General features: G+C 35.4%; 56 protein-coding genes, 1 tRNA gene, 1 other RNA gene and 1 riboswitch (2 of these 59 cut by a window edge). Of the genes, 36 read left to right on the top strand and 22 right to left on the bottom strand.

Annotated features, from left to right (window positions below):
• From cydB to hslU, 8 genes are all read left to right on the top strand, one after another.
• Positions 1–771: the 3' portion of a cytochrome d ubiquinol oxidase subunit II gene (gene cydB / locus H3T56_RS01590; RefSeq protein WP_198191849.1), read on the top strand. Its footprint begins 366 nt before the window's first position; 771 of the gene's 1,137 nt are visible here — the last part of the coding sequence; its start codon lies beyond the left edge, outside the window; the stop codon is at positions 769–771.
• A 9-nt stretch (positions 772–780) separates the two neighbouring features.
• Entirely contained in the window at positions 781–891 is a 111-nt protein-coding gene (locus tag H3T56_RS01585) for a cytochrome bd oxidase small subunit, CydX/CbdX family (protein ID WP_086320090.1), read from the top strand.
• Between the two features lie 204 nt (positions 892–1,095).
• Positions 1,096–1,491, top strand: coding sequence for a tol-pal system-associated acyl-CoA thioesterase (gene ybgC, locus H3T56_RS01580; RefSeq protein ID WP_034902095.1), 396 nt, complete (start codon positions 1,096–1,098; stop codon positions 1,489–1,491).
• 51 nt (positions 1,492–1,542) lie between these two features.
• Positions 1,543–2,163 (top strand): protein TolQ, encoded by a 621-nt coding sequence (gene tolQ, locus H3T56_RS01575; protein WP_065578639.1) that lies wholly within the window; start codon positions 1,543–1,545, stop codon positions 2,161–2,163.
• Positions 2,160–2,585, top strand: coding sequence for a colicin uptake protein TolR (gene tolR, locus H3T56_RS01570; protein ID WP_370527996.1), 426 nt, complete (start codon positions 2,160–2,162; stop codon positions 2,583–2,585). Before tolQ ends, tolR begins: the two co-directional genes overlap by 4 nt.
• Positions 2,586–2,617: 32 nt before the next feature.
• A complete protein-coding gene (gene tolA / locus H3T56_RS01565) occupies positions 2,618–3,715 on the top strand; it encodes a cell envelope integrity protein TolA (RefSeq protein WP_198191848.1) in 1,098 nt (365 codons plus the stop codon).
• Between the two features lie 165 nt (positions 3,716–3,880).
• Positions 3,881–4,408 (top strand): ATP-dependent protease subunit HslV, encoded by a 528-nt coding sequence (gene hslV / locus H3T56_RS01560; protein ID WP_025316169.1) that lies wholly within the window; start codon positions 3,881–3,883, stop codon positions 4,406–4,408.
• Positions 4,409–4,435: 27 nt separating this feature from the next.
• Positions 4,436–5,764 (top strand): HslU--HslV peptidase ATPase subunit, encoded by a 1,329-nt coding sequence (gene hslU, locus H3T56_RS01555; RefSeq protein WP_034902086.1) that lies wholly within the window; start codon positions 4,436–4,438, stop codon positions 5,762–5,764.
• A 76-nt stretch (positions 5,765–5,840) separates the two neighbouring features.
• Here hslU and asmA read toward each other — a convergent pair whose 3' ends face one another.
• From asmA to mltA, 3 genes are all read right to left on the bottom strand, one after another.
• Positions 5,841–7,721 carry an outer membrane assembly protein AsmA gene (gene asmA / locus H3T56_RS01550; RefSeq protein WP_198191847.1) on the bottom strand — a complete coding sequence of 627 codons (1,881 nt, stop codon included), beginning with the start codon at positions 7,719–7,721 and terminating at the stop codon, positions 5,841–5,843.
• A 33-nt stretch (positions 7,722–7,754) separates the two neighbouring features.
• Complete coding sequence (gene dcd / locus H3T56_RS01545) at positions 7,755–8,336, bottom strand: dCTP deaminase (protein WP_065650757.1); 582 nt, start codon at positions 8,334–8,336, stop codon at positions 7,755–7,757.
• A 68-nt stretch (positions 8,337–8,404) separates the two neighbouring features.
• A complete protein-coding gene (mltA, locus tag H3T56_RS01540) occupies positions 8,405–9,484 on the bottom strand; it encodes a murein transglycosylase A (protein WP_086362449.1) in 1,080 nt (359 codons plus the stop codon).
• 201 nt (positions 9,485–9,685) lie between these two features.
• Here mltA and cycA point away from each other — a divergent pair, with 201 nt between their 5' ends.
• Positions 9,686–11,059, top strand: coding sequence for a D-serine/D-alanine/glycine transporter (gene cycA / locus H3T56_RS01535; RefSeq protein WP_065578545.1), 1,374 nt, complete (start codon positions 9,686–9,688; stop codon positions 11,057–11,059).
• A 48-nt stretch (positions 11,060–11,107) separates the two neighbouring features.
• On the opposite strand, the gene H3T56_RS01530 is transcribed toward cycA, so the two are convergent.
• Positions 11,108–12,130, bottom strand: a complete 1,023-nt coding sequence (locus H3T56_RS01530; protein WP_198191846.1) for a TerC/Alx family metal homeostasis membrane protein — start codon at positions 12,128–12,130, stop codon at positions 11,108–11,110.
• Between the two features lie 179 nt (positions 12,131–12,309).
• Here H3T56_RS01530 and dacB point away from each other — a divergent pair, with 179 nt between their 5' ends.
• Positions 12,310–13,743, top strand: a complete 1,434-nt coding sequence (gene dacB / locus H3T56_RS01525; protein ID WP_086361239.1) for a serine-type D-Ala-D-Ala carboxypeptidase — start codon at positions 12,310–12,312, stop codon at positions 13,741–13,743.
• A gap of 50 nt (positions 13,744–13,793) precedes the next feature.
• On the opposite strand, the gene H3T56_RS01520 is transcribed toward dacB, so the two are convergent.
• Both H3T56_RS01520 and H3T56_RS01515 read right to left on the bottom strand, forming a co-directional pair.
• Positions 13,794–15,629, bottom strand: coding sequence for an ABC transporter ATP-binding protein (locus H3T56_RS01520; RefSeq protein WP_198191845.1), 1,836 nt, complete (start codon positions 15,627–15,629; stop codon positions 13,794–13,796).
• A gap of 252 nt (positions 15,630–15,881) precedes the next feature.
• On the bottom strand, positions 15,882–16,565 hold the full coding sequence (locus H3T56_RS01515; protein WP_034902075.1) for a LexA family transcriptional regulator: 684 nt from the start codon (positions 16,563–16,565) through the stop codon (positions 15,882–15,884).
• A gap of 651 nt (positions 16,566–17,216) precedes the next feature.
• Between H3T56_RS01515 and tatA the strand changes: the two genes are divergently transcribed.
• Both tatA and H3T56_RS01505 read left to right on the top strand, forming a co-directional pair.
• Complete coding sequence (gene tatA / locus H3T56_RS01510; protein WP_086320111.1) at positions 17,217–17,393, top strand: Sec-independent protein translocase subunit TatA; 177 nt, start codon at positions 17,217–17,219, stop codon at positions 17,391–17,393.
• Positions 17,394–17,408: 15 nt separating this feature from the next.
• Entirely contained in the window at positions 17,409–18,593 is a 1,185-nt protein-coding gene (locus H3T56_RS01505) for an FAD-dependent monooxygenase (RefSeq protein ID WP_198191844.1), read from the top strand.
• Positions 18,594–18,643: 50 nt separating this feature from the next.
• On the opposite strand, the gene H3T56_RS01500 is transcribed toward H3T56_RS01505, so the two are convergent.
• The 5 genes from H3T56_RS01500 to raiA all read right to left on the bottom strand — a co-directional run bounded on the left by H3T56_RS01500 (position 18,644) and on the right by raiA (position 23,716).
• On the bottom strand, positions 18,644–19,684 hold the full coding sequence (locus H3T56_RS01500; RefSeq protein WP_198191843.1) for an NADH:flavin oxidoreductase/NADH oxidase: 1,041 nt from the start codon (positions 19,682–19,684) through the stop codon (positions 18,644–18,646).
• A gap of 126 nt (positions 19,685–19,810) precedes the next feature.
• Positions 19,811–21,016 carry an MFS transporter gene (locus H3T56_RS01495; protein ID WP_198191842.1) on the bottom strand — a complete coding sequence of 402 codons (1,206 nt, stop codon included), beginning with the start codon at positions 21,014–21,016 and terminating at the stop codon, positions 19,811–19,813.
• 73 nt (positions 21,017–21,089) lie between these two features.
• Positions 21,090–22,127, bottom strand: coding sequence for an A/G-specific adenine glycosylase (gene mutY, locus H3T56_RS01490; protein ID WP_198191841.1), 1,038 nt, complete (start codon positions 22,125–22,127; stop codon positions 21,090–21,092).
• A gap of 8 nt (positions 22,128–22,135) precedes the next feature.
• Positions 22,136–23,287 carry a bifunctional chorismate mutase/prephenate dehydratase gene (pheA, locus tag H3T56_RS01485; RefSeq protein WP_198191840.1) on the bottom strand — a complete coding sequence of 384 codons (1,152 nt, stop codon included), beginning with the start codon at positions 23,285–23,287 and terminating at the stop codon, positions 22,136–22,138.
• A gap of 102 nt (positions 23,288–23,389) precedes the next feature.
• Positions 23,390–23,716 (bottom strand): ribosome-associated translation inhibitor RaiA, encoded by a 327-nt coding sequence (gene raiA / locus H3T56_RS01480; RefSeq protein WP_065578552.1) that lies wholly within the window; start codon positions 23,714–23,716, stop codon positions 23,390–23,392.
• Positions 23,717–23,967: 251 nt separating this feature from the next.
• Here raiA and trmJ point away from each other — a divergent pair, with 251 nt between their 5' ends.
• On the top strand, positions 23,968–24,705 hold the full coding sequence (gene trmJ / locus H3T56_RS01475; RefSeq protein ID WP_198191839.1) for a tRNA (cytosine(32)/uridine(32)-2'-O)-methyltransferase TrmJ: 738 nt from the start codon (positions 23,968–23,970) through the stop codon (positions 24,703–24,705).
• Positions 24,706–24,761: 56 nt separating this feature from the next.
• Here the strand turns inward: trmJ and cysS are convergent, their stop codons facing one another.
• From cysS to mog, 5 genes are all read right to left on the bottom strand, one after another.
• On the bottom strand, positions 24,762–26,153 hold the full coding sequence (gene cysS / locus H3T56_RS01470) for a cysteine--tRNA ligase (RefSeq protein ID WP_065614499.1): 1,392 nt from the start codon (positions 26,151–26,153) through the stop codon (positions 24,762–24,764).
• Positions 26,154–26,379: 226 nt separating this feature from the next.
• Entirely contained in the window at positions 26,380–26,622 is a 243-nt protein-coding gene (locus H3T56_RS01465; RefSeq protein ID WP_065578554.1) for a GlsB/YeaQ/YmgE family stress response membrane protein, read from the bottom strand.
• Positions 26,623–26,964: 342 nt separating this feature from the next.
• Entirely contained in the window at positions 26,965–28,326 is a 1,362-nt protein-coding gene (lysC, locus tag H3T56_RS01460) for a lysine-sensitive aspartokinase 3 (RefSeq protein WP_198191838.1), read from the bottom strand.
• Between the two features lie 72 nt (positions 28,327–28,398).
• A riboswitch (Lysine riboswitch) is annotated at positions 28,399–28,573 on the bottom strand.
• Between the two features lie 111 nt (positions 28,574–28,684).
• Positions 28,685–29,143 carry a transcriptional regulator ArgR gene (gene argR, locus H3T56_RS01455; RefSeq protein ID WP_034905059.1) on the bottom strand — a complete coding sequence of 153 codons (459 nt, stop codon included), beginning with the start codon at positions 29,141–29,143 and terminating at the stop codon, positions 28,685–28,687.
• A gap of 197 nt (positions 29,144–29,340) precedes the next feature.
• On the bottom strand, positions 29,341–29,919 hold the full coding sequence (gene mog, locus H3T56_RS01450; protein ID WP_198191837.1) for a molybdopterin adenylyltransferase: 579 nt from the start codon (positions 29,917–29,919) through the stop codon (positions 29,341–29,343).
• A gap of 150 nt (positions 29,920–30,069) precedes the next feature.
• On the opposite strand from mog, the gene H3T56_RS01445 reads away from it, so the two are divergent.
• On the top strand, positions 30,070–31,008 hold the full coding sequence (locus tag H3T56_RS01445) for an ABC transporter ATP-binding protein (protein ID WP_198191836.1): 939 nt from the start codon (positions 30,070–30,072) through the stop codon (positions 31,006–31,008).
• Positions 31,001–31,771: an ABC transporter permease gene (locus H3T56_RS01440; RefSeq protein WP_065578558.1), complete on the top strand. Its 771-nt coding sequence runs from the start codon at positions 31,001–31,003 to the stop codon at positions 31,769–31,771. The genes H3T56_RS01445 and H3T56_RS01440 overlap by 8 nt, the downstream gene beginning before the upstream one ends.
• Positions 31,772–31,823: 52 nt before the next feature.
• Here the strand turns inward: H3T56_RS01440 and H3T56_RS01435 are convergent, their stop codons facing one another.
• From H3T56_RS01435 to accB, 3 genes are all read right to left on the bottom strand, one after another.
• Positions 31,824–32,462, bottom strand: a complete 639-nt coding sequence (locus tag H3T56_RS01435) for a bifunctional 4-hydroxy-2-oxoglutarate aldolase/2-dehydro-3-deoxy-phosphogluconate aldolase (protein ID WP_065578559.1) — start codon at positions 32,460–32,462, stop codon at positions 31,824–31,826.
• Positions 32,463–32,528: 66 nt separating this feature from the next.
• Entirely contained in the window at positions 32,529–33,875 is a 1,347-nt protein-coding gene (accC, locus tag H3T56_RS01430; protein ID WP_065578560.1) for an acetyl-CoA carboxylase biotin carboxylase subunit, read from the bottom strand.
• Between the two features lie 41 nt (positions 33,876–33,916).
• The gene (accB, locus tag H3T56_RS01425) at positions 33,917–34,372 is read right to left on the bottom strand and encodes an acetyl-CoA carboxylase biotin carboxyl carrier protein (RefSeq protein WP_065578561.1); all 456 of its coding nucleotides are present in this window, start codon (positions 34,370–34,372) and stop codon (positions 33,917–33,919) included.
• A 373-nt stretch (positions 34,373–34,745) separates the two neighbouring features.
• On the opposite strand from accB, the gene H3T56_RS01420 reads away from it, so the two are divergent.
• From H3T56_RS01420 to H3T56_RS01395, 6 genes are all read left to right on the top strand, one after another.
• On the top strand, positions 34,746–35,789 hold the full coding sequence (locus H3T56_RS01420; protein ID WP_065562215.1) for a rod shape-determining protein: 1,044 nt from the start codon (positions 34,746–34,748) through the stop codon (positions 35,787–35,789).
• Between the two features lie 115 nt (positions 35,790–35,904).
• Positions 35,905–36,747 (top strand): rod shape-determining protein MreC, encoded by an 843-nt coding sequence (gene mreC / locus H3T56_RS01415; protein ID WP_065650768.1) that lies wholly within the window; start codon positions 35,905–35,907, stop codon positions 36,745–36,747.
• Positions 36,734–37,225, top strand: a complete 492-nt coding sequence (gene mreD / locus H3T56_RS01410; RefSeq protein ID WP_065578563.1) for a rod shape-determining protein MreD — start codon at positions 36,734–36,736, stop codon at positions 37,223–37,225. Before mreC ends, mreD begins: the two co-directional genes overlap by 14 nt.
• A 12-nt stretch (positions 37,226–37,237) precedes the next feature.
• Positions 37,238–38,713, top strand: coding sequence for a ribonuclease G (gene rng, locus H3T56_RS01405; protein WP_065578564.1), 1,476 nt, complete (start codon positions 37,238–37,240; stop codon positions 38,711–38,713).
• A 102-nt stretch (positions 38,714–38,815) separates the two neighbouring features.
• Positions 38,816–40,273, top strand: a complete 1,458-nt coding sequence (gene tldD, locus H3T56_RS01400) for a metalloprotease TldD (protein WP_198191835.1) — start codon at positions 38,816–38,818, stop codon at positions 40,271–40,273.
• A gap of 30 nt (positions 40,274–40,303) precedes the next feature.
• Positions 40,304–40,993, top strand: a complete 690-nt coding sequence (locus tag H3T56_RS01395) for a DedA family protein (protein WP_086320101.1) — start codon at positions 40,304–40,306, stop codon at positions 40,991–40,993.
• A gap of 2 nt (positions 40,994–40,995) precedes the next feature.
• Here H3T56_RS01395 and rnpB read toward each other — a convergent pair.
• From rnpB to H3T56_RS01380, 3 genes are all read right to left on the bottom strand, one after another.
• Positions 40,996–41,384, bottom strand: an RNA gene (gene rnpB / locus H3T56_RS01390) — RNase P RNA component class A.
• 199 nt (positions 41,385–41,583) lie between these two features.
• Positions 41,584–41,946 (bottom strand): hypothetical protein, encoded by a 363-nt coding sequence (locus H3T56_RS01385; RefSeq protein WP_065578567.1) that lies wholly within the window; start codon positions 41,944–41,946, stop codon positions 41,584–41,586.
• Between the two features lie 215 nt (positions 41,947–42,161).
• Positions 42,162–42,434: a helix-turn-helix transcriptional regulator gene (locus H3T56_RS01380; protein ID WP_065578568.1), complete on the bottom strand. Its 273-nt coding sequence runs from the start codon at positions 42,432–42,434 to the stop codon at positions 42,162–42,164.
• A gap of 178 nt (positions 42,435–42,612) precedes the next feature.
• Here H3T56_RS01380 and H3T56_RS01375 point away from each other — a divergent pair, with 178 nt between their 5' ends.
• From H3T56_RS01375 to nlpI, 15 genes are all read left to right on the top strand, one after another.
• Positions 42,613–42,969, top strand: coding sequence for a DNA-binding protein (locus tag H3T56_RS01375; RefSeq protein WP_065578569.1), 357 nt, complete (start codon positions 42,613–42,615; stop codon positions 42,967–42,969).
• Positions 42,970–43,035: 66 nt separating this feature from the next.
• Entirely contained in the window at positions 43,036–43,572 is a 537-nt protein-coding gene (gene proQ, locus H3T56_RS01370) for an RNA chaperone ProQ (protein WP_065578570.1), read from the top strand.
• A 9-nt stretch (positions 43,573–43,581) separates the two neighbouring features.
• Positions 43,582–45,654, top strand: a complete 2,073-nt coding sequence (prc, locus tag H3T56_RS01365) for a carboxy terminal-processing peptidase (protein ID WP_110453124.1) — start codon at positions 43,582–43,584, stop codon at positions 45,652–45,654.
• A 29-nt stretch (positions 45,655–45,683) separates the two neighbouring features.
• Complete coding sequence (locus H3T56_RS11715; RefSeq protein WP_108720847.1) at positions 45,684–45,773, top strand: YnhF family membrane protein; 90 nt, start codon at positions 45,684–45,686, stop codon at positions 45,771–45,773.
• Positions 45,774–45,840: 67 nt separating this feature from the next.
• Positions 45,841–45,928: transfer RNA gene (locus H3T56_RS01355), tRNA-Ser, on the top strand.
• Positions 45,929–46,078: 150 nt separating this feature from the next.
• The gene (prmB, locus tag H3T56_RS01350; RefSeq protein WP_198191834.1) at positions 46,079–46,972 is read left to right on the top strand and encodes a 50S ribosomal protein L3 N(5)-glutamine methyltransferase; all 894 of its coding nucleotides are present in this window, start codon (positions 46,079–46,081) and stop codon (positions 46,970–46,972) included.
• Positions 46,973–47,007: 35 nt separating this feature from the next.
• Positions 47,008–48,075, top strand: a complete 1,068-nt coding sequence (gene aroC, locus H3T56_RS01345; RefSeq protein WP_198191833.1) for a chorismate synthase — start codon at positions 47,008–47,010, stop codon at positions 48,073–48,075.
• A gap of 2 nt (positions 48,076–48,077) precedes the next feature.
• Positions 48,078–48,830 (top strand): TSUP family transporter, encoded by a 753-nt coding sequence (locus tag H3T56_RS01340; protein ID WP_065650772.1) that lies wholly within the window; start codon positions 48,078–48,080, stop codon positions 48,828–48,830.
• Positions 48,831–49,935: 1,105 nt separating this feature from the next.
• Positions 49,936–51,234 (top strand): hypothetical protein, encoded by a 1,299-nt coding sequence (locus tag H3T56_RS01335; protein ID WP_198191832.1) that lies wholly within the window; start codon positions 49,936–49,938, stop codon positions 51,232–51,234.
• 396 nt (positions 51,235–51,630) lie between these two features.
• Positions 51,631–52,338 (top strand): hypothetical protein, encoded by a 708-nt coding sequence (locus H3T56_RS01330; RefSeq protein WP_198191831.1) that lies wholly within the window; start codon positions 51,631–51,633, stop codon positions 52,336–52,338.
• Positions 52,301–53,200, top strand: a complete 900-nt coding sequence (locus H3T56_RS01325; RefSeq protein WP_198191830.1) for a hypothetical protein — start codon at positions 52,301–52,303, stop codon at positions 53,198–53,200. The genes H3T56_RS01330 and H3T56_RS01325 overlap by 38 nt, the downstream gene beginning before the upstream one ends.
• A 314-nt stretch (positions 53,201–53,514) precedes the next feature.
• Positions 53,515–54,438 carry a LysR family transcriptional regulator gene (locus H3T56_RS01320; protein ID WP_065578586.1) on the top strand — a complete coding sequence of 308 codons (924 nt, stop codon included), beginning with the start codon at positions 53,515–53,517 and terminating at the stop codon, positions 54,436–54,438.
• Between the two features lie 147 nt (positions 54,439–54,585).
• Positions 54,586–54,855: a 30S ribosomal protein S15 gene (rpsO, locus tag H3T56_RS01315; protein WP_198191829.1), complete on the top strand. Its 270-nt coding sequence runs from the start codon at positions 54,586–54,588 to the stop codon at positions 54,853–54,855.
• A gap of 317 nt (positions 54,856–55,172) precedes the next feature.
• Entirely contained in the window at positions 55,173–57,287 is a 2,115-nt protein-coding gene (gene pnp, locus H3T56_RS01310; RefSeq protein ID WP_198191956.1) for a polyribonucleotide nucleotidyltransferase, read from the top strand.
• Positions 57,288–57,311: 24 nt separating this feature from the next.
• On the top strand, positions 57,312–57,671 hold the 5' end (the start) of the coding sequence (gene nlpI, locus H3T56_RS01305) for a lipoprotein NlpI (protein ID WP_086357091.1). Its footprint extends 492 nt past the window's final position; only the first 360 of its 852 coding nucleotides appear in the window; its start codon is at positions 57,312–57,314; its stop codon lies off the right edge, out of view.

The following is a 57,671-nucleotide window of genomic DNA, read 5'->3' as shown; positions in this document are numbered from 1 at the left end:
ATCTTTTTTGGTAGTTTTGTGCCTGCTCTTGTTTTCGGTGTTGCTTTTGGCAATTTATTAGAAGGTGTGCCATTTAGATTTGATATTAGTAAACGTGCTTTTTATGATGGCTCATTCTTTGAATTACTAAACCCATTTGCAATATTAGCCGGTATTGTGAGTTTGATGTTAATCGTTGCTCATGGTGGCGCTTGGTTGCAAATGAAAACTTCTGGTGAACTTTATTTAAGAGCAAGAAAAGCAACACAAATAACAAGCTTGGTAATGCTAATTGCTTTTGTTTTAGCTGGAGTTTGGATTGCATTTGGCATTCATGGTTATGAAATCACAAGTGCTATAGATCATAATGGAGTATCGAATCCATTAGCTAAAACTGTATCAACAGATTCTACATGGTTAAATAATTACATGAATTATCCTATTTTATGGGCGGTTCCAGCATTAGGCGTATTATTACCATTATTAACTATTTTCTTTTCTAGTGTGAATAAAAATGGATTGGTGTTTTTATCTTCTTCACTAACTATTGCTTGTGTATTACTTACCTATGGAATTGCAACATTCCCATTCATTATGCCATCAAGCATTATGCCAAACGCTAGTTTGACTATTTGGGATGCAACTTCTAGTCAGTTAACACTTAATATTATGTTTGGTGTTGTGGTAATCTTTTTACCAATTGTTCTTTTCTACACTATCTGGTCTTACATTAAAATGTTTGGACGTTTAGACAAAAACCATATAGAAAATAATAAACATTCACTTTATTAAGGATTAATTATGTATTACGTTTTATGGTTCATTGGATTAATTGCTGCATGTATGTTAGCTGTTGTTACTGGACTTTGGGTTGAAAACTCTAGTAATGAAAAAGAAACTAATAATAAATAAAATATTAAAAAACTAATATAAAGGTGGCAAATAGTCACCTTTTTACTTATTTATAAGTCTGAACAAATTTATAAGTCTGAATAAAATATAAATAATTCACAAATGATAATTGTTTTCATTTAACTATTTTTATATCATAGTGCAGCGAATTTCATATTCAGATATAATATGGTCAATTTTTTAGTCTAAATTAGATCTAACAATATGAAACAATTCAATTGGAATGCAAGAGTCTATTATGAAGACACAGATGCTGGTGGGGTAGTTTATCACGCTCGGTATCTTGCTTTTTTTGAACGAGCTAGAACAGAAATGCTAAGGCAACTTGATATTAGTCAACAAAAGTTACTGCAAGAAGGTATTGCTTTTGTTGTTAAAAAGATGGATATTAGCTACGACTTCCCAGCACGTTTAGATGATATGTTAACTATCAGCACTAAGATTGAGCAAATTCGTAAGGCGTCTATTATTTTTAAACAGACAATTTTAAACCAGAATAAGCAAATTATCAGCAGCGCTGATGTGGTGATTGCTTGTGTCAATATGACTAAAATGAAGCCTTGTGCGCTTCCAAAGTCATTATTTTTGGAGTTAATTTAAGTGAATATTATTGATCTATTTTTACAAGCAGGACTTTTGGTACAAGGCGTTATGCTATTGTTACTTATATTTTCTGTTATGTCTTGGGCTTTTATTTTTCAACGTAGTAGCATTTTAGGCAAAGCTAAAAAACAAGTTGAACAATTTGACAATAGTTTTTGGGCCGCTGATGACTTAAATGTGCTCTTTGATAAAGCAAAATTCAATAAAGAAGAGATCTGTGGTACAGAACATATTTTCTATTCGGGATTTAAAGAGTTTTCTCGTTTATATCAAATTAATCCAAATATGCCAGAAGCAGCGTTAGATGGTGCGTCTCGTTCAATGCGTTTAGCGATGAATCGTGAATTAGATAATTTAGAATTGCATATTCCTTTTTTAGGTACTGTAGGGTCAATTAGCCCATATATTGGTTTATTTGGTACGGTTTGGGGAATTATGCATGCCTTTATTTCACTTGGAGAGGTTAAGCAAGCAACATTGCAAATGGTTGCTCCGGGTATTGCTGAAGCGTTAATTGCGACTGCTATTGGTTTATTTGCCGCGATTCCTGCTGTTTTAGCTTATAACCGATTATCCTTACGTGTGAGTCGAATGGAACAAAGCTATTTGAATTTTATTGATGAGTTTTCATCAATTTTACAACGTCAAGCAGTAGCTGTTAGGAAATAATTATGAGCAGACGTTCACGTTATTCAACCAAATCAGAGATCAATATTGTACCTTTGTTAGATGTATTATTGGTATTAGTATTGATTTTTATGGCTACAGCCCCAATAATAAGCCAAAGTGTTGAAGTTGATCTTCCAGAAGCGACAGAATCAAAAACTGTATCTCCTTCTGATAATAAACCTATAATTATCGAAGTATCTGGAATAGGGGAGTATGCAATTATTATAGATCAGAATCGACAATCGAATATTCCTCAAGAGCAAATTGTTGCAGAAGTTAAGCAGCAAATGTCACTTAATGATAAAGCTGTTTTTTTAGTTGGTGGTGCGAAACAGGTTCCTTATGAAGAGATTATAAAGGCTTTAAATTTACTTCAATCAGCAGGTGTCAAATCTGTTGGTCTGATGACTCAACCAATTTAACTTAACAATTATTAAAAATAAAAATGTCAGCAATGTCTAATAAGTTAAACTCAAAATTAAGTTTACCGGTTATCATTTCCATTCTTTTACATGGCATATTAATTATTGCCTTGGGATATAAGTTTGTCAGTGATACTGGTGAAAACTACGGTAGTATCAATGGTAATTCGATTGATGCTATTATGATTGATCCATCGGTTATGACCGAACAATATCAAAGACAATTGCAGACACAAGTTAATCAACAAAAAGCAGATCAAAAGACCCAAGAACTGCTAGATAAGCAAATAAAAGAACTCGCTGAAAAAGCAGAAGCAGAAAAAGCCGCGGCTGAGAAAGCTGCAGCAGAAAAAGCCGCTGCTGAAAAAGCAGAAGCAGAAAAAGCTGCTGCCGAGAAAGCTGCAGCAGAAAAAGCCGCTGCCGAGAAAGCTGCAGCAGAAAAAGCCGCTGCTGAAAAGGCTGCAGCAGAAAAAGCTGCTGCTGAGAAAGCTGCAGCAGAAAAAGCCGCTGCTGAAAAGGCTGCCGCAGAAAAAGCCGCTGCAGAAAAAGCCGCCGCTGAGAAAGCTGCAGCAGAAAAAGCCGCCGCTGAGAAAGCTGCAGCAGAAAAAGCTGCTGCTGAAAAGGCTGCCGCAGAAAAAGCCGCTGCTGAAAAGGCAGCAGCAGAAAAAGCCGCTGCTGAGAAAGCTGCAGCAGAAAAAGCCGCTGCTGAGAAAGCTGCAGCAGAAAAAGCCGCAGCAGAAAAAAAAGCTAAACAGAAGGCAGAGCAAGCTAAAAAAGATAAAGCACTCAACGATCTTTTGGGTGGGCTTACCTCAGGAACACCAAGTTCTGGAGGAGCAGCCAGCCGTAAAGGTGTATCCGATGGCGAGCTAGATAAATATAAATCGTTAGTACAAAATGCAATAAGTAATAAATTTATTAACCCACCAAATGTTTATCGTGGCAAAACTTGTGAACTACAAATTCAGATAGCACCAGATGGACTATTACTTAATGTTACCTCAAAAGGTGGTGATGCTGATCTATGCAGAGAAGCGCTTGCTGCAACTAAATTAGCGGTTATACCAAAACCAGCAAGTAGTTTGTATAATGAAGTAAAAACCATGAATATTGAATTCCAACCAAAGTAAATAATTTGATAGTTCTTTGATTTTTAAAATTTATTTATGTTATGTCATTTATTAATGAATAAATATTCCGCATCTTGATAATCTGATATTGAAAATTTACTAATCACCCCAATATATTTCCTATTCATTCCGAATTAAGTTTTTATGTAAAAGAAGGAGCAGAATATGACAACAATTGTCAGTGTCCGTCGTGAAGGTCAAGTTGTTATTGGTGGCGATGGGCAAGTCACATTAGGTGAACGCATTATCATGAAAGGTAATGCGCGAAAAGTTCGCCGATTATATAACAATAAGGTGATAGCTGGATTTGCTGGCGGTACAGCAGATGCTTTCACACTATTTGAATTATTTGAACGAAAATTAGAAATGCACCAAGGGCATTTAACTAAAGCAGCGGTTGAATTAGCCAAAGATTGGCGAACCGATAGAATGTTGCGTAAATTAGAAGCATTACTTGCCGTTGCTGATGAAAGCGCATCATTGATTATCACCGGTACTGGTGACGTAATTCAACCAGAAGATGATTTGATAGCGATTGGATCCGGTGGACCTTATGCTCAAGCAGCTGCAAGAGCTTTATTAGATAATACCTCATTATCTGCACATGATATTGTGCAAAAATCGCTATCAATAGCGGGTGATATTTGTGTTTACACGAATAACTTCCAAACTATTGAAGAGCTTAATTACTAATTAATCTGATTTAAGAGAAAAACTACTATGTCTGAAATGACTCCTCGCGAAATTGTAAGCGAATTAAACCAACATATCATTGGACAAGATAAAGCAAAACGTTCTGTTGCTATTGCTTTACGTAATCGCTGGCGTCGTATGCAACTTGATGAAGCATTACGTCATGAAGTTACGCCAAAAAATATTCTTATGATTGGCCCTACAGGGGTGGGTAAAACTGAAATTGCTAGACGATTAGCTAAATTAGCTCATGCACCTTTTATTAAAGTAGAAGCGACCAAATTTACTGAAGTTGGTTACGTTGGTAAAGAAGTTGACTCGATTATTCGAGACCTTACTGACTCTGCGGTGAAAATGATTCGCCAAGAAGCTATCGAAAAAAATCGTAATCGAGCTGAAGAATTGGCAGAAGATCGTATTTTAGATGTGCTTGTTCCACCAGCTAAAGATGGTTGGGGACAAGTTGAAAATAATAATGATTCAACAGCTAGACAAGCATTTAGAAAAAAATTACGTGAAGGTGCGCTTGATGATAAAGAAATTGAAATTGAAGTAGCTGGCGTCAATATTGGTGTTGAAATTATGGCTCCTCCAGGTATGGAAGAGATGACTAACCAACTACAGTCGATGTTCCAAAATTTAGGTGGTCAAAAAACTAAAGCGCGTAAAATGAAGATCAAAGATGCCTTCAAACAGCTAATAGAAGAAGAGGCTGCGAAGTTGGTTAATCCTGATGATCTTAAACACGAAGCCATTGAAGCTGTTGAGCAAAATGGGATTGTATTTATCGATGAGATCGATAAAGTGTGTAAACGAGGTAATTCATCTGGACCTGATGTTTCTCGCGAAGGTGTGCAACGTGATTTACTACCACTTGTTGAAGGTTGTACCGTTTCAACTAAACATGGTTCAGTAAAAACCGATCATATTTTATTTATTGCATCGGGTGCGTTCCAAACTGCTAATCCGTCAGATTTAATTCCTGAGTTGCAAGGACGTTTACCAATTCGAGTTGAATTACAAGCGTTAACAAGCGAAGATTTTGAACGGATTTTAACTGAACCGAATGCATCATTGACAGTCCAATATAAAGCATTAATGGCAACCGAAGGCGTTGATATTGACTTTACACCGGATGGTATTCGTAAAATTGCTGAATCTGCTTGGCAAGTTAATGAACAAAATGAAAATATTGGTGCTCGCCGTTTGCATACAGTGCTTGAACGTTTAATGGAAGATGTCTCTTTCGAAGCCAGCGAATTGGGCGGACAAACTATCACAATTGATGCTAAGTATGTTAGCGATCATCTAGATAAGCTTGTTGCCGATGAAGATCTAAGCAAGTTCATTTTATAATAAAAGATATTGTTAAATTAAAAGGTGAGTTAAACAACTCACCTTTTTTATAGCTATTATTTAGTTAATGATAAGTTTATTTTTTTAGCAATCCGCCTAATATATCGGTTGCTTTAGACTTTAATTTATCTTTGTCTTTGTCTTTGTGATTTTCCAATTTATCACGGAGTTTATCTAAACGATGTTGTAATTTATCACTTAACACATCAGACAGTATTTGTGCGATATCTAATTGATAGCGTAAATTAGAAAACTGACCATATATACGTAGTGGTATAGTAACTTTCTGTAATTTGGCAATGGTTTCACTTTTACTATTCCAGCCACCAAGTAATTTGATGTTTAAATTAACATCCAAATCATGATTAATCATTCCTACTTTACCAGAACCATCTAGTACATCTAAGGTTTCAGAATTGGCGTTGAGCGAATTAAGTTGTATATTACCTTGGCTTAAATTAGCATTGGTTTTGATGATATGAAACTCTGTATATTTCTTTTGATTTCCAGATTTATCATTACCGTTGCCATATTTTGCAGCTGCATTTTCAATAATATTTTGGATATTAATATTATTTAATTTAGCATTAGTAATGACGATATTCGCATTACCTTTTAGATTTTCTAATAATTTAGCTGTTGATAATGAATTAGTTTCTAATAACCCAGAAGCATTAAATAAACCATCTAGATCATACGCCATATCCATTTGTGTAAAAAATGAATTTAAATTGATATTGCTAATTTTGGTATTAAGTTTAATCTGCGGTGTTTTCAGTTTGCCGTTAGCTGTACCAGTTGCGGTTATATGACCATTAGCAAAACCAAAATTTAAATCTTTGAATGTCGCTATTCCATCCTGATTATCAACGTCTAGTTTAAAATTGTTAATTACAATTTTATTTGCTTTAACTTCTTTGATGTTTATTGTTGTTTTGCCATCAAATGTATTAAGAGCACTTAATTGATTATTATCTTTGACAACACTAGAAACAACAGGTGAAGTTTGTTGCATCGGAGTGTCTTTGGTTGATTTTGTATCTTGTTGTAAAAAAGGCGTTAAATCTAATTTTTCTGAATTCAATTGCAAATCGACATATGGTTTTTTATCAAAACGCGCATTGATTTTACTGGTAAAATTATTGTCGTTAATAGAAAAAGCTAAGTTTTGACTATTTAATTGCATAGGACTTTGCTGATAATTAAATATACCGGTTGCACTTCCTTTGAGTGGTTTTTCGGAACTCTCTATGCCGTTATAAGTGTAATCTAACTTTTTAAGATCGATAATGGTTTTTTCAGGAAATTGCGTTAAATCGACATTGGCATTCATTGAATAAAATAGGTCTTGCTGATTTTTATCAATATTTCCTTTTAATTCGATTAAAAGATTCTTATCGTTATTTTGTTCTAATAACAAATTGATATTTCGGAAATTGATCAGATCATCATGATATTGCAATGCTACTGTACTATCAGCTATTTCAAATTTATTTAAGCTAAATTTCCAATTTGATGTATTCTTTTTATTTTCAGATATATTTGTGTTTTGCTCTGCTGAAGGTGCTAGAGTTTGGGTATATTTTTTAGCATTATCACCTTTACTTTCGTCAGTAATATTGATTAATGCTGATTTGATAAACACATTTTTAATCGCTAAATTTTTGGAAAAAAGCGGTAGAAGTTCAACATCAAGTCGCATATTGTCAGCAGTTAATAGCGGTTTTGTCGCACCGGTATCAGATAATTTAACTGCATCAGTTAAGATGCTGACCTGAGGCCAGACATGCCAGCGTAAATCACCTTCGATAGTTAATTCATAACCGGTTTTATCTTTTACTGTTTGAGATATATATCCGCGAAAATGATTAGGATCAACAAATACAATAAGAGAAACAATGCCGATAACAATAACCAAAATTAAGATAAATAGAATAACCAGTATTTTTTTTATCATATGAATGTTCCTTTATTAAGGTTATAAACGTTATTAGTCTTTATCTATACGACTGGCAACAGCGCCATGTTGGTCTTTATACTTAGCATCTTGTCTTCGATTATATGGTCTTGCAGCTGGGCCACTAAGCGTTTCAAAACTTAGTGCACCAATGGTCATACCAGGTCTTAGTGCTACTGGAATTTTTCCCGAATTGTAAAATTCTAAGACAATTTGACCATGCCAGCCAGGATCAATGCGATGAGCGGTAACGTGTACCATAAGTCCTAGACGCGCTAACGAGGAACGCCCATCTAACCAGCCAACTAAATCATCAGGAATGGTTACTGATTCAAGCGTGACAGCTAAAGCAAGCTCTCCTGGATGTAAATAGAAAGCATCACCTTCAGATAATATCATTTCTTCGCTCATGACTCGTTCTAAAACAGCAGAAACTTCTTCTTTGGGACCACTTAAATCAATATAGGGGGTAGTATGTTCTTTAAAAGTACGAAATTGATTACCAAGTCGAACGTCAACAGTTGCACCATTAATACAACTTAATTCAGGTTGTGGCGTGATTTTTAATTTACCACTATCTAAATATGCTTCAATATCACGATCACATAATCTCATAAGTTATCCTTAATTCTGCTTTTTAACTTATTCTAGCAGGTTCTTTGGTTGGCGTCGATGTCGGCAAGTTAAGGTTTTATAACCCAAGCTCGACCAAAATGATTATAGTAACCAGCTTGTTTACCAGCTTTATCGCCAATGCCTAAATAAAGATCAAAATGATGGCCTTTAATTGCACCACCAACATCAAGTGCCACCATCAACCGTACTTCTCGTCTACCTCGATACTGACCATCATCATCAAGGAGTGGTACATCGACTAATACAACAGAACCTGTTGGTATTAATGATTTATCTGATGCCACTGAAGCATTTGCAATTAAAGGTACTGCGGCAGAACCTTTTACTTCAGCATTATATTGTGGTTTAAAAAAGACAAATGATCGGTTTTGAATCAATAGCGTTTTAAGTTGTTTTTCACTTTTATTTTTAGCCCAATTTTTAATTGCTTGAATGGACATATCTTCCTTGGCAATTTCACCTTGTTCAACTAATAAACGCCCGATACTTGAGTAACCATGACCATTTTTACCACCATAACAGAAGAAAACTAATGGTGTACCATCTTCAAAATCAATATAGGCACTTCCTTGCACTTCCATTATAAAGTTATCCATTAATGAATTACTGTAAGCAATTTCGAGACCTTTACCGGCTAATGCTCCATTATATATTTGTTCACGACTTGGTAAGCGACCTTTGGATTTAGCCGGCATTCTATAAATTGGATATTTAAATTCACCAGTTGGTTGGTGTCTAGCTTTGATTACCGGAGTATAATAACCAGTTAAATGAACATTGCCATATCCGTCCTTACCTGCCATTTCATAGCTTTTTAACCCTACTTTATGGAATTCTGCCGAACCTAATGAACGATTAATCCAAGCGTCAACCGCTTTATAAATATGTTCATTTTTCTGATAGAGTGAAGGTGATGTTGTTCTTAATTTTTCAATTTGGATAGTATAGTCAGAAATATTGACTGGTACGGCTAATTGAGGATGGCTAACATTAAGAGCATTTGGTAGTTTCCCATCTCTAAATTGTTTACTTTTTGCATTTGAATCACTTTGACACCCAGTCAATAATGATAGGATCAATAAAATAGATAATAGGAAGATAGTAGATTTGTGTTTGTTTTCTTTCATTTTAAATAATTTTTTGTAGTTAGTTATATGGTATAGGTAGCTATGCTACACAATTATATTATAAGAAACTATCAATAATTATTATAATGCCATAAAAAGTTTTGATAACGATTCAGCTTGCGATTTAAAGCCATTAACTTTATAGTCTTTCATTCCTCATAAAAAAACAGAAAATTGTAAAAACGACAGGTAATCAACAAGATGAACAGTACGTCTTCAAATCATGATCTTAAGCGAAATCTCTCCAGCCGACACATTCAATTAATAGCAATTAGTGGTGCAATTGGTACGGGTTTATTTATGGGCTCAGGAAAGACGATTAGTCTTGCGGGACCATCTATTATTTTTGTCTATATGATTATTGGGTTTATTTTATTTTTTGTTATGCGAGCGATGGGCGAAATTTTATTGTCCAACTTGAATTATAAATCCTTCAGTGATTTTGCTAACGATTTATTAGGTCCGTGGGCCGGCTTTTTTACTGGTTGGACCTATTGGTTTTGTTGGGTTATTACAGGAATTGCTGATGTTGTGGCTATCGCCGGATATGCACAGCACTGGTTTCCTGACTTACAAGCGTGGATCCCGATGTTGCTTACGGTTATCGTTCTATTAACCTTGAATTTGTTGACGGTAAAAATGTTTGGTGAAACCGAATTTTGGTTCTCAATGATTAAAATTGTCGCTATTTTAGCTTTAATTGCTATTGGCCTTGTTTTAGTCTTTACTGCCTATCATTCAGAACAAACCAATACTACCGCTGCATTTTCTAATCTTTGGCAATATGGTGGCTTCTTTCCGCATGGTACTATGGGCTTTTTTGCCGGTTTCCAAATTGCAATTTTTGCTTTTGTCGGGATTGAATTAGTTGGAACAACGGCTGCTGAAACCCTCGATCCGAATAAAAATTTACCTCGAGCGATCAATTCAGTGCCAGCGCGTATTATTTTCTTCTACGTTTTTGCGTTGATTATCATTATGAGCGTAACGCCTTGGCAGTTTATTTCACCAAATAAAAGCCCATTTGTTGAGTTGTTTACGTTAATTGGTTTACCTGCTGCAGCCAGTATTATTAACTTTGTGGTACTTACATCAGCAGCATCTTCTGCCAATAGTGGTATTTATTCAACCAGTCGAATGTTATTTGGCCTTGCTAAAAAACAAGATGCTCCTGAACCATTTGGTAAATTATCAAGACGTTCTGTTCCTGCTAATGGTTTGCTATTTTCATGTACTTGCTTGTTTGGTGGGGTAGTACTGATTTATTTAGTGCCTAATGTTATGGAAGCATTTACCATTGTAACCACTATTTCTGCAATATTATTTATGTTTATTTGGTCGATGATTTTAATTTCTTACATTGCCTATCGCCGTAAAAAAGCTAAATTACATCAAGAGTCACAATTTAAGATGCCGGGTGGCGTTTTTATGTGTTTTGTTTGTCTTGCTTTTTTTGCTTTTGTAATTGTGTTATTAACTTTTGAAACAGACACTTGCCAAGCACTTATTGCAACACCTATTTGGTTCATTATTTTAGGTATTAGTTACTATATTCGATCATTAAAACGGGTATAACTTTTTATTCTTAATCGGCAGGTTGCCTGCCGATTATCTTCTCATATCTTATTTTTTCGTTTGGTTAGGCCAAATAACACTCGCAATAATACCTAACAATAAAATACCTAATACCACATAAAGACTGATGGTTGGGCTAATAATAATTCCATAACCAAATAGATGGTCAGTTGCATTTAAAGCAAGTTTTGCGGCAATAAAAAATAATAGGCAAATTACTGCTTTACCTAAATGAACAAGATATTGTTGCATTGCCTCTAACACAAAATACATAGTTCGTAAGCCTAAAATAGCGAATATCATTGCACTATATACAATTAATGGCTCTTGGCTAACAGCAATTACAGCAGGGACCGAATCAAAAGCAAACATAACATCACTTAACTCAATCACAACAATACATAAGAAGAGTGGTGTTGCATATAATGCACTTTTGGGCATTTTGTTGATTAGTTCACTATTCTCTGGTTTGGCTAGTTCGCTATTGAGTTGCTTTTGCGTTAATAAGAAATGGTGCCCGACTATTTTAGGATAGGAAGGAAAAATACGTTTAGCAATACGATAAGCAAAATGCTCTGAATAATCTTTTATATCATCATTATGGCCTTGGTTTTTTAGCATCATCAATCCAGTTAAGGCAACCACGACAGAGAATACCAGCTCCATCCAAGGCCCTAAGGATAATAGACCAGTACCAATAATGACAAAAACGGCTCGGAAGATGATTGCACCAATCACTCCCCAATAAAGTAACCTATGGCGATAATTATTAGGGATAGCAAACCAAGAAAACAGTGCCATAATAACAAATAAATTATCAACAGAGAGTGCTTTTTCAAGTACATAACCAGTGATAAACAAGCTAGCTATTTCACTACCGTGATGTATATACAGATAAAGCGCAAATCCTAAGGCCACGAAAATCCAAAAGAAAGACCACATAACTGCACTTGTTAAGCTAATGGGCTTATCATTATGATGAGCGTATAAATCAATTATAATCGCAGCTAAAGCCAAAACGATAAACATCAGCACGGTTTCAATGGGAAAGCCTAATGAATGTTGAATCATAGCTATGTTACCTATATTAAGTTATTTTTTTGAAATAAATAGAAAAATATTATGAGTATTGATATTTGGAACATATTTTTAAAAGTGATTGAGTATATATTGATAGGCTCAGCAAAAAAAGATATATTTGTTATCTTTATTTAACTAGTTTTATTCAAAACTCATGTGAGCATACGTTCATGACTAATATAAAGGTATCTTTTTTCTTCATTGTTACTTTTTTTTCATGTTTATTATCAGCACAACCAGTGGAACCATATATCTCATCCTTACCTAAAGGAAGTGATTTATCTATTTTAGTGCAAACTGTTGATGGTAATCCCAAAACCTTAGCAAAATACAAAAGTGATCAATTTAAACAACCTGCCAGTACGCAAAAAGTTATAACGGCATTAGCTGCACAACTTGAACTTGGCGATAATTTTCGGTTTATTACCGGCATGTATACCAATGGTTCTCTAAATAATAAACAGCTTAGTGGTGATCTTATTATCAAGTTGAGTGGAGATCCAACTTTTAGTCGTGCAAGATTAAAGAATATGATTACTGCCTTACGTCAGAAAGGTGTAGAAAAGATCTCTGGTAATGTTATTTTAGATACTTCTATTTTTGCTAGTCATGATAAAGCAGAAGGGTGGTCATGGAATAATTTAACTGCTTGTTACAATGCACCAGCATCGGCTGCAACAATTGATGATAACTGCTTTTATGCAACCATTACCCCTGGTAAAGCTGGTTCTAAAGCTTCGATTTCAGTATCATCCAATATACCGGTTATGGTATCAGGTGATGTCAGAACAATTGCTGCCAATAGTAAAGATTTAAATGATAAATATTGTGAACTTGATGTTAGTGCTGATAAAAATCGCTACCACTTATCTGGTTGTATCGCGTCGAATGCTGATAAAACACCATTAAAGTTTGCGGTAATGGATCCGACCGAATACTTTTCAACAATTTTAAAAAATGAACTAAAACAACAAAATATTACTTATAATGGTCGAGTTGTTGAAAGAAAACAAAAAACATCAGGTGGATTAACATTACTGACTTCAAGTCAATCAGCTCCACTTTCTGAGTTATTAACCGTCATGCTCAAAAAATCAAATAATTTATATGCTGATACTATTTTTAGAACTTTAGGTGCGCATTATTATAATGTGTCAGGAACTTGGCGTAATGGTGGTGATGCGGTAAAACAAATTTTACGCAAGAAAGCCGGAATTGATTTAGAAAATTTAGTTATTGCCGATGGTTCTGGTTTATCACGTCTAAACTTGGTTAGTGCGAATAAATTAATGGAGATTTTGCAATATATTTCTTTACATAATAATCAATTAGCTTTTATTGAAAAATTACCGATTGCTGGGGTGGATGGAACGCTACAAAATCGTAAAAGTTTTAATCAAGCTCCATTTAAAGAAGCAGTTATGGCTAAAACTGGTTATATTCAAGGTAGCTATAATTTAGCTGGATTTATTCAAAAATCAGATGGTCGTTATATCGCCTTTGTTCAGTTGTTATCAGGTTATCGAGCCGATAGTCAAGGTGAGCCTAAAAATGGTGCAATTATGCGATTTGAATCTGAATTTTATAAAAACTTTATCAATTAATATATAGAATTAATATAAGGGCGATGTTTATATCGCCCTTATATTTTTAGTTAGAAATTATCCGCCAAGAAGCCACCACTTTGATGTTTCCAAAGTTGCGCATAAAGACCATTTTTACTGAGTAACTCTTGATGTGTTCCTTGTTCAATAATTTTACCTTGGTCTAACACGATTAATCGATCCATTGCCGCGATAGTAGATAAGCGATGGGCAATAGCAATAACTGTTTTACCTTCCATTAAGGTATATAAACTTTCTTGGATGGCTTGTTCAATTTCAGAATCCAGTGCACTTGTAGCTTCGTCTAATAACAATATTGGCGCATTTTTTAAAATAACACGAGCAATAGCAATCCGCTGACGTTGTCCGCCTGATAATTTAATTCCACGTTCACCAACAAAAGCATCATAGCCAGTTCTACCATTAGCATCAACTAAACCTTCAATAAAACTGTCTGCATGGGCTTTTTGGGCAGCGATTATCATCTCTTGTTCAGTAGCATGATTATTTCCATATAATAAATTGTCTCTTACTGAACGATGTAACAGCGATGTGTCTTGGGTTACCATGCCAATTTGTGCGCGTAAACTTTCTTGATTTACCTTAGTGATATCTTGACCATCGATAGTGATCTCACCATGTTGTAAATCATAAAATCGCAATAATAAATTGATTAACGTTGATTTTCCGGCGCCAGATCTGCCGACTAAGCCGATCTTTTCTCCCGGTTGAATGGTCAAATTTAAGTTATCAATAATGGCATTTTTTAATTTGGCATCATAACTGAAATCTATCTGTTTAAATTCGATTTTGCCGTCGGTCACTTTAAGTGACGGTGCATCAGGTTGATCGACCACGGTTTTAGCGACCGAGAAGGTGTTAATACCATCTTTAACTACACCAATATTTTCAAATAGTGAAGCCATTTCCCACATAATCCAATGTGAAAATCCATTTAATCTTAGCGCTACTGCGGTTGTGGTTGCAATTGCACCGACGCCAACTAAATCATTGCTCCATAACCATAATGACAAGCCGGTGGTGCCCAATACTAGGAAAATAGACAATAAATGATTAACAATTTCAAAGCTACTGACTAAACGCATTTGCTTATTCACTGTAACCATAAATTCATCCATTGATTCCTGTGCATATTTTGCCTCATTACCAGCATGAGAAAACAGTTTTACCGTCATGATATTTGTATAAGCATCTGTTACACGACCGGTCATGGTTGAACGGGCATCTGCTTGCATACTTGCTACTTTACTTAATCGTGGAATAAAGTAATACATCGCAATACCATAAAAAAAACACCAGACCATAAACGGAACTAATAACCAAAGATCTAACTGACCTATAATGGTAGCCATGGTGATAAAGGAAATCAGAACATAAATAAAGATATCAGCAACTAAAAAGCAAGTATCCCTTACCGCTAGCGCGGTTTGCATGACTTTTGCTGATATTCTGCCAGCAAATTCATCTTGAAAAAAACGCATGCTTTGGTTTAGTACTAATCTGTGCAAATTCCAACGCAAACGCATAGGAAAATTTCCAGCTAGGCATTGATGCTTAATGATGGTTTGTAAGGCAATAATAATCGTACTGGTTAATATAATGATAGCAAATACGATTAAAGTTGTTTTTTCTTGTTGCCAAAATTGATTTGGTGATACAGCAGCGAGCCAATCAACAACTTTACCAAGTGCGGCATATAAAAAAGCCTCAAACCCACCTGCTAGCGCACTCAATATTATTAATAGTAATAAGAAGCAGCGAGTTCCTTTAGTGGATTGCCAAATAAAGCTAAAAAAGTCTTTAGCCATTGGTTGTGGTTCATCTTTGGGATAAGGTGATACCAATTTTTCAAAAAATCGATACATAATTGACCTAATTAGTTAAAAGGTTATTCATTAATAATTTATCAATGATATAAAAAAGTGAGGTTTGTTTTGCTATACACTTATTGCTGTAGTTGCAAATGTAAATCTGAAATTAGTAAACTAAAATCACTTGAATATATACCTATTAAACTGATGTTATGAAAAGAGTAACATTTTGAGGAAAGGGGTTTTTTATACTTTCCTCGTGTAATAAATTATATATTGAAAAACTTTAGATTACTAATAAATGTCTTAAAAGACATCTTTGATAACTTGCACAACTCGACCGACAATATTGTATTTTTCAAAATGAGCTTTAGGTACTTCAATTGTTGGATATTGGTCATTATTACAGATTAATATCCAGTTACCGAGTGTTAAGCGTATTTTTCTTAATAATGTAAAATTTTCATATTCTATTAAATAAATAGCGCCATCAATAATTTCGTTTATATCTGTGTTAATAATTAAGCCATTATTATTTTCGATATCAGGTGCCATCAAATCACCTTTAGCCCAGTAAAGAATTAATTTTTTAATATCTAAACCGCGGTGAGATGCCCAGCCTTCAATTACAGGATAATTCATGACGGGTGGTATTTCACGAACATAACGTTGATTTTGTGCTTCTTCTTTGGTTGGTAGCTGTTTTTTATAAACCGGAATACGATAGATATTTTCATTATAGACTTCATCATCGTCTTGCGGATTTAAAATTTCTAGCTTATAACCTGTAGCTAACCAATTAAATGATACGTTACATTTCTCGGCAATAACTTCTAAACGGGTCAATGATGGATAAGTTTTTCCTGACAAATAATCACGAATAACAGTTTCCGACATATCACATTTTTTTGCAAAAGCAGATACAGATAAACCTTGCATTGAAGTATGGAGTCTGTCTTTAAAAGTTTTGACATTTTTATTTTTAATCATATTTATTTTTGTCTCGTTTTTATTTATTCATCCAGTTTTTGATTATATTGTATTTTTTATGAGTTTTATATAAGTGATTAAATGAATATTCTCAATATTGTAGTTTTTAAATATGAATATTCTTTAAAATTCGTTTTATATTTTGTTATTTTATTGAATTTTCATATAAAAACCAACATTTATTGTTTTTTTTAATAAAATTATTTCATTGCTTTTTTGTTGAGTTTCTTTGTTTTTCTGCGAGGTTGTTTTTGGGTTTATGAACTGAAAATGGCTTTTTTTAGTGGTTAAGTACTGAATAAATATGCTTAAATTACATTTTTGTCATTTTTTATCTGTTATGTTAATATTTTATTAATGCTCTTTATTTTTCGTGTAAATTTAGTTATTTTTGCTGAAATCCAAATAAAAACGTTGACTAGAGCGAAAAAAAATGGATAATAAGCAGCGTAAGGATTTTTCATTGTTTTCTTTCCTTATATTCCTTATATTTCATGTTGGCCTGCATAATTTTTATGCAGGTCTTTTTTTTATTTAAAATTAACTTGTCATGAAATCCTAGTTTAAAAAGAGTATAATTAATTCCATTATTTAAAATCTATTTGCGCAGTAATAGAATCCAAATAGAGATATATTTTTAAAGAGGTTTTAATTATGTCATTTAGCATTCCACATCTTTTGGTCTTTCTAGCTGTAGTTGTGTTAATTTTTGGAACCAAAAAATTACGCAATTTAGGTTCTGATCTTGGCTCAGCATTAAAAGGTTTCAAAAAAGCAATGAATGATGATGAAGTTGAAACCAAAAATGATAATAAGCTTGATAAGTAATAACAAAATATTGATATGAAAACGCAATTCGATGTCGCCATTGTTGGTGGTGGGTTAGTTGGTTTGGCTACTGCTTGTGCACTAAGCAGATACGATTTAACGGTAGCCATTATTGATACTAAAGTTGATGAGTGGCAAGATTTTAAAGTTGATGAAATAGGCATAAGAGCGTCGGCAATAAATGGTGCCAGTCAGAGATATTTTTCTCAAATTGGGATTTGGCATGATCTTTATGCTAGCAATCGAGTTCATTCTTTTAGTGAAATTGGTGTTTGGGAAAAGAATGGTTTAGCTCATTTATCGGCTCATGCTAAAGATTATGGTTATGAAAATCTTGGCTATATTATTGAAAATAATCTCATCGCTTACCATTTGTATCAACTTGCTCTAGCCACAGATAATATTACTATATTCAATCAGGTGGCTATAGATAATAATTATACTGATGATTATGCCTTTTTGACCTTAGCAGATAATACGACTTTACAAGCTAAATTGATTATTGGTGCTGATGGTGCTCATTCATGGTTACGCAGACATGAGAAAATATCAGTATTTGAGCGTAATTATCTTCACCATGCAGTGATTACTACTGTTGAAACACAATACCCTCATCAGGCATGTGCTAGACAGATTTTTTATCCGAATGGCATTGTTGCGTTTTTACCGCTTTGGCAAGCTAATAAAAGCTGTTTGGTATGGTCGACTAAACCTGCCCAAGCAGAAATTTTAACGTCGCTGACTGAATCTGATTTTTGCTATGAACTATTCAAATTAGCAGGTGATAAAGTAGGGCAATGTCAGTTGGTTAATCCAAGAATGGTCTTTCCATTAAAAGCTCGCTTTGCCAAACAATTTATTAAGCACCGATTAGCTCTAATTGGTGATGCTGCTCATACTATTCACCCATTAGCTGGGCAAGGCGTTAATTTAGGTTTTCAAGATTCTGCATTGTTGGTGGCTACTATCAAAAAGCTTATTGATGAGCAAAAAGATATTGGTTTAATGGAAAACTTAAAATCATTCCAATTTACTCGTCGTAAAGATGCATTAGTTATGCTAACAGCCATGCGAACGATTCAAGATATGTTTAATGGCGATAATACCTTTAAAAAGATGGTTAGGACGGTTGGTATGAATGCTATTGACAACTTTTCACCAATAAAGAAACAGTTGATCAAATACGCCATGCAAATTTAATCTGTTTATTAATCCTGTAGCATTCGCTACAGGACAATCATTAAATTAACTTATTTAAAGGCGATTTGATAAGACGTTGGTATAAATGGTGACGATGGAATTCGTAACGGCCAATAAGGATCCTTTAATAAACCCCGACCAATCGCAACTAAATCAGCATCCCCAGTGCTTAGCACATAATCGGCAACATAAGGATCTTCAAGCATACCAACAGTGATAATCGGTAAATCGGTTACCTGTCTAATTGCTCGGGGTAGATAAACTTGGTAACCAGCATGGAAATCAGGGGTATGTTTAGGATCTAGTTTTCCATCGCCACCACCACTAACATCTAAAACATCGGCACCAGCTTGAGCTAATCGTTTGGCAATTTGGCAGCCATAATCAATATTATAACCGTTAGCACCGTATTCTTTAGCCGAAAAGCGCACAATTAGTGGCATATCTTTTGGCATAACTGATTTTGCAGCTTTAATAACTTGTTCAGCGAATAATAATTTATCTTGACCATATTCATCGGTTCTTAAATTCGTTTTTGGCGAACAGAATTGGTGAATCAAATAACCATGAGCACCATGTAATTCAATGGCATCAAAACCTGCTTCCACGGCTCGTTTAGTTGATTGTTTAAATTTTTCGATGATATCGATAATTTCATTTTTGCTTAATTCTCTTGGCATTTGGTATTGCCATTTTGGATTAGCTTCGACGTTGCCATCATAACGAATAGCGGAACAGGAAACCACATCAGATTCGCCTAACGCTTTTCGACCAGCATGGGCAATTTGGATCGCAATTTTGCCATTTTGTGCATGAACCGCATCGACAATACGTTTTAGCTCATCGCGTTGTTCATCATTCCATAATCCCAAACAATTTGGTGATATTCGACCATTTGCAGCAACATTGGTCATCTCTAAAATAATTAGGCCGACACCACCAATAGCCCTAGAAACATAATGAACAAAGTGCCAATCATTAGCTAAACCATCTTTTGCTTGATATTGACACATTGGTGGCATCACAATGCGATTTTTGAGTGATAAATTTTTTACTTTAAATGGAGTATTAAGATAAGATATTTTTGCCATAAGTAATTCCTGTTTTAATAATGGTACAAATATTAACAAGTTATATTAACAGATGAATAATATATGGTGTTTAATATCTGAAATTTAAATGAAATAGTCGCTAAAAAACCCCGTTCCTCAAAATTTTTAGTTTAATTTAGCCTTATATTTAGGATTGTGAACGGTTCTAAGATAATAGATCCAACAGAGTATACCCAAAAATCCTAAAACGGTTCCGGAAATAATTATCACTATCCAACCATAATTGCTATACAAGTAAGTAGAAGCAATAGAGCCTAACATACCGCCAATAAAATAACTGACCATGTAACCAGTATTCATACGGCTACGTGCTTCTGGACGAATTTGATAAATAGCATTCATATTCGATACATGGGTAACTTGTACCGCAAAATCTAATAAGATTACACCAAAAATTAAGGCCACGAGTGAATACTCGGCAATAGAAAGCGGTAGCCAAGCAGCAAGTAATAATGTCAAGCCAATGGATGTGGCTAACCAGCCTTTTCCTTGATCTGATAATTTGCCAACGATGGGGGAACCTAATGCGCCAGCTGCGCCAGCCAAGCCGAACAAACCGATAATAAAATCAGAATAATGATAAGGTGCATCAGTTAATAAAAAGGCCAGTGGTGTCCATAATAATGAAAATAAAGCAAAGGAAATAATCGCTAACAATGACCTGATGCGTAAAACTGCTTCTTGTTTGTACAATGAACCAATTGACAATAACAGTTGGAAATAGTTAATGTCGATGCTGTTTTTATAGGTTGGTAATGATAACCAAAGTAAGAAAGTGACTAAGGTCATAATTGACGAGGCAATCCAATAAACATAATGCCAATCGGCTATTGATGAAACAAAACCTGCAAATGTTCTACCTAGTAGAATACCTAGCAACATACCGCTCATTAGTGTGCCGACAATTTTACCTCGATGTTCAGGACGTGATAGTGTTGCTGCAAAAGGAATGAGTACTTGGGCAACAGTCGAAAATAGGCCTGTCATTGCAGTACCTAATACCAACATCCATAAATTCTTTGATATCGCACTAATTATTAGTCCACAGATTGATAATATCATTAATGTGAGTATTAGCTGTTTACGTTCAATTTTATCGCCGAGTGGGGTAATAAATAGTAAACCGACCGCATAACTAAATTGCGCTGCCATAATGATTAAACCGGCATGTTTAACTGCAATATGTAAATCATCAGTTATTGAGTGCAATAGTGGTTGAGCATAATAATTACTTGCGACGGTTATTCCAATGGCAAAAGCCATCAGGAATACTAACCATGCCGATAGACCTTGCGCCTGTTTGCTATTCATAATAAAAAGTTAACTAATAAATGATGGTTAATTATATATCAAAAGATGATTTGATACTGATAGATTGTAATGGTTAACGAGATTGATTTAATAAATTATATACAGGCGTAGCTAAGCCGATTTTTGCATTCTCTGAATTGAGCTTATACCAATAACCGTTTGACTCATCCAAACACTTAGTGTTGTTTGTTATCTCACAGTAAATGGGCACAATATCTAAATGAAAATGGCTAAAGGTATGTCGAAATGCAACTAATTGTTTAGGTTTGCTGGTTTTAATACCATGGTTATCTAGCCAGTCAGTTAAGGCTTGCTTGCTGGTAAATTGCGGTAAGCAGTATAATCCACCCCAAATACCGGCTGGGGGTCTTTTTTCTAACCAAATCATATTGTCCTGTTCCAGCATTAGAAAATAGGCGGTTTTTTCAGGAATGGTCTTTTTCGGTTTTTTGGTTGGATACTGTTGCCAACTATCAGTCTTATATGCGATACATAATTGATGCAAAGGGCATAGACTACATTTAGGCTTAGAGCGAGTACAAACCATCGCGCCAATATCCATCATGGCTTGATTGAATTTTGCAACCTCATGTTTAGGAGTAACTTGCTCACATAATTGCCAAAGTTGATTCTCAACAATTTTATTCCCAGGCCAACCATCTATTGCAAAAGAGCGGGTTAAAACTCGCTTTACATTGCCATCAAGTATCGGGTAATGTTGATTTTGTGATAGAGATAAAATGGCACCAGCGGTTGAACGCCCAACTCCCGGCAAGGCAATCACATCTTCAAATTTAGTTGGAAATTTACCATCAAAATTCTTAGCGATAACCTGTGCTGCTTTATGTAAATTGCGTGCCCTAGCATAATAACCCAGCCCCGTCCAAAGATGTAATATGTCGTCAATTGGCGCTTTAGCTAAATCAGTAATTTTAGGGAATTGTGCAATAAAACGCTTAAAGTATGGAATAACCGTTGCTACCTGTGTCTGTTGTAACATGACTTCGGATAACCAAACATGATAGGGGCTTTTTTCAATTTGCCATGGTAGTGATTTTCTGCCGTACTGTTCATACCAATCAAGTACGGCATTTGCAAAATTTTTTGTCATGCTAGTCATTACATAATAGCGGTAATTGAATCACTAGGATAACAGCCAAGTACTTTGGTATATAAAGTGATTGCAGTTAATTCTTTAAGCGCGACTTGCATTTCATAATCATGAACATTACCTTGTAGATCAATATAAAACATCTCTTCCCATGGTGTACCATGGATAGGTCGTGATTCAAGTTTTGTCATAACAATATTATGATTACGTAAAACGGATAGGGCATCAACTAAAGCACCAGCTTGTTGGCCAGTTTTCATTAAGATCGTGGTTTTAGCTGGAATTTGCTCGGAAACTTCAATTGGCTCACGCGCTAAAACAATAAAACGAGTAATATTCTCTTTTTGATTAGCAAAATTGTGCTCAAGAACCTGTAAACCGTATAATTCTCCCCCATCTTTATTACCCATAGCCGCAATATTTGGTTGATTTAATTTCGCGACAGTTTCCATTGCTGATGAAGTGCTATCACAATAAACGATTTTCCAATGTGGATAATTTTCTAGGAAGTTACTGCATTGTTGAAAAGGTTGCGGGTGGCTATAAATGGTATCTATTTGTTCAAGTTTAGCGCTAGGAATGGCTAAAACGCAGTGATCAATCGGTAATGATAGTTCACCAATAATATGTAAATTGGTTTTTTGTAACAAATCATAAACTTCATTGATAGAGCCGGAACTAGAATTTTCTATCGGTAAAATTCCATAATCAACAACTTTTGATTCGACTTTTTCAAACACATCTTTAAACGTACTGCAGCTTGATTCTGTTAACTGATCAAAGTGAGTACTCGCATAACGGCGGGTTGCCGAATGTGAATATGATCCTTTAGGTCCTAAAAAAGCAATATTTGCAGAGGAAATAGCCCCTTGATTCAGTTTTTCTTGTAAAAGTTTCTGTTGTAATAACACTGAATCTTCAATAATGATTTGATATAAGCGCTTAATTAAAAGGTCATCAAGATTATATTGTTTACCTTGTTCGATTAATGCCTTAATGAGTGAGCGTTCACGAGCTAAATCACGCAAAGGAATGTTAGCCGCTATTTTGGCGTGAATAACTTCGGTCGAAACTTGACGTCTTTCAGCAAGGATTTCAATTAATTTTTGATCGAGTTGGTTAATTTTTTCGCGTAAAGGCAATAAAGGATTGGCAGTCATGTTCATTAATACAATAAAAATAGATGGACAATATTATAGCAAGCAAAAAAATAAAGGCACTATTAAAGTGCCTTTTTATTACTTTTGGACTATTAATTAATATTATTCTTCAACTACTGCATTTTTAATACTGTCAAATGCGCGACGAGATTCACCTTTATGTTGGATTTTATTCAGTTGTTTTTCTAGTTTAGCAACTAAATCATTAATTGCAGCATACATATCTAAGTGTTTAGCGGAAGCAACTAGTGGTGAACCTTTGGTTGCAATTGTTGCATCAATAATAAATCCATCAGGTTCTTTAGATAAAATAAAGTGAGGGTTAATTAACAGTGCTCTCCATTTATCTAATTTCGAAAATTTATCTTCGAGATAGCTACGAATTGCAGGGGTAATATCCATTTGTTTACTGGTAATGCTTAAAGTCATAATTGACCTCCACTATGTTTACTTACAAATTGAGCTAATACAATTATTCTATTGATTACATTGACAAATTTTTTACATTTCGTCAATAGGTTATTTCAATTTGATTAAACTTTTTGTGAACTTTGTCTAAAATAGTGAATTTCTAGTTATGATTAACCTTTGTGAAACTGCTTTTAAACTATTTTTTATTATATACTGTGGTTTATTTGTGTTAATTTTAAGTATAAGTTGTGTTATTTAATGAGGAATATGTGAATTATTTAAATAATGTTAAGATTGTTTTAGTTGAAACTTCCCATACAGGTAATATGGGTTCTGCCGCTCGTGCAATGAAAACCATGGGATTAACTAATTTATGTTTGGTTAATCCGATAATAAAGCCAGACTCTCAATCTATTTCACTGGCAGCTGGTGCCAGTGATATTATCAAACAGGCACAAATTTTTTCCTCTTTAGAAGAAGCTGTTGCTGATTGTTCTTTAGTTATTGGTACCAGTGCTCGCCCACGAAGCCTACAATGGCCAAATTTAACCCCAAAAGAGTGCGGGGATAAAATAATTGCTGAAGCATCTCATCATGCTCAAGTAGCTTTAGTTTTTGGTCGTGAACGGGTTGGGTTAACTAACGAAGAATTACAAAAGTGCCACTTCCATGTCGGTATTCCTGCTAATCCTGACTATAGCTCTTTAAATTTAGCAATGTCAGTACAAGTTCTTTGTTACGAAATCAGGATGTCGATGTTGTCTGCCCAGGACTCACCGTCACAGTTAGCTGATCAGAATATAAATGACACACAATATCCTAAAGATGAAGATATTGAACGATTTTATCAGCATTTAGAGCAGACCTTATTACAAACAGGTTTTATTAATCCTAATCATCCGGGGCAAATTATGGGGCGTTTACGAAGATTATTTACTCGTGCCCGTATTGAACAACAAGAGCTGAATATATTAAGAGGAATTTTAACCTCAATAGATAAAAAATAGTTAGTCTATCCCCTAGTAATTTTTCATTAAATCTAGGGGATTTTAGGTTTATTGCATTAACTTTTTTTACGCCAAGTTGTGCCGTTAGCACCGTCTTCTAAAATAATATTCATTTGATTGAGTTTATCTCGTGCCTCATCAGCTAAAGCCCAATTTTTACTAGCACGAGCATCATTACGTTGTTTAATTAATGCTTCAATGAGTTGTGTTTCACTATCATCCTGATTACTACCTTGTAAAAACTTAACCGGATCTTGTTCAAGTAAACCAAGTACAGAAGATAAATAGCGTAACTCAGCAGCAAGTTCATTGGCTAATTGCATATCATTTTCTGCTTTAGCTTTATTTATCTCTCGAGCTAAGTCAAATAATGTTGAATAGGCTTCTGGAGTATTGAAATCATCATTCATTGCCTGACAAAATTGTCGATAATAATCACTATCAGGTGTGTTATGTGGATAATTAGCATCGGTGTCTCGTAAAGCCGTATAAAGTCTTTCTAAAGCGGTTCTAGCTTGCTTTAAATTTTCCTCGCTATAGTTAAGTTGGCTACGATAATGACCTGATAATAAAAAGTAACGCACAGTCTCGGCATCATAATGCTCTAATACATCACGAATGGTGAAAAAATTATTAAGTGATTTAGACATCTTCTCTTGGTCAATCATCACCATACCTGAATGCATCCAGTAATTTACATATTGACCATTATGGGCACAGGTAGATTGGGCTATTTCATTTTCATGATGTGGGAACATTAAGTCAGATCCGCCGCCATGAATATCAAAATGATTGCCTAACTGGTGACTATTCATAGCCGAGCATTCAATATGCCAACCTGGACGGCCTTTACCCCATGGCGAATCCCAACTCGGTTCGTTAGGTTTTGACATTTTCCAAAGTACAAAATCCATTGGATTGCGTTTTACATCAACGACATCAACTCGAGCGCCTGCTTGTAACTGTTCTAAATTTTGACGTGATAAAATACCGTAGTTAGGATCACTATCGACAGAAAACATGACATCACCGTTATCGGCGATATAAGCATGCTCTTTTTTGATTAACTCTTCTACAAGCTCGATAATTTGCGACATATGACGAGTAGCACGAGGTTCTACATCAGGTCGTTTTATATTTAGTGCGTCAAAATCGGCATACATCTCTTTTAACATGCGATCGGTTAATTCATCACAGGTTTCGCCATTTTCAAGCGCACGTTTAATGATTTTGTCATCAACATCGGTAATATTACGCACATAAGTTAGATCGTAACCTAAAAAACGTAAATAGCGAGTAACGACATCAAATGCGACAAAAGTACGACCATGGCCAATGTGGCAAAGATCATAAATGGTAACGCCACAGACATATAGTCCAACTTTATTAGCTGTAATAGGCTGAAATATCTCTTTTTCTCGAGTTAGTGTATTAAAGATTTTTAACATTATTGATTACTGTTCATGTCAGATTATGATTAATTGTTAATATAACAAAAATCAGAGTATGGCGGAATGACTTTTGCTAATCTTAAAGATTAAAAACAGTACAAATAGTGATTGTATTAAGATTGTTTATGGTTTAATCAGTGCAGATTAAAATTGTCAGGAGAAGATTTGATTTAATTTGATATAAAATGACGAGTAAGTCTACTCGTCATTTTATGAAGCAATTTTATTTTATTAATCGATAAATATAAATCAATAAAATAGCGCCAAGAACCGAAATAAATAAACTCGGGAAGTTAAAACCAGTTACACTTCCCCAACCGAAGAATGTACTAATGTAACCACCAACTAATGCACCCGCCACACCAAGTAGAATGGTTTTAAGCACACCAACTTGTCCTAATGGCATAAAAAACTTAGCAATCCATCCAGCAATTAATCCTAGAATAATCCAGCTTAAAATACCCATGATAGTTTCCTTCGTCTAATTAAGTTAAAAGTTACTTTTTGTATAGCTTAAAACATATTGAAGATGAAAATAATCGTTGTGAAAGATATAACTAATTAATAAAACGTAAAATTTACAGCTTTAAAAAAATTGTTATCAAAGAAAGAAGAAAAATGATTAATACTTAGAACTGTGTGTAGCCATAGATGTATGTCTAGGTCATTACCAACAACCTTTCATACAAATATTAAGTGTAGTTTACAATTATTTTTTCAAATATTCTAGAAATTTTTAGTACTGCTTAAGTGAAGATTTATATCATCATTTGCTGGGAGCGATAATATAATCGCTCCCGTTAAGTCATTATTCAAAAATAGTTTTGTGTAAAACTTTGATCACATCTTCTGCATCATTACTTCGTGCTAGTAAGCAAAGATTATGCGTGCTAGCACCATAACAACATAGACGAATAATGAAATCATCTAAAGCTCCGAAAACTTCTTTCGCAATACCTTTAGTCGTGGTTAGATTATTACCAATTATAGCAATCAGCGCTAAATCCTCTTCAACTTCGACATGACAAACCGTTGATAACTCATCAAATAACGCTTTAGTTAATAAGCTATTGCCATTGGTATTTGTGCCTGTGGTATCAATGGTTAATGCAATGCTGACTTCAGAGGTTGTTACCAAATCGACCGAGATATTGTGTTTAGCCAATATAGTAAATACATTCGCTAAAAAGCCTTGAGCATGTAGCATATTTAAACTGGTTAAGGTTAATAATGTCTGTTGACGACGAAGTGCTAATGCTCTGAACGAAGGTAATGATGACTTAATACTATGAGTATTATAGACAATAGTTCCTCCGTCTTGTGGTGCTTTGCTTGAGCCGACAAATACCGGAATATTGCTACGCACAGCTGGTACTAATGTTGCTGGGTGTAAAACTTTAGCTCCAAAAGTGGCCATTTCAGCGGCTTCGGCAAATGATATTTCATCAATACGTTTTGCACCAGAGGTAATTCGAGGATCGGTGGTATAAATACCAGCAACATCGGTCCAGATATCAATTTGGGTAGCATTTAACGCTTCGCCAAGTAAGGCTGCGGTATAATCGCTTCCACCACGCCCCAAAGTTGTGGTTTTACCTGAACTTTCACTACCAATAAAGCCTTGAGTAACCACGATAGTTTCTGGATTGAGTGATTTTAAATGGGCGCAACAAAGTTGTTTAATTTCGTCTATTTTCGGTACTGCTTTACCAAATTTATCATCAGTGCGCATTACTTTACGGACATCAAACCAAATGGCATTTTTTTGTTGATGTTTTAGTATCTCAACAAACAGTTTTGATGACATTATTTCACCATGGCTAACTAATTCATCGGTTAATGCCGGTGAAGTTGCTAAACTTGCGGCTTCAGATAATGAAGAAATATTGGCAATAATTTGGTCAATTTCAGTGCGTAGAGCTTGATTTTCAGGTAGATTTTCTAAGATATTATATTGAATTGATTGAATTTTGGCGATGTGTTTTGCTCTGACATTGGCATCACGACCTTCAGCTAATGCTACCAATAAATTGGTTATACCTGCTGAGGCAGATAATACGACTACTTTGACATTAGGATTAGCTAGAACAATATTAGCACTGTTGACCATTGCTGGGTAATCTGCAACGCTAGTACCACCGAATTTAGCAATTATAAATGATGTTTCCATGGATTCCTCATATTAAAAATTCTTATTTTTAACAGAGATAGAGCGGGCATGTCCTATTACAGCAAAAAATACATACCGTGAAGCGCTCCACCTGTTAGGGTGACAACCCAAGGGATTCAGCCCTTGTAGCCGATTCAATTGCTTTCTGGAATGACAATCAAACCTCGGCATTACACCCCATTAATCATCTCTTTACGGCTCCAGTTCCTAAAATGATCTACCTGAGTAATGCGCCTCTTCTTTTGTTTGTAATTTTGGTTACAAAATCAGTGTCATATAGGATTAACGATTTAACCAAGTGTGTCAATAGTTTAAATATTAAAAAAAATTATCGGTCTGGCTTAAAATAAATTGTTTTTTATAAGCTTCGCTCAAATAATTCAATAATAGTTTGATACAGTTTCTTAACCGAACAATCTTTAGTTGGAGTGCTAAAAATCGTATCATCGCCGGCAATGGAGCCTAAAATTCCCTCTGATTTACCAATTGAATCTAAAAGTCTAGCAATTAGTTGAGCAGCACCAGGACTGGTACGGATAACGACCATTGAACTATTGTAATCAATATCTAATACTAAATTCTTCAGTGGACTACTAGTGGTTGGTACGCTCATTTCGGCTGGTAAGCAGTAAACCATTTCAGATTTTGCATTGCGAGTTCTTACTGCGCCAAATTTGGTTAACATTCGAGATACTTTGGACTGATTTATATTATCAAATCCTTGTTCCTGTAAGGCCTGTACGATACCTATCTGAGAACTAAACTTTTCTTGTAATAACATTTCTTTAAAAGTTTTAGTGAGATCATTTTGTTTCATACTGTTCCTTTAAATTAAATTTATGACCAATTACGCCAACAGCGTTTATTAATCATATTAACTAGTTATCTAAAATTACCTAATTATAATCTTAAATAATGTCATTATTAGCCATTAAGGTAATATTGCTATTATCAATCTTACCAGCACGGTTGAAAATATTTATTTACATAATTATGCATGATGTTTGCATAAAATTAAAGATTAGATTTGCTAGCATTTTTAGGTCGGAAAGCTTGAACAACATGATTATAAGTTTCGATATAAGGACCATCTAATAAATCAATACAGTATGGAACACTGGCGAAGATACCTGTAACAATAGTATTTCCTTGATCATCTTTCACGCCTTCAAGGGTTTCTTTAATTGATTTAGGCCTGCCAGGTAAGTTTAAAATTAAACATTTTTTTCTAATGACACCGACTTGTCTAGATAAAATTGCTGTAGGAACAAAATGCAAACTAATTTGCCGCATTTGTTCACCAAAACCAGGCATTAATCGGTCAGCAATTGCTAAGGTTGCATTTGGTGTAACATCTCTAATTGCTGGCCCAGTACCGCCAGTGGTTAATATAAGGTGGCATTGCAACTTATCTACCAATTCGCATAAAGTTTCTTCAATGATTAGTTGTTCATCAGGAATAATACGTTGTTCAGTAATAAATGGTGTTTTTAAGGCTGTTTGTAACCATGATAACAATGCTGGAATACCCTCATCTTGATAAATACCTTGTGATGCTCTATCTGATACTGAAACCAAACCAATTTTGACCATAACCTCTAATCCTTAATCTTATATTTATCTAATAATTATATTGTTAGCATTGAAAATTGAATTATTCTAAAAATCATAACAATATTGTCGATCGGCTAAACATGATATCATATTATATAAATAACAAATTAAGGAATTAGGATTCATTTTATGTCATCAACGCCCGCACTAGAGCTCATAGCGCTCAAGAAAAAATATAAAAATGGTGTAGAAGCATTAAAAGGAATTAATTTAACCGTACAAGCAGGGGATTTTTATGCTTTGCTCGGCCCTAATGGTGTCGGTAAATCAACCACCATTGGTATAATTAGTTCTTTAGTTACCAAAACCTCTGGGCAGGTTAAAATATTTGGATATGATTTAGACAACGATGTTGTTAATGCCAAAAGGCAATTAGGTCTGGTTCCGCAGGAGTTCAACTTTAATCAATTTGAAGAAGTCTTACAAATTGTTACCAATCAGGGTGGTTACTATGGATTGCCACGCAAATTAGCTTTGCAACGAGCTGAAAAGTATCTGCGTATTTTAGATTTGTGGGATAAAAGACATAGTCGAGCAAATATGTTATCAGGCGGAATGAAAAGACGGCTAATGATCGCTAGAGCCTTGGTTCATGAACCAAAATTATTAATTCTAGATGAGCCTACCGCCGGAGTTGACATAGAATTACGTCGTTCTATGTGGGAATTTCTCCGCGAGATTAATCAACAAGGTATTACTATTATATTAACCACCCACTATTTGGAAGAAGCAGAAATGCTCTGCCGTCATATTGGTATTATTCAGCATGGAGAATTAATCGCTAACTCATCAATGCGTGATCTGCTAGCAAAAAGTCAATCCGAAACAATCATCATTGATTATGTACCAACAGCTATACCAATCTCTCTTCAAGGCTATCATTATACCGAGGTCGAATCGGGCATGTTAGAAGTCAGTGTAGATAAACAACATGGACTAAATCAGTTGTTTGAACAACTCAATCAACAAAACATAAAAGTAATTAGTGTTCGTAATAAAGCTAATCGATTAGAAGAATTATTTGTAGATTTGGTGCGCAATGATACTAAAGGAGCTATTGATGAATAATTTATATTGGATTGCCTTAAAAAGTATTTGGCGTAAAGAAGTTAACCGATTTTTAAGAATTTGGCTGCAAACATTGATTCCTCCTGTTATTACCATGTCACTCTATTTTATTATTTTTGGTAATCTAATCGGCTCACGTGTTGGTGACATGGGCGGTTTTAGCTATATGGCGTTTATTGTGCCCGGTCTAATTATGATGTCAGTGATTACCAATTCATATACTAATGTCTGCTCTTCATTTTTTAGTGCAAAATTCCAACGTAATATTGAAGAAATACTTGTTGCTCCGGTTCCTACTCATATTATTATTTGGGGATATGTAGGTGGCGGTGTCATGCGCGGTATATTGACAGGTATATTGGTCACAATTGTGTCGTTATTCTTTGTTCGATACCAAGTTTATTCATGGCCATTTGTTATTTTTACCTTATTATTAACCTCAATTTTATTTTCCTTAGCCGGCTTGCTAAATGCCGTATTTGCAAAATCCTTTGATGATATAAGTATTATTCCCACCTTTGTGCTAACTCCGTTAACTTATTTAGGTGGCGTTTTTTATTCAATCACCATGTTACCCACTTTTTGGCAATGGGTTTCTAAAGTCAATCCAATTGTTTATATGATTAATGGATTTCGATATGGTTTTTTAGGCACTAGTGATGTCTCTTTAGTGATCACTTTTGCAATGCTGTTACTTTTTGTGGCTACTTTATATTTTATCGCGTGGCGAGTTATTGAAAGTGGAAGGGGACTCAGGAGTTAGATTAATCGGGATAAAGCTAAACCGCCGACCAATGTCGGCGGTAAAGTAGAATCTATTTTGCACCAGCAACGGCTTCTTTGGCCATTTCAGTAATTTTAGCAAAATCACCTTTAGCAATCGCATCGGTAGGGATAAACCAAGTTCCACCTACACAAAGGACATTATCAAGTGCTAAATAGTCACGATAGTTTTTCGGATTCACACCGCCAGTTGGGCAGAACTTCATATAACCACAAGGACCAGCAAACGCTTTTAACGCAGCAACCCCGCCATTTATTTCAGCTGGGAAGAATTTTAATGCCGTTAAGCCATATTCTTGGGCAGTTAATAATTCAGAAATAGTTGCAATTCCAGGAATAACCGGCACAGTACCTTCAACTGCTGCTTTTAAAATAGAATCAGTAATACCCGGAGTGATGATAAATTCCACGCCTGCTTCAGTTGCTTGTTTAAGTTGTTCAACAGTGGTTACTGTTCCTGCACCAACTACAGCTTCAGGTACTTCCTTGATAATTTTTTTAATGGCATCAAGTGCACATTCAGTTCTTAGTGTAACTTCTAGAACTTTAACTCCTCCAGCAATTAATGCTTTTGCTAATGGAACAGCATCTTCTAGACGTTCAATAACAATAACTGGTACAACAGGGCCTAATGTTAAAATTTCTTCAGCAGTTTTTTTCCAACTCTTCATATGCGTTACCTATACTTTATTTACTTCTATACAGCAATAAGCCCTCAAAGTAGTGAGGGCTTATTTTTACTCATAAATACCTAATTTCTTTTCTAAATAATGAATGTTTGTGCCACCTTTCATGAAGCCTTCATCATTCATAATTTCTATATGAAGTTCGATATTGGTTTTTATTCCATCAATAACCAGTTCTGCTAATGCATTTTTCATGCGGGCGATGGCGACTTCTCGGGTCTCTCCATAAGCGATTAACTTACCAATCATTGAATCATAATAAGGCGGAACCGCATAACCAGCATAAATATGAGATTCCCAACGAATACCAAATCCACCTGGGGCATGGAAGCGAGTGATTTTACCCGGAGATGGCATAAACGTTTTTGGATCTTCAGCATTTATTCGACATTCAATGGCATGACCTTTAATTTCAATATCGTCTTGCTTGATAGATAAAGGTTGTCCTGCAGCAATAAGAATCTGCTCACGAATTAGATCAACGCCTGTCACCATTTCAGTAACTGGATGTTCTACTTGAATACGGGTATTCATTTCAATGAAATAGAATTCACCATTTTCAAATAAAAATTCAAAAGTACCTGCACCACGATAACCAATCTCAATACATGCATTTACACAACGTTCGCCGATAAATTTACGCATTTTCGGTGTGATGCCAACAGCTGGTGCTTCTTCAACTACTTTTTGATGGCGTCGTTGCATTGAACAGTCACGCTCACCTAAGTAAACGGCATGACCTTGACCATCAGATAGTACTTGAATTTCAATATGACGAGGGTTTTCAAGGAATTTTTCCATATAAACCATGTCATTATTAAAAGCTGTTTTTGCTTCCAGCTTAGTCATTTTGATTGATTGTTCGAGCTCTTTTTCTTCTCGAACAATACGCATTCCGCGGCCACCACCACCGCCAGATGCTTTAATAATCACTGGATAACCAATTTTCTTTGCAATCTCTTTGTTGGTATCCATATTGCTACCAAGTGGACCATCAGAACCAGGAACACATGGTACACCGGCTTTTTTCATTGCTTCAATTGCCGATACTTTATCGCCCATTAAGCGGATAGTATCTGGTTTTGGACCAATAAATATAAAGCCAGAACGTTCGACTTGTTCAGCAAAGTCAGCATTTTCAGATAAAAAACCATATCCTGGATGAATAGCGGCTGCGCCAGTTACTTCGGCAGCAGAAATTAAGGCTGGGATATTAAGATAACTTTTTGCAGAAGCTGCTGGACCAATGCAAACCGTTTCGTCTGCAAGTAAAACATGTTTTAAATCTTTATCTGCCGAAGAGTGAACAGCGACAGTTTTAATTCCAAGTTCTTTACATGCTCGTAAGATGCGAAGAGCAATTTCTCCGCGGTTAGCAATAAGAATTTTATCAAGCATATTCAATCTCTTAATCGTCTAAGTTAATAAATAATTTCTGATTATTCAATAATGAATAGCGGTTGATCGAATTCAACTGGTTGACCATTTTCAACTAAAATAGCTTTAATAGTCCCTGCTTTTTCTGATTCAATTTGGTTCATCATTTTCATCGCTTCAACAATGCAAAGTACATCACCAACATTTACCGATTGGCCGACTTCAACAAATGCTTTCGATTCCGGACTAGGGGTACGATAAAATGTACCAACCATTGGTGATTTTATTGTGGTACCATTAATTGTATTGGTATCTGCGATGACTTCTGCTTCAACAGTTGGAGCAACCACAACAGGAGCTGGTTGAGGGATTTGAATATTTTGCACTGGCGCAGAATAGTTTGCCGCAGGCATAGATCGACTAATTCGAACTGATTCTTCACCTTCAGAAATTTCAAGTTCAGAAATACCTGACTCTTCTACTAATTCAATTAACTTTTTAATTTTGCGTATATCCATGAATTACACCGTGTTTATTTGATATAAATAACAATTATTTTAATGCATACTCAATACCTTAAAAGTTACCTTTTAATACGATACTAAGTTTGTAACTCAACATTAACGCGGAAGGATACACTGTAAATCGTAATTTGTCATTATATATCTCCTTTACAAACACTTGTTATACTATTTTCTAGGTATTATTTTAGAATTGCGATACAATAGTAACCCTTAATTATTATTGAAGCTAGCTGTGGTTTTTATCTGCTAAAAAATCTCTTATTTATCGGATAAAATATAGAAATATATATATTTTGTAGATGCCTTAGTTTGCTTCTGAATACTCAAATATATTCAAACAAGATTAATTCTAGGAAGAGTTTTTATTATGTTCAAAAAAGTTCGCGGCTTGTTTTCAAATGATTTATCGATTGATTTAGGTACAGCCAATACGCTTATTTATGTTAAAGGGCAAGGCATTGTGCTTAACGAACCTTCCGTTGTTGCCATTCGTCAAGATCGCTCTGGAACACCTAAAAGTGTTGCTGCAGTTGGCCATGCTGCGAAACAGATGCTAGGACGAACCCCTGGTAATATTGCAGCGATTAGACCAATGAAAGATGGTGTAATTGCAGACTTTTCCGTAACTGAAAAAATGTTACAGTACTTTATTCGCCAAGTTCATAGCCATAGTTTTTTAAGACCAAGTCCGCGTGTACTAGTTTGTGTGCCTGTAGGTGCTACACAAGTTGAACGCCGGGCTATTCGTGAATCAGCATTAGGTGCTGGCGCACGTGAAGTTTACTTAATTGAAGAACCAATGGCTGCAGCTATTGGCGCTGATTTACCTGTTTCAGCACCGACTGGCTCAATGGTGGTTGATATCGGTGGTGGTACAACTGAAGTCGCCGTTATTTCGTTAAATGGTGTGGTTTATTCCGCGTCGGCACGTATTGGTGGTGACCGCTTTGATGAAGCAATTATTAATTATGTTCGTCGTAATTATGGTGCATTAATTGGTGAAGCAACCGCTGAAAAAATTAAGCACTTTATTGGTAGTGCTTATCCAGGTGATGAAGTGCTTGAAATTGAAGTGCGTGGCCGTAATTTAGCCGAAGGTGTACCACGTAGCTTTACCTTAAATTCAAATGAAATATTAGAAGCATTGCAAGAACCATTAAGTGGTATTGTTAGCGCGGTTAAAGTAGCACTTGAACAATGTCCACCAGAACTTGCTTCAGATATTTCTGAGCATGGTATGGTATTAACCGGTGGCGGTGCATTATTGCGTAATATTGATAAATTGTTATCGGCTGAAACTGGTATCCATGTTGTTGTCGCTGAAGATCCTCTAACTTGCGTAGCGCGTGGTGGTGGTAAAGCACTTGATATGGTTGATATGCATGGTGGTGATCTCTTTAGTGAAGAATAACGTTAAATAATTACTAATAAGTAACCAACTATTTCATTTTATCCGCCGACATTGTCGGCGGAGTCATATATTAGAATAGTTAACTACTTAGTATATAACAGGTAAATACTGAACAATGAAATTACTTTTTTCTAAACGTTCGCCTCTGAGTGTACAACTATTTATTGCGCTAACACTTGCTCTGACGCTAATGGTATTAGATATTAATTATCGTCCTTTTAAAGAGATTCGTTATTACTTAGATACCATAATTTCACCACTTTATAATGTTTCAAACGCACCAAAATCATCATTTGACTCTCTTTATGAAATGTCAAAAACACAAGAAGCGTTAGTTAATGAAAATAGCAAATTGCAAGAAACGTTAATGCAACAGAAAAGTGATCTACTACTACTTGAACATTTGAAACATGAAAATGATCGCCTAAGAGGATTATTAGGTTCTCCATTAAGACATGATGAACACAAAATGGCTGCTCAAGTTTTATTAGCTGATACTGATCCTTATGTTTACCAAGTTGTGATCAATAAAGGAAAAAATAATGGTGTTTATGTTGGTCAACCAGTCGTAGATGAGAAAGGAATTGTTGGACAAATTTATCAAACGGCTCAATCAACCAGCCGTGCGATATTAGTTTGTGATTATCAACATGCAATCCCTGTGCAAGTACTAAGAAATGATATTTCTATGGTAGCAGTTGGTAATGGATGTAGTAATGATTTAACCCTTGATTTTTTACCTAATAATGTTGATATCAAAGTTGGTGATGTTTTAGTTACTTCTGGACTTGATGGTCGCTTCCCTGAAGGCTATCCAGTGGCTGTGGTAAGCTCAGTGAAACTTGATATTAGTGATTCAACCCCAATTATTTCTGCTACACCTACAGCGGATTTAAAACGTTTACGCTATTTATTATTACTATGGGGCGAACAAGGAGTAAAACATGAGGGGGAATAGTCGATTTAGTATTTTGATTATTTGGTTAACACTGTTGATAGGCTTATGTTTACAGATTATTCCATGGTCAGCTGATTATAATATGCTTAAACCGCATTTATTAATGTTAATCATGGCGTATTGGTTAATAGCGCTTCCTCATCGTATTGGAATGGGGATGGCCTTTATATTAGGCATAGTCTTGGATCTATTTTCCGGATCTATTCTTGGTATTCATGCGTTTATTTTTTCCTGTATAGCTTACTTGCTGCTGTTTAAATTTCAGTTGATTCGTAATTTAGCGCTCTGGCAGCAAGCAATTGTTATCTTTGTTGTATCGCTTTGTTACAATTTTTTAATATTTTTATTTCAGGTTACTATTTATCACACCATAACGATTTCGCCTTTAATTTTAATATCTAGTTGTGTTGATGGGGTATTATGGATAGTGATTTATCTATTTTTACGAATAATAAGACGGAACTTTGCTATCAATTAAAAAGGAATCATTATGTCTGTTGAATTATTAATGAATGTGACGCCTTCAGAGACTCGTGTTGCTTATATTGAAGACGGTATTTTACAAGAGATCCATGTTGATCGTGAATCGCGCCGAGGAATTGTTGGCAATATTTATAAAGGAAAAGTGATTCGTATCTTACCTGGTATGCAGGCCGCTTTTGTAGATATTGGTCTTGAAAAAGCTGCTTTTTTGCATGCTTCAGATATTATGCCACATACTGAATGTGTTTCTGATAGTGATCAAGAACAATTTCAAGTTAAAGATATTTCTGAACTGGTTCGCCAAGGTCAAGACTTAATGGTTCAGGTGGTTAAAGATCCTTTAGGAACTAAAGGAGCTAGGTTGACCACTGACATTACATTACCTTCACGGTATTTAGTTTTAATGCCGGGGCCAAATTCGACCCATGTTGCTACATCACAACGAATTGAATCTGAAGAAGAGCGAGAAAGGCTGAAAAAAATCGTTGAGCAGTATGTCTCTGATGAAGGCGGTTTTATTGTAAGAACAGCTGCAGAAGGGGCAAATGCCCACGAGCTTGAACAAGATGCTAATTTTTTAAAACGACTATGGACAAAAATTCAAGAAAGAATGGCTCGTCCGGTTAGTAAAAATTTAGTATATGGAGAGCTAGCTTTATCGCAACGAGTATTACGTGATTTTGTTGGTGATCCAATCGAACGTATATTAGTTGACTCAAAATTAACTTATGACTTGTTAGTTGAGTTTACTCAGGAATTTATGCCTGAAGTAACTAGCAAACTAACCCATTATCGTGGCAATATTCCAATTTTCGATCTGTATGATATTGAAAATGAAATTCAAAGAGCGCTAGATAGAAAGGTTAAATTAAAATCAGGTGGTTATTTGATTATTGATCAAACCGAAGCCATGACTACCATTGATATTAATACCGGTGCATTTGTCGGCCATCGTAATTTAGAAGAAACCATTTTCAATACCAATATCGAAGCAACGATTGCCATTGCTCGCCAATTAAGATTACGTAATTTAGGTGGCATTATTATTATCGATTTTATCGATATGCAAGAAGATATTCACCGTGAACGGGTATTACAATCTTTACAAGATTTTTTAGCTAAAGATCGAGCACGAACATCCGTTAATACTTTCTCCGGTTTAGGATTAGTCGAAATGACCCGTAAACGTACGCGTGAAAGTATTGGCCATATTCTTTGTGAAGAATGTCCATCTTGTAAAGGTCGTGGTATTGTTAAATCTGTCGAAACAGTATGTAATGAAATATTGCGTGAGATTGTTCGTGTTTATAAAGCTCATCGCTCTGAGTACTTCTTAGTTTATGCATCTGCCGCAGTAGCCAATGCACTGACCAATGACGAGTCTCATGCTTTAGCCGAAGTTGAAGTCTTTGTGGGCAAACGAGTTGAAGTAAAAGTTGAACCACTTTATATACAAGAACAGTATGATGTTGTACTTATGTAATTAGTTTAACTGTATTAACCATAAAACTGAGTAAAATCTAATTGATAAGTGATAGTCAGAAACAAATTTTTTTATTTTTATAATCAGTAGATTAAGGAATTTATGAAAGTAACTCAAGTGAGTGAAAGGTTACTCCACCCAAATAACTTAAATCAACAAGATATAGCTAATTTACTTGATATGTTAAGTTCAAGAAAAATTGATTTTGGTGATTTATATTTTCTATCCGGTTATTATGAAAGTTGGTCACTTGAAGATAGTATAATCAAAAATGCTTCTTTCCATCGTGATCAAGGTGTTGGTGTGCGAGCAATTATTGGTGAAAAAACTGGATTTGCTTATACCGATCAATTGTCATTAGCTCGCTTGGAACAGAGTGTATTGGCCGCTAATTCAATTACTAAACAGCAAACACCTATAGCAGTTACACCTTTTAAAACGGCGCAAGATATCACGCTCTATCCTTCGATAAATCCAATAAACAGTTTTGCTCAGGAACAAAAGATTGCCATATTACAGCAAGTGGATAAATTAGCCCGATCGATCGATTCAAGAGTAATTGAAGTATCGGCAAGCTTAATTGGTAGTTATGAAGATATCTTAATCGCAGCTACTGATGGAACCTTAAGTGCTGATGTTCGTCCATTAGTACGCTTATCGGTATCAGTTCTAGTGGAACAAGATGGTAAACGTGAACGAGGTAGCAGTGGTGGTGGTGGCCGATTTGGTTATGACTATTTTTTAACAACTAATGTTAAAACTGGTGAAAGCCATATCGATAGTTATACTCGCGAAGCGGTGCGACAGGCTTTAGTATTACTTTCAGCTAAGCCAGCACCGGCAGGCACAATGCCGGTGGTGTTAGGCGCAGGTTGGCCTGGTGTATTACTGCACGAAGCAGTAGGACACGGATTAGAAGGGGACTTTAATCGTAAAAATAGCTCGGTATTTTCCGGTAAAATTGGTCAGCAAGTTACCTCAGAACTTTGTACTATAGTTGATGATGGTACTATTGCTAATCGTCGTGGTTCACTTTCTATTGATGATGAAGGCACACCTAGCCAAAAAACGGTATTAATTGAAAATGGCATTTTAAAAGGTTATATGTTTGATAAGCTCAATGCAAAATTAATGAATTGTTCTTCGACTGGTAATGGCCGTCGTGAAGGTTACGCATATTTACCAATGCCTAGAATGACCAATACTTACATGCTTGCCGGAACATCGAGTTTTGATGAGATTATTCAAAGTGTTGATTATGGTTTATATGCCCCTAACTTTGCTGGTGGGCAAGTTGATATAACTTCGGGTAAATTTGTTTTTTCAACTTCAGAAGCTTATTTAATTGAAAAAGGTAAAATTACTATGCCAGTTAAAGGTGCAACACTTATTGGTTCAGGTATTGAAACTATGCAACAGATTTCAATGGTAGGGAATGATCTAGAATTAGATTCAGGTGTTGGCGTTTGTGGTAAAGCAGGGCAAAGTGTACCGGTTGGTGTTGGCCAACCGACTTTAAAAGTGAATAATTTAACGGTAGGTGGTACTATTAACCACTAACAATAATACATTAATGAGATATTAAGCTAAATGGATACAATCATTACACTCTATCAAGCATTTGTTCATATGGATCTTGCAACACTCTCAAATCCGAATGTGTTATGGATATTATATGGCATGCTTTTTGTTATCATTTTATTAGAAAATGGTGTGTTACCAGCAGCCTTTTTACCGGGTGATAGTTTATTGTTTCTAACTGGCGTATTAATTAGTCAAAATGTTTTTCATTTTGGTTTAATAAACTTAATTCTAATTGCGGGTGCCGCATTTGGTACATGGCTTGGTTATGCGCAGGGGCGCTGGCTTGGCAATACCAAAATTGTGCAAAATTGGATGGCGCATTTACCCGAAAAATATCATCGTAAATCGGAAGTTTTATTTCATAAATACGGATTACAAGCCTTATTTATCGGACGATTTATTGCATTTGTGCGTACTTTATTACCAATGATGGCGGGATTATCAGGTTTACATAGCCGTAAATTTCATATTTATAACTGGATCAGTGCGACATTATGGATTTTCTTAATTGTTACATTAGGTTATTTATTCGGCTTATCGCCGATTTTCAAAACCTATGAAAAGCAAATCATGTCGTTATTGATGTTAATACCAGTAATTTTATTGCTATTAGGTTTGCTTTTTACACTTTGGCTAGCATTTAAACGTTGGTTGAATAATAAAAAGCAAGTGAAACAAGATACAACAGAAAAGTAAAAGAGCGAAATTAACCGATAAGCCGGGTTCTGTCGTGGACAATCATTCCTCTAGGCTAATACTCACGCATTAGCTCAAGCAGTCTACCCGGATTCAACGCGGGCCGCGCCAATGAATCCCTATTTGACCTTGCTCCGAGTGGAGTTTACCGTGCCACAACTGTTACCAGTTGCGCGGTGCGCTCTTACCGCACCCTTTCACCCTTACCTGATCTTATTACTAAGCCATCGGCGGTATACTCTCTGTTGCACTAGTCGTGAATTTTAGCTCGCGCCAAAACCCCCCAGGCGTTACCTGGCACTCTGCCCTATGGAGCCCGGACTTTCCTCCCCTCTGTTTGTCTCCCTTTTGCAAGGGACTACAACAAAGCAGCGATTGTCTGGTTAATTTCGGCAAAGAGTATAACCTAATGGTTATTTTTGTCCAGAACAGAATAGGGATTATGGTTACAATCTGTGCAAAAGCTTTAATTTGAGTATAAGAAAATTGACGTTTGATGAATAAGTAAGTTTAGCTATTCTATATGGTTTAGAGAAAATAAACTAAAAAGCACATCAATTTGATGTGCCTTACTTAATTAGTAATAAGAATTACCATTTTTTCTGTTTATTATTTTGATCGTAATTAAACCAAGTAACTACACCTTGATTAACAATGACTTCTAAAGTACCTTCGACAATATCATATTGCGTTTCACCTAATAAAACATTATTCGTTGAACTCTTTTTAAGATATTTATAAGTCCATTTAGTCTCATTGCTATTAATAACGGTTTTAGCTGTTGGTTCACCAAAAATATGTAAAAGCTGTGTTTCAGTGGTCGAACCTTCCACTATTTTATTCACTTTTTCGTGACTTAGAGGGGCTCCTTGTTCAAAATAATTTTTTTGTGAACATGCTGCTAATGCCAATATTGAAAAAAGAACGACCAAAATTTTACTAAGATTTTTCATGGATTCTTGCCTATTAATTTATGATTTATAACAAAAGATAGCTAATCATAGCATAGCTTTACTGTTGTAGAAAATGACCGAATCATAAATTTCAATAATAATAATTAACCTTAATAATTGATATAAAAGGATAAAACGAATATATGGAAACATTTTTGTTTCTTTATGTTTCCATTTTTTTAAAGTGGATAAGATGTTTATCTCTAGTTATTGTTTTATCCTTTATCGTCTCGTTTTTTTCTTAAAACTCGCTTAATTGGTTGTTTTGTCATGGAATTAATATAACGACTTGGCCAAATTTGCGAAGGTTTCAAATTAAGAGCCTTGGCTATAATAGTTTCTCCTTTGGTCCACGGTCTCACTAGTGCGTTGCTTAATGTTGATGAGCTCAAACCTGATTTACGAGATAATTCAGCCAGTGTAGTACCTTTCTTTTTTAATGCTGCAATTATATCTGCTTTGTGCCAGTCGTTGGATTTTATTTCCATTTTTTCTTCCTTCGTAGTTTATAACATTAAATATCTATGTTATGCTTTCATGTTATTAAAACCAGTAAGTTTATAATTTAACTTTTAACATCATTAATAAGTTGTTTCTTATTATTGTAACAAAGTTTCTTTAATTTCTGTAATTTTTTTCTTGTTTCTTAAAAATAGGGTAATTAAAATGAAAGAGTGGTTCTCTCCCAAAGAACTATTAAGCGTTGCTGGAATGCCTTCAACAACGCAAGGGATTAACCGTAAAGCAAGAGCTGAAAAGTGGACTTCTCGAAAACGATCTGGTGTTCGTGGTAAAGCGCTTGAATATCATATAAGTAGTTTATCGATAGATGTGAAAAAAGCTTTATGTCTTGAAGAAGAAAGTGCGACTTATGTTGTTTCGCCAATAGATCCGCTACAACTTTGGATGACTGCTTTTGAACAGCTATCTATTGAAGAACAAACAATTGTTAGTTCATGGCTAATGCGTAACGGCATTAAGGATTTTATTACCTTTATTAATAAACATAAAAAAGATAATTAGTGTTATTGTATAAGCTGATATATACTCTAACGTCAGAAAATTTTAGTTGCTACAATGGAATAACCAATGGAAAATAAGTTTCAATTAACGAATAGTAAAGAGATTATTATTTATTTAGCTCAACAGTTTCCGAATTGTTTTACAATTGAAGGGGAAGCCAAACCTTTAAAAATTGGCATCTTTCAAGATATCCTTTCTCATCTTGAAAATAGTGAAATACTTAGTAAAACCAAACTCCGTGTTGCATTAAGAGCTTATACAATGGGTTGGCGTTACCTATATAGTATAAAAGAAGGTGCTCATCGCGTTGATTTAAATGGTAATCCAACTGAAGTTATCACCAAAGAACAAATGGAACATGCACAACAGCAATTGAAAGAAAGCAAAGAACAAGCTAAAGAACGTGCCAAACAAAAACGCAAAGCGACCCCAAAACCAGCTAGAAAACCTCGTACTTTGAAATTAGGTGATTTTGTTAAAGTTAATGTTGGTAATAAACCAATAAAAGGACAAATCATTACAATTGAAAAGGAACATATCAAAGTTAAAGTAGGCGCTGGAATGGAGTTAATGGTTAAACCTGAGCATATTATTAATAGATAGAGAATTTATATGAATAAGCTACTGAAAAGTTTTGTTAAATTCGGTCTCATTTTATGTATTATTAGTACAACTGCTCAGGCCAAAACGCCGGCGACTGAACAAATTCCTGTTTTAAAGCAAGACGAAGTACATCAAGTGGTTGCTAAACGTGTGACCAACTTTTTTACCCAGTCACATTACCGTGACTTTTCGTTAGATGGTGCCTTTTCTGCTAAAATTTTCGATCGTTATTTCAAATTATTAGATGGTAATAAAACCCTCTTTCTGCAAGATGATGTAAATAAATTCCGTGATCGCCAAGAGCAATTGGGACAAGAACTGATTGATGGCGATTTAAAAACCGCTTACGATATTTACAACCTATTCTTGCAAAAACGCTATAATCGTTATCAATATGCGCTTCAGGTCTTACAACGTCCTATGGACTTTAATACTAAAGACCAAATAAATTTCAAACGTGAAGATATGGCGTGGCCAACCTCTGAAAAAGAGCTCGATGAATATTGGGATAAACGAGTTAAATATGATGAGTTAAATTTATCTTTAACTGGTAAAAATGAAAGCCAAATTCGTGAAGTTCTAACTAAACGTTATCAACGAGTATTAAAAACGATTGTTCAATCTAATAATGAAGATTGTTTCCAAGTATTTATGAACGCTTTTGCGCGAGAAATCGATCCTCATACCAGTTATTTAGCACCACGTAAAAAACGTGATTTTGATTCAGAAATGAGTCTGTCTTTTGAAGGTATTGGTGCAACGCTTAGTCAACAAGATGATTATACTGTTATTATGTCTTTTGTTACTGGCGGCCCTGCTGAAAAAAGTAAATTATTATCAGTCGGCGACAGAATTATTGGTGTAGGGCAAAGTAATTCTGCTATTGAAGATGTCATCGGTTGGCGTTTAGATGATATTGTTGACAAAATCCGTGGACCTAAAAATACCGTAGTTAAATTAGAAATTTTACCAGCGGGTAATAATAGTAAACCGAAAGTGATCGAAATCACTCGTGATAAAATTCATTTTGAAGATCGTGAAGCTAAATTGAAAACTATCAATAATAGCCGTGGAAAAATCGGTGTGATTGAAATACCAAGTTTTTATATTGGCTTGACCAAAAAAGTTGAATCATTAATCCTCGAAGCCAATAGTGAAAAACTACAAGGTCTAGTTATTGATTTACGAGATAACGGTGGTGGTTCATTAGCTGAAGTTATCGAATTAACAGGGTTATTTATTGACAGCGGTCCAGTTGTACAAGTACGGGATAATTTACAAAAGATCACCACTTATGATGACAAAAATAAAGGTATTGAATACACAGGCCCAGTTGTTGTCATGATCAATCGTTATAGTGCTTCGGCATCAGAAATCTTCTCTGCAGCGATGCAAGATTATGGGCGAGCAGTTATTGTTGGTGAAACGACCTATGGTAAAGGAACAGTACAAACTTCTCGTAACATTTCATATCCAGTAGATGCGCGATTACACCCTAAATGGCCAGAACTTGGTGGTGCACAATACACGGTACAAAAATTTTACCGTATTAATGGTGGCAGTACTCAGTTAAAAGGTGTTGTACCTGATATCGAAATGACGAAAAGCCAATATGTCGATGAAATGGGAGAACGATTCTTAGATAATGCCATGCCGTGGGATAAAATTCCATCAGCTGATTATCTCACTGTTGCTAACATTAAACCTTTATTAGCTAACTTAAAATCACAGCACCAAGCTCGAATTGCTAATAATCCTGAATTTAATTATATTGAAGAGGATATTAAGCGGTTTAATGATAAAAAAGATGATCAATATGTGGTTTCTTTAAATAAAAATGAGCGAGAAACTGAACAAAAAACTAACGATGATCGTGATTTAAAAAGAATGAATGAACGTTTAAACCGTGCTGGTTTAGCGCCAATTACTAAATTAAAAGATCTACCTAAAGGTTATAAACAGCCTGATGCATTTCTAGATGAGGCAGTCGAAATCTTACTTGATTTAATACCAAATTATCCTAATCTTGAAGCTAGTAAGGTTAGAGGTGGATTTCTTTCTTTAGATAAACCAATTGAGTAGTTATAAACAAAAAGTAAGGAATAAGTAATATGAGTATCAATTTAAAATATGCTTTAGTTGCAACGGTTCTTATTTTAGCTGTTTTATTAGTATTCGGAACCATCGTTTACATGAATTAACACTTGATTAATTGTTTGCAGATAATTATAGTATGCACCCTGCTTTCAAAAAGCAGGGCTAAATTAAGGTGAGGTGTCCGAGTGGTTGAAGGAGCACGCCTGGAAAGTGTGTATACGGCAACGTATCAAGGGTTCGAATCCCTTCCTCACCGCCATGAATATTTATTCAGTCATCGAAGGAAAGAGCCATTAGGTTCTTTAGCATTGCCAACAAAATCTATTAATATGGTCTTGGCATTTACCTCAGCTTTAATGACCTGACGTGACGATTAATCTCTTCCTCTCCACGATCTTTCGGAGTTACTATGGAAAACTTACGCACTGTTCAGGATTATATACGCTGGACCACTTCGCAACTTAGTCAATCAGACATCTTTTTAGGCCATGGCACCGATAATCCTATCGATGAAGCTAAACAACTTATTTTAGCTACGCTCGGCTTATCACTATTTATTCCTCCAGAGTTTTATGCCGCAAATCTGACTAGTGATGAAAAACAACAATTAAATGAGATCATTAACAAACGTATTAATGATCGCTTACCTACACCTTACCTAACTAATCAAGCGTGGTTTTGTGGTCATAGTTTTTACGTTGATGAACGAGTCTTAATCCCACGTTCTCCTATTGGTGAACTGATTAATAATCAGTTTAAAGATATAATCAGTAGTCAACCAAAAAATATTTTAGATCTCTGTACTGGTAGTGGGTGTATTGGTATTGCTTGTGCTTATGCATTTCCTGATGCTCAAGTTGATATTACCGATATTTCATTAGAAGCGTTAGATGTCGCTCAAACTAATATTGAATTGCATGATATGCAATATCAAGTTACACCAATTTTATCCGATCTATTTAATCAATTAGAGAACAAAAAATACGACCTAATTGTGACTAATCCTCCATATGTCGATGATGAAGATATGAATGATCTTCCCGACGAGTTTTTATATGAGCCAAAATTAGCACTCGAAGCAGGATTTGATGGATTAGATTTAGCAAAAAGAATTTTACACGATGCTTGTGACTATCTAACACCTGATGGTGTATTAGTCTGCGAAGTTGGTAATAGCTGGGTGTCTTTACAACAACAATATCCAGATGTACCCTTTAACTGGATCAGTTTTGAGCATGGTGGATTTGGCGTATTTGCAATCACTCAGGCTGACTTGAAGACTTATCAGCACTATTTTAAATAAATTAACTATAAAATAAAAAAATTGGAATAAGAACTATGGCAGGAAATTCAATCGGTAAATTATTTAAAGTCACAACCTTTGGTGAATCACATGGTATTGCATTAGGTTGCATTGTTGATGGCGTGCCACCAGGAATGAATTTAACTGAATCCGATATGCAACACGATCTTGATCGCCGTCGTCCTGGTTCATCTCGTTACACTACCCAACGTCGAGAAGCTGATCAAGTAAAAATCCTATCCGGGGTATTTGAAGGTGTGACTACTGGTACTAGTATTGGATTATTAATTGAAAACACCGACCAACGTTCACAAGATTACAGCAAAATAAAAGATATTTTTAGACCGAGTCACGCCGATTATACCTACCAAAAAAAATATGGTATTCGGGATTATCGTGGTGGTGGTCGCTCATCGGCACGCGAAACTGCCATGCGTGTTGCGGCAGGTGCTATTGCCAAAAAATATTTACATCAAAAATTAGGTATTACCATTCGTGGTTATTTAGCTCAAATGGGCGATATCCAGTGCCAATTAAATGATTGGCAACAGGTCGATCAAAATCCTTTTTTCTGTCCAGATGAAAGTAAATTAGAGGCTCTTGATCAACTATTAAGACAGCTCAAAAAAGAGGGCGATTCAGTTGGCGCTAAAGTCTGCATTGTGGCTGAAAATGTTCCAGTAGGTTTAGGTGAGCCCGTCTTTGATAAGTTAGATGCTGATCTTGCCCATGCATTAATGAGCATTAATGCAGTAAAAGGGGTTGAAATTGGTGATGGTTTTGCTGCGGTTAATAAACGTGGTAGTGAAAATCGTGACGAAATAACCCCACAAGGATTTTTATCAAATCATGCTGGTGGTATTTTGGGGGGAATTAGCTCGGGTCAAACTATTATTAGCAGCATAGCATTAAAACCAACCCCAAGTATTGAAATTGCTGGACAATCAATTAATATTAATGGCGAAAGTGTCGAAGTTTCAACCCATGGTAGACATGATCCTTGTGTCGGTATTCGAGCAGTACCTATTGCTGAAGCAATGGTCGCTATCGTATTAATGGATCATTATCTTCGCTATCGGGCTCAATGTAGTGATGTAAAATAATCATGAGTTACGAATTACTGGCTTTACTTTTTTTAATTGCGACGTTAGCAGGCTTTATAGATTCAATTGCTGGTGGCGGTGGACTATTAACGGTACCGGCACTACTGGCTGTAGGATTACCACCAGCTAGTGCGTTAGCCACTAATAAATTACAAAGTTGTGGCGGTTCTTTTTCTGCTAGTTTCTATTTTATTCGCCAGCGTATGGTTGATTTAAAACAGCAAAAATGGGCGATTGCTTGTGCATTCATAGGTTCCGCTATTGGCACATTATCAGTCATGCATATACAAGCGGATTTCTTAAAATTATTATTACCAATATTAACCATCAGCGTAGGACTTTATTTTCTACTATCACCAACAATCGGAGATAGTGATCGTAATAGTCGGCTTTCAATTTTACAATTTGCTTTGATTCCTGCGTTGATTATTGGCTTTTATGATGGATTTTTTGGCCCCGGCGCCGGATCATTCTATGCACTCGCATATATTACTCTGGCTGGATTCAATTTAACTAAAGCAACCGCCCATACCAAAGTACTCAATTTTACCTCTAATTTAGCAGGATTAATCTTCTTTATTGCTGGCGGTGAAGTAGTATGGTCAATTGGTTTAGTTATGTTAGTTGGCCAATTTATTGGCGCAAGATTAGGGGCAAAAATGGTTATAGCTAAAGGACGAAAATTAATAAGACCAATGTTAATTACCGTTTCAACCATCATGAGCATCAAATTAATCTATGAAAACTTCTTTTAATCATCGCTAATAAAATTTAGAACCAGTTTTAGTACCATCAATAAGCTAACAACCAAGAATACATTAGCCAATTAAAAACCCTGTTCCTCAAAATTTTGCGGAACGGGGTTTTTAAAGCCAAAATCCCGCCCAAGTTTCCCCGAAATCGGTTTTAAAACTAAAATTAGCTTGCTATAAACATAAGAGTTTATTTTGGCAAATAAGTATGGTGTATTTAATTTAGCGACATTGGCAATGTGCTGACAACTGAGTGAGGTTAGCATGGCAAACAGGGATGTTTGCCAAGGCGGTGCTTTGTCAGGAACAAATCACAGCCGGTGCGTTAAAAGCGAACGAAGGCGGAAGGCAGTCACATCGTGACCACTTGCGTAGTCGCCGCGGGAGATTGTAAAGAGGGTTCGCGCCAACCCTCTTAACTCGGACGTATTCACCGTATAGAACTAGCCACCAAACAACAAAACGTCCGAAACTCAAAGAATTAAAAAATAAAGAACTAAAAAATTTTGAGGAAAGGGGGTTTTTGAGTTTAAAATCCTTAATAACTGAAATGATCAGAATAGGTAAAAATATCTAAAACTAGGTAGGCAAGAATTATGAAATAAGGTTTTTGTGTATTGATGTTGTTGAGATTAAACTTTACAAAAGTTAACAATTTAGACTTTAAAAGAAGTTGCATAGATTATTTTCAGTCACTATACTTTAGGTGATTTTTAGCGCAATAATAGGCTGTTATTTAGTCAAATTAACTTAAAAAAGCCAAATAAAACATGGAATTACTTGACAAGGCTGTTATTATGAACTATAATTTTAAACACCAAACACCAAACACCAAACCTGCCCAACTTATACTTTAAAATCATCTCGTTATTGCAATCAACGTTTAGTCTTTTCTAATAATTTATTTTTTCCTCGATTTTTAAGGTTATTTTTATTTTCGCCGCTTTTTAGCGTTTTCGCCGTTACTTTAGTTTTATTATTTTCATCAAGTAGTTATGCATTAACGTCCCTAAGAGCCAGTACCGTCAAAGTTATTACCGGGAATTCTCCCTATATTATATTAGGTGATGGTTTTAACCCTTTAACTGATTTACGGCAAATAATAGGTTTGAATTTTCCTAATGGTCAAGGTGGTTATAATTGGATAAGTGCCTGGGATGCCGGGGTTGCCATCAAAGCACCGCCAGGTATGCATTTTAATCAAGTCATGTCCCATAGTGTCGTTAGTGATGGTAATGCTCATCATATCCCTTATCTTACTATAGGTGATGCAGATGGTGATGAAGCGGGTGGATATATATCAGGTTATCTAAAAGCGACATGGTATGAAAATGGTGCACAAATTCCGAATGATAGGTTAGGTAATGAATTATGGGGCTGCGGTGGGCCGTATAAATTAAGAGTAGAGGTGTGGGATATCCAAGCTAATACTCCTTATGGTGTACCGAATAATCGTTATTATGGTAATAGTTGGGTGGAATATACCGTTATTCCCCATAATTCCAGTATCTGCTATTTAAGACCAAATGATATGGGTAATTATGGCGGTTATGATGGAAATATATTTCATAACTTTTGGGGCTTTTCTCGTTGGAGCGGCTTCCCGACCACGGGTTTTCAAAATGCGGCATTTACGTTAATAGGTGCAGGTGCAGACCAAAGTCGTTATCGCTGTTATTCACATAATGGGGGTGGCAAAATATGGTTATCGACCATCAGTGGTTATGGTGCAAACTGCACGGTTAATTATGCGGCAGAACAAAAATGGCAGTTTATTCAAAATGGTACGCCGGTAATAACCATGGAGTACTTTAACGGTCGAGATTGGATTTGGATGGATAGTTTTACCATACCGGTACCGAGTAAATGGCCAGCGAAAATAATTCAAAACCTTCTTGAATTTACTAACCAGTTATCAGACGATATTAGCGATCCTGGAGATCGAAATGTTTGGAAAGGAGGCGCAGAACATGGACATTGGGAGCATATTCCCAAAACAACTTATAAAACATTAGATTATTGTCGTAATGATCTCTCCTCGGGCTCGATCATAAGATATAAAACAACAAGAGATGAAGCTTTAGATGACAATTTTCGTAGGGGATTGCTATATACACTAGAAGAATATAAAGGAAATAGTGATTGGAATCCAAATTTTGTCCGAGGTATAGGCAGTTTTATGGGGGAATGGGGGGTATTGGGTAATTATAACTCTCTTTTTGCAAACGAGATATGGACCGCTACTAAATCGACTTTTAATACCGGCCTTGGTCCTGCACGTTTTTATCCGCTTGGTTTGAGACAAAATGGTCAGGTTGTAATCAATATGGGTGGCAAAAATCAAGGAAATCCTAATATTATTAATAAGGATATTTTTAACAAAAGAGCGATATGCCGTGGAGATTAATTCTATAAAGTTAACGATTGATAATCTGGCAAATACAACGTAACAAATTGTACCTATCAATAAATGTATAAATACAATCAGTTGCGTTCTGCCTTTAATAAATCAGGTATCGAAGGTAGAATTAACTGCATAGCAAGTATATCTTTGAAGAGCGCACTTTTTAAACCCAAAAATTTACGGAAAGGAGTTTTAAAAAGGTTAAAATAGTGCGTTAACGGCTTATCTGACTAATAATATTTACAAAAGTTAACAATTTAGACTTTAAAAGAAGTTGCATAGATTATTTTCAGTTACTATACTTTTAGATGATTTTTAGCGCAATAATAGGCTGTTATTTAGCCAAATCAACTTAAAAAAGCGAAATAAAACATGGAATTACTTGACAAGGCTGTTGTTATGAACTATAATTTTAAACACCAAACACCAAACACCAAACACCAAACCTGCCCAACTTATAATTTAAATTCATCTTGTTATTGCAATCAACGTTTAGTCTCTTCTAGTAGTTTATTTTTTCCTCGATTTTTAAGGTTATTTTTATTCTCGCCACTTTTTAGTGTTTTCGCCGTTACTTTAGTTTTATTCTTTTCATCAAGTAGTTCTGCATTAACATCTCTAAGAGCCAGTACCGTCAAAGTTATTACCGGGAATTCTCCCTATATTATATTAGGCGATGGTTTTAACCCTTTAACTGATTTACGGCAAATAATAGGTTTGAATTTTCCTAATGGTCAAGGTGGTTATAATTGGATAAGTGCCTGGGATGCTGGGGTTGCCATAAAAGCACCGCCAGGTATGCATTTTAATCAAGTCATGTCCCATAGTGTCGTTAGTGATGGTAATGCTCATCATATCCCTTATCTTACTATAGGTGATGCAGATGGTGATGAAGCGGGTGGGTATGTGTCAGGTTATCTAAAAGCGACATGGTATGAAAATGGTGCACAAATTCCCAATGATAGGTTAGGTAATGAATTATGGAGCTGTGGTGGGCCCTATAAATTAAGAGTAGAGGTTAGGGATATCAAAGCTAATACCCCTTATGGTGTACCGAATAATCGTTATTATGGTAATAGTTGGGTGGAATACCGTCATTCCCCATAATCCCAGTATCTGCTATTTAAGACCAAATGATATGGGTAATTATGGTGGTTATGACGGAAATGTATTTCATAACTTTTGGGGCTTTTCTCGTTGGAGTGGCTTTCCGACCACGGGTTTTCAAAATGCGGCATTTACGTTAATAGGTGCAGGTGCAGACCAAAGTCGTTATCGCTGTTATTCACATAATGGGGGTGGCAAAATATGGTTATCGACCATCAATGGTTATGGTGCAAACTGCACGGTTAATTATGCGGCAGAAAAAAAATGGCAATTTATTCAAAATGGTACGCCGGTAATAACCATGGAATACTTTAATGGTCGAGATTGGATTTGGATGGATAATTTTACGATACCGGTGCCAAATAAATGGCCATCGAAAGGAGGTAATAAGAGTAATTTTACCAATCATCTGGTGATTAACACTATAAATGATCCTGGAGATCGGGATGTTTGGAATGGCGGTGCTGAACATGGACAATGGGTACATATTCCTAAAACAATTTATTACGTATTGGATTATTGTAGTGGCAGAGATAGTAACAGTGTAAAACGCCGAACCCAAACAGCGGAAGCGATGGATGACAATTTTCGCAGGGGATTGCTATATACGCTTGTAGAGCTTAAAGGTAATAATAATAGAGCAAGAGGTTTTGTTCGTGGCTTAGGTAATTTTATGGGCGAATGGGGGACATTGAACAGTTATAATTCATTTTGGGCAGATAAGATATGGACAGCAGATAGAAATGATGCTTACAAGCCTTTTTATGTTCAAGTCGATGGATACGCTGATTCACCAAGTATAATACGTAATCCTAAAGACGCATGGACAATTGCAGCTAGTCCATTATGTCGTGGAGATTAACCCGAGATTATGTTAACGACTACCAACATGGTAAATATAACTTTATTTTAAAAACGATGATAAGTTGTGTTAAGAATTTTATGAGTGACCTGATAATTTAGTGTATAAATAACTAAAAACTCAATGTGATTAAAAAAACAATGATAAATAATTGAGGAACGGGGTTTTTAAAGCCCAAAATCTTCTAAAAAAACAATTCTACGGTATTAGGTTGCGCAAAAACAGCTATTTGCCTTTTGCTGTACAATCTCCCAGACTATGTTTATAGTAGTTTATATTTTGAATTAATATTGGTTTTAATTACTAACGATATTATGAAGCTTCAACAATTACGTTACATTTTAGAAATTGCCCGCTCAGGCTCAATCAATGAGGCTGCTAAAAATTTGTATATTACTCAACCAAGTTTATCAACTGCAGTGAAGGAATTGGAAGCTGAATTTGGTATTGAAATTTTTGTACGGACATCTAAAGGAGTTTCATTATCGACTGATGGAGTTGAATTTTTAGGTTATGCAAAACAGGTTTTAGATCAAGCTCAGTTGCTAGAACAGCACTATGCTAAAAAAGTACCTTCCAAACAATTGTGTAGCATATCTACCCAACATTATGCATTTGCGGTAAACGCTTTTGTTAATTTAATCAAAAAGAATCATACTGATGAATATGAGTTTACCCTACGTGAAACTCGTACTTACGATATTATAACTGATGTGGCTAATTTACGTAGTGAAGTAGGTATTTTGTATCTAACTGATTTTAATCAAAAAGTTATTTTACGTTTGCTTAAAGAACATCGTTTAACTTTTAATCCACTATTTGAGGCTGATCCACATGTATTTATCAGTACCCATCATCCTTTGGCGGCCATGAAGTCTTTAACATTAGATGATTTAGAGGATTTTCCCTATCTTTCATTTGAACAAGGTGAATATAACTCTTTTTATTTTTCCGAAGAGATTTTAAGTACTGTGTATCATAAAAAGAGTATTCATGTCAGTGATAGGGCAACTTTATTTAATTTATTGCATGGATTAAATGGTTATACCATTAGTACCGGTGTGCTCAGTACTGATTTAAATGGTTCAGACATTCTATCTATCCCTTTAGATGTCGAAGAAAAGATATTAATTGGCTGGATAACATCACAAAAAGCACAGCTAAGTTTATCAGCACAAAATTATATCGAAGCGTTGAAAAAGCTTATTCAAGAAGAGTATGGTTTTAAGCTTAAATAAGCGTTTGCGATTAATAAATCAAATTGCTATTTTAGTAAATTCCAGTATAATTGCGCACGATTCATATATTTATTATATGGATGCCGAGGAATGTCTGAATTAGAGATCGGTCATTCCATTTTTTATATTTATATTAAGAGGTTTATTATGTCTCTAACTGTAGAAGCTAAAGCGAAAATCGTTGCTGAATATGGTCGTGGTGCTAACGACACTGGTTCAACTGAAGTTCAAGTTGCTCTTTTAACTGCACGCATTAATGACTTACAAGGTCATTTTTCTGAGCATAAAAAAGATCACCATAGCCGCCGTGGTTTATTACGCATGGTGTCTAGCCGTCGTAAATTATTAGATTATTTACGTCGTAAAGACTTTGAACGTTATAGCCAATTAATTCAAAGACTAGGTTTACGTCGCTAATTATTTATCTACTTGAAAAGAGGCCTAGGCCTCTTTTTTCGTTGTGAAAATTCAAGGCTTTGATATAATGCAGAGTCCGAAAAGCTAAATAAATGCTTTGAAGATAGAAATTAATAAAATAAAAGATTGTATCTCATGTTTCGCGCGACTAATGAGAGCTCTATAGTTTATAGATTTGTCATTAGTCGTGACAGTGAAATAATCTTTTGTTTAGTATCCCACACATAGTTGAAGTGTGTATCAATATGTTCCAGCGTCATGCTGCTTCCTGTCGAAATATCAAACTTCAACGTGATTTATTACAAGAGGACATTATTTTGTTTAATCCGACATATCAAAAATTCCAATATGGTCGCCATACTGTTACTTTAGAAACTGGTATTATGGCGCGTCAAGCAACTGCTGCAGTTATGGTTAACATGGACGATACTGCGGTATTTGTCACTGTAGTTGCTAATAAAAAAGTTAAAGAAGGACAAGACTTTTTCCCTTTAACCGTTAACTATCAAGAACGTACTTACGCTGCTGGTCGTATTCCTGGTGGCTTTTTCAAACGTGAAGGTCGCCCAAGTGAAGGCGAAACATTAATTGCCCGTTTAATCGACCGTCCACTTCGTCCATTATTTCCTGAAGGTTTTGTTAATGAAATTCAAATCATTGCAACAGTGGTATCAGTGAATCCTGAAGTAAGCCCTGATTTAGTTGCTATGATTGGTGCATCAGCTGCACTTTGTTTATCTGGCGTTCCTTTCCATGGCCCAATTGGTGCTGCTCGTGTAGGCTTTATCAATGATGAATTTGTGTTAAATCCATCAGTAAAAGAATTAGCGACTAGTCGTTTAGATTTAGTTGTAGCCGGTACCAAAAGTGCGGTATTAATGGTTGAATCAGAAGCCGATTTATTAACTGAAGACCAAATGTTAGCGGCAGTGGTATTTGGCCATGATCAACAACAAGTTGTAATTGATAATATCAATGAATTTGTGGCTAAAGCGAACTGTGAAAAATGGGATTGGGTTGCACCAGCTAAAAATGAAGTGCTATTTAATGCGGTTTCTGAATTAGCCAAAGATCGTTTAGGTGAAGCTTATCGTATTACTGAAAAACAAGCTCGTTATGCGCAAATCGATTTAATTAAAGAAGAAGTGTTAGCCACACTTAAAGAAAAAGATGAAGAACTTGACGAAAATGAAGTTATTAACATTATTGTTGATTTAGAAAGCCAAATCGTCCGTCAACGTGTTATTGCTGGTGAACCACGTATCGATGGTCGTGAAAAAGATATGATTCGTGCTCTGGATATTCGTACCAATGTATTACCAAGAACTCATGGTAGCGCATTATTTACTCGTGGCGAAACGCAAGCATTAGTTACCGCAACTTTAGGTACTGAACGTGATGCGCAGATCATTGATGAGTTAACTGGTGAATATACCGAACGTTTCCTTTTACATTATAACTTCCCTCCATATTCAGTTGGTGAAACAGGTATGGTTGGTTCACCAAAACGTCGTGAAATTGGTCATGGTCGTTTAGCTAAACGTGGTGTTGCTGCGGTAATGCCAAGCAAAGAAGAATTTCCCTACACTGTACGTGTAGTTTCTGAAATTACTGAATCTAATGGATCTTCTTCAATGGCTTCAGTTTGTGGTGCGTCATTAGCATTAATGGATGCTGGTGTTCCAATTAAATCTTCGGTTGCTGGTATTGCCATGGGCCTTGTTAAAGAAGGCGATAACTTTGTAGTATTATCTGATATTTTAGGTGATGAAGACCATCTTGGTGATATGGACTTTAAAGTAGCTGGTACCCGTGAAGGTGTAAGTGCACTACAAATGGATATCAAAATTGAAGGTATCACGAAAGAAATTATGCAAGTTGCCTTAAACCAAGCTAAAGGTGCTCGTTTGCATATTTTAGGGGTAATGGAACAAGCGATTAATAAACCTCGTCAAGAGATATCTGAATTTGCTCCTCGTATCTATACGATGAATGTTAATCCAGATAAAATTCGTGATATCATCGGTAAAGGCGGTGCAACGATTCGTGCATTAACCGAGGAAACTGGTACTACTATTGAAATTGCAGATGATGGTACAGTGAAAATTGCGGCATCTGATGGTAATAAAGCACAAGATGCAATCGCACGTATCAATAATTTAGTTGCTGATGTTGAAATTGGTAAAATCTATACCGGTAAAGTAACACGTATTGTTGATTTTGGTGCTTTCGTTTCAGTTATTGGTGGAAAAGAAGGACTTGTTCACGTTTCACAAATCGCTGATCATCGAGTGGAAAAAGTTGCAGACTACTTAAAAGTAGGTCAAGAAGTGAATGTTAAAGTACTAGAAATTGATCGCCAAGGTCGAATTCGTTTAAGTATGAAAGATGCGGTTGAGTCAGCGCCAGAAGTTGCGCCAACAGCTGAATAAAATATGATTCACTAGGAGCTTAATATGAGATTATTCAACCTGCGAATGTTGTGCTGTATTTTTGCAGTCATTATCTTGTCAGGTTGTTCTAATTCTCTACCTTTACTTGCTGTTCCTGAGCAAGTTTCGTATGATGATGAGTTGAAAATAGCTGAAATAAGTCAACAGTTATCAAGACGAGATCTTGATACTGTTTCTCGAATGCAGCTGATTTTTGAACGAGGAATTGTTTACGATTCATTAGGTTTTAAAGCATTTGCACAAAGTGATTTTAATCACCTTTTAAGTTTTAATCCTGAAATACCTGATGTTTATAATTTTCTTGGTACTTATGCGCTAAGAGATGGTGATTTCGATAATGCTATGATGGCATTTAATACTACA

The sequence above is a fragment of the Gilliamella sp. W8123 genome (assembly GCF_016101085.1).
Classification (GTDB): Bacteria; Pseudomonadota; Gammaproteobacteria; order Enterobacterales; family Orbaceae; genus Gilliamella; species Gilliamella apis.
This window is presented reverse-complemented; position numbering and strand designations above follow the sequence as displayed.

Coding starts and splice junctions, on each gene's coding strand:
- mreD (WP_065578563.1), top strand. CDS start 36,734: ATGAGGGGGAATAGTCGATTTAGTATTTTGATTATTTGGTTAACACTG.
- ybgC (WP_034902095.1), top strand. CDS start 1,096: ATGAAACAATTCAATTGGAATGCAAGAGTCTATTATGAAGACACAGAT.
- raiA (WP_065578552.1), bottom strand. CDS start 23,716: ATGACTTTAAGCATTACCAGTAAACAAATGGATATTACCCCTGCAATT.
- accC (WP_065578560.1), bottom strand. CDS start 33,875: ATGCTTGATAAAATTCTTATTGCTAACCGCGGAGAAATTGCTCTTCGC.
- H3T56_RS01325 (WP_198191830.1), top strand. CDS start 52,301: ATGGTAATAGTTGGGTGGAATACCGTCATTCCCCATAATCCCAGTATC.
- H3T56_RS01585 (WP_086320090.1), top strand. CDS start 781: ATGTATTACGTTTTATGGTTCATTGGATTAATTGCTGCATGTATGTTA.
- H3T56_RS01320 (WP_065578586.1), top strand. CDS start 53,515: ATGAAGCTTCAACAATTACGTTACATTTTAGAAATTGCCCGCTCAGGC.
- tolQ (WP_065578639.1), top strand. CDS start 1,543: ATGCTATTGTTACTTATATTTTCTGTTATGTCTTGGGCTTTTATTTTT.
- H3T56_RS01465 (WP_065578554.1), bottom strand. CDS start 26,622: ATGGGTATTTTAAGCTGGATTATTCTAGGATTAATTGCTGGATGGATT.
- tolA (WP_198191848.1), top strand. CDS start 2,618: ATGTCTAATAAGTTAAACTCAAAATTAAGTTTACCGGTTATCATTTCC.
- H3T56_RS01395 (WP_086320101.1), top strand. CDS start 40,304: ATGGATACAATCATTACACTCTATCAAGCATTTGTTCATATGGATCTT.
- asmA (WP_198191847.1), bottom strand. CDS start 7,721: ATGATAAAAAAAATACTGGTTATTCTATTTATCTTAATTTTGGTTATT.
- prc (WP_110453124.1), top strand. CDS start 43,582: ATGAATAAGCTACTGAAAAGTTTTGTTAAATTCGGTCTCATTTTATGT.
- H3T56_RS01375 (WP_065578569.1), top strand. CDS start 42,613: ATGAAAGAGTGGTTCTCTCCCAAAGAACTATTAAGCGTTGCTGGAATG.
- H3T56_RS01440 (WP_065578558.1), top strand. CDS start 31,001: ATGAATAATTTATATTGGATTGCCTTAAAAAGTATTTGGCGTAAAGAA.
- aroC (WP_198191833.1), top strand. CDS start 47,008: ATGGCAGGAAATTCAATCGGTAAATTATTTAAAGTCACAACCTTTGGT.
- H3T56_RS01420 (WP_065562215.1), top strand. CDS start 34,746: ATGTTCAAAAAAGTTCGCGGCTTGTTTTCAAATGATTTATCGATTGAT.
- cysS (WP_065614499.1), bottom strand. CDS start 26,153: ATGTTAAAAATCTTTAATACACTAACTCGAGAAAAAGAGATATTTCAG.
- mreC (WP_065650768.1), top strand. CDS start 35,905: ATGAAATTACTTTTTTCTAAACGTTCGCCTCTGAGTGTACAACTATTT.
- prmB (WP_198191834.1), top strand. CDS start 46,079: ATGGAAAACTTACGCACTGTTCAGGATTATATACGCTGGACCACTTCG.
- H3T56_RS01435 (WP_065578559.1), bottom strand. CDS start 32,462: ATGAAGAGTTGGAAAAAAACTGCTGAAGAAATTTTAACATTAGGCCCT.
- hslU (WP_034902086.1), top strand. CDS start 4,436: ATGTCTGAAATGACTCCTCGCGAAATTGTAAGCGAATTAAACCAACAT.
- H3T56_RS01520 (WP_198191845.1), bottom strand. CDS start 15,629: ATGTATCGATTTTTTGAAAAATTGGTATCACCTTATCCCAAAGATGAA.
- rng (WP_065578564.1), top strand. CDS start 37,238: ATGTCTGTTGAATTATTAATGAATGTGACGCCTTCAGAGACTCGTGTT.
- dcd (WP_065650757.1), bottom strand. CDS start 8,336: ATGAGATTATGTGATCGTGATATTGAAGCATATTTAGATAGTGGTAAA.
- H3T56_RS01330 (WP_198191831.1), top strand. CDS start 51,631: ATGAACTATAATTTTAAACACCAAACACCAAACACCAAACACCAAACC.
- mltA (WP_086362449.1), bottom strand. CDS start 9,484: ATGAAAGAAAACAAACACAAATCTACTATCTTCCTATTATCTATTTTA.
- H3T56_RS01340 (WP_065650772.1), top strand. CDS start 48,078: ATGAGTTACGAATTACTGGCTTTACTTTTTTTAATTGCGACGTTAGCA.
- H3T56_RS01530 (WP_198191846.1), bottom strand. CDS start 12,130: ATGATTCAACATTCATTAGGCTTTCCCATTGAAACCGTGCTGATGTTT.
- dacB (WP_086361239.1), top strand. CDS start 12,310: ATGACTAATATAAAGGTATCTTTTTTCTTCATTGTTACTTTTTTTTCA.
- rpsO (WP_198191829.1), top strand. CDS start 54,586: ATGTCTCTAACTGTAGAAGCTAAAGCGAAAATCGTTGCTGAATATGGT.
- H3T56_RS01385 (WP_065578567.1), bottom strand. CDS start 41,946: ATGAAAAATCTTAGTAAAATTTTGGTCGTTCTTTTTTCAATATTGGCA.
- H3T56_RS01445 (WP_198191836.1), top strand. CDS start 30,070: ATGTCATCAACGCCCGCACTAGAGCTCATAGCGCTCAAGAAAAAATAT.
- argR (WP_034905059.1), bottom strand. CDS start 29,143: ATGAAACAAAATGATCTCACTAAAACTTTTAAAGAAATGTTATTACAA.
- H3T56_RS01495 (WP_198191842.1), bottom strand. CDS start 21,016: ATGAATAGCAAACAGGCGCAAGGTCTATCGGCATGGTTAGTATTCCTG.
- mutY (WP_198191841.1), bottom strand. CDS start 22,127: ATGACAAAAAATTTTGCAAATGCCGTACTTGATTGGTATGAACAGTAC.
- proQ (WP_065578570.1), top strand. CDS start 43,036: ATGGAAAATAAGTTTCAATTAACGAATAGTAAAGAGATTATTATTTAT.
- mog (WP_198191837.1), bottom strand. CDS start 29,919: ATGGTCAAAATTGGTTTGGTTTCAGTATCAGATAGAGCATCACAAGGT.
- H3T56_RS01500 (WP_198191843.1), bottom strand. CDS start 19,684: ATGGCAAAAATATCTTATCTTAATACTCCATTTAAAGTAAAAAATTTA.
- pheA (WP_198191840.1), bottom strand. CDS start 23,287: ATGACTGCCAATCCTTTATTGCCTTTACGCGAAAAAATTAACCAACTC.
- lysC (WP_198191838.1), bottom strand. CDS start 28,326: ATGGAAACATCATTTATAATTGCTAAATTCGGTGGTACTAGCGTTGCA.
- H3T56_RS01515 (WP_034902075.1), bottom strand. CDS start 16,565: ATGATTAAAAATAAAAATGTCAAAACTTTTAAAGACAGACTCCATACT.
- H3T56_RS01380 (WP_065578568.1), bottom strand. CDS start 42,434: ATGGAAATAAAATCCAACGACTGGCACAAAGCAGATATAATTGCAGCA.
- hslV (WP_025316169.1), top strand. CDS start 3,881: ATGACAACAATTGTCAGTGTCCGTCGTGAAGGTCAAGTTGTTATTGGT.
- tldD (WP_198191835.1), top strand. CDS start 38,816: ATGAAAGTAACTCAAGTGAGTGAAAGGTTACTCCACCCAAATAACTTA.
- H3T56_RS11715 (WP_108720847.1), top strand. CDS start 45,684: ATGAGTATCAATTTAAAATATGCTTTAGTTGCAACGGTTCTTATTTTA.
- H3T56_RS01505 (WP_198191844.1), top strand. CDS start 17,409: ATGAAAACGCAATTCGATGTCGCCATTGTTGGTGGTGGGTTAGTTGGT.
- cycA (WP_065578545.1), top strand. CDS start 9,686: ATGAACAGTACGTCTTCAAATCATGATCTTAAGCGAAATCTCTCCAGC.
- accB (WP_065578561.1), bottom strand. CDS start 34,372: ATGGATATACGCAAAATTAAAAAGTTAATTGAATTAGTAGAAGAGTCA.